At 39.8% G+C, this 57,671-nt stretch carries 56 protein-coding genes (1 of these 56 only partly in view); 13 read left to right on the forward strand and 43 right to left on the reverse strand.

Features of this window, described 5'->3' with window-relative positions; all coding sequences use genetic code 11:
* Nucleotides 1-402: the start of a pyruvate, phosphate dikinase gene (gene ppdK, locus K6V21_RS20890; protein WP_029328406.1), read on the reverse strand. Its footprint begins 2,325 nt before the window's first position; the window shows 402 of its 2,727 coding nt (coding positions 1-402); its start codon is at nt 400-402; its stop codon lies beyond the left edge, outside the window.
* A 200-nt stretch (nt 403-602) separates the two neighbouring features.
* Here ppdK and rlmD point away from each other — a divergent pair, with 200 nt between their 5' ends.
* Nucleotides 603-2,033: a 23S rRNA (uracil(1939)-C(5))-methyltransferase RlmD gene (gene rlmD, locus K6V21_RS20895; RefSeq protein WP_217716570.1), complete on the forward strand. Its 1,431-nt coding sequence runs from the start codon at nt 603-605 to the stop codon at nt 2,031-2,033.
* Between the two features lie 40 nt (nt 2,034-2,073).
* Nucleotides 2,074-2,985, forward strand: a complete 912-nt coding sequence (locus K6V21_RS20900; protein WP_224319747.1) for an RluA family pseudouridine synthase — start codon at nt 2,074-2,076, stop codon at nt 2,983-2,985.
* A 68-nt stretch (nt 2,986-3,053) separates the two neighbouring features.
* Here K6V21_RS20900 and K6V21_RS20905 read toward each other — a convergent pair whose 3' ends face one another.
* From K6V21_RS20905 to araJ, 3 genes are read right to left on the reverse strand one after another with little or no spacing between them, the layout of a single operon-like run.
* On the reverse strand, nt 3,054-3,464 hold the full coding sequence (locus K6V21_RS20905; RefSeq protein ID WP_224319748.1) for a hypothetical protein: 411 nt from the start codon (nt 3,462-3,464) through the stop codon (nt 3,054-3,056).
* A gap of 12 nt (nt 3,465-3,476) precedes the next feature.
* On the reverse strand, nt 3,477-3,914 hold the full coding sequence (locus tag K6V21_RS20910) for a hypothetical protein (protein ID WP_195538253.1): 438 nt from the start codon (nt 3,912-3,914) through the stop codon (nt 3,477-3,479).
* Between the two features lie 58 nt (nt 3,915-3,972).
* Nucleotides 3,973-5,115 carry an MFS transporter AraJ gene (gene araJ, locus K6V21_RS20915; protein ID WP_217716564.1) on the reverse strand — a complete coding sequence of 381 codons (1,143 nt, stop codon included), beginning with the start codon at nt 5,113-5,115 and terminating at the stop codon, nt 3,973-3,975.
* Nucleotides 5,116-5,235: 120 nt separating this feature from the next.
* On the opposite strand from araJ, the gene K6V21_RS20920 reads away from it, so the two are divergent.
* Nucleotides 5,236-5,775: a glutathione peroxidase gene (locus K6V21_RS20920; protein ID WP_007218048.1), complete on the forward strand. Its 540-nt coding sequence runs from the start codon at nt 5,236-5,238 to the stop codon at nt 5,773-5,775.
* Between the two features lie 69 nt (nt 5,776-5,844).
* On the opposite strand, the gene K6V21_RS20925 is transcribed toward K6V21_RS20920, so the two are convergent.
* The 22 genes from K6V21_RS20925 to K6V21_RS21025 all read right to left on the reverse strand — a co-directional run bounded on the left by K6V21_RS20925 (nt 5,845) and on the right by K6V21_RS21025 (nt 25,407).
* Nucleotides 5,845-5,943: a smalltalk protein gene (locus K6V21_RS20925; protein ID WP_167332543.1), complete on the reverse strand. Its 99-nt coding sequence runs from the start codon at nt 5,941-5,943 to the stop codon at nt 5,845-5,847.
* A 34-nt stretch (nt 5,944-5,977) separates the two neighbouring features.
* A complete protein-coding gene (locus tag K6V21_RS20930; RefSeq protein WP_217716561.1) occupies nt 5,978-6,487 on the reverse strand; it encodes an HU family DNA-binding protein in 510 nt (169 codons plus the stop codon).
* Nucleotides 6,488-6,677: 190 nt separating this feature from the next.
* Nucleotides 6,678-7,466, reverse strand: coding sequence for a hypothetical protein (locus K6V21_RS20935; RefSeq protein ID WP_224319749.1), 789 nt, complete (start codon nt 7,464-7,466; stop codon nt 6,678-6,680).
* Nucleotides 7,463-8,602 carry a DUF3696 domain-containing protein gene (locus K6V21_RS20940; protein WP_224319750.1) on the reverse strand — a complete coding sequence of 380 codons (1,140 nt, stop codon included), beginning with the start codon at nt 8,600-8,602 and terminating at the stop codon, nt 7,463-7,465. The genes K6V21_RS20935 and K6V21_RS20940 overlap by 4 nt, the downstream gene beginning before the upstream one ends.
* A gap of 6 nt (nt 8,603-8,608) precedes the next feature.
* Nucleotides 8,609-9,979: a DUF262 domain-containing protein gene (locus K6V21_RS20945; protein ID WP_224319751.1), complete on the reverse strand. Its 1,371-nt coding sequence runs from the start codon at nt 9,977-9,979 to the stop codon at nt 8,609-8,611.
* Between the two features lie 109 nt (nt 9,980-10,088).
* Nucleotides 10,089-10,220 carry a hypothetical protein gene (locus K6V21_RS26700; RefSeq protein WP_258771004.1) on the reverse strand — a complete coding sequence of 44 codons (132 nt, stop codon included), beginning with the start codon at nt 10,218-10,220 and terminating at the stop codon, nt 10,089-10,091.
* A 527-nt stretch (nt 10,221-10,747) separates the two neighbouring features.
* Entirely contained in the window at nt 10,748-10,993 is a 246-nt protein-coding gene (locus K6V21_RS20950) for a DUF6364 family protein (protein WP_224319752.1), read from the reverse strand.
* A gap of 67 nt (nt 10,994-11,060) precedes the next feature.
* Nucleotides 11,061-12,194: a DegT/DnrJ/EryC1/StrS family aminotransferase gene (locus K6V21_RS20955; protein ID WP_224319753.1), complete on the reverse strand. Its 1,134-nt coding sequence runs from the start codon at nt 12,192-12,194 to the stop codon at nt 11,061-11,063.
* Between the two features lie 106 nt (nt 12,195-12,300).
* A complete protein-coding gene (locus tag K6V21_RS20960; RefSeq protein ID WP_224319754.1) occupies nt 12,301-12,891 on the reverse strand; it encodes a sugar transferase in 591 nt (196 codons plus the stop codon).
* 13 nt (nt 12,892-12,904) lie between these two features.
* A complete protein-coding gene (locus K6V21_RS20965; protein WP_224319755.1) occupies nt 12,905-13,600 on the reverse strand; it encodes a hypothetical protein in 696 nt (231 codons plus the stop codon).
* Between the two features lie 102 nt (nt 13,601-13,702).
* On the reverse strand, nt 13,703-14,692 hold the full coding sequence (locus K6V21_RS20970) for a glycosyltransferase family 2 protein (protein ID WP_224319756.1): 990 nt from the start codon (nt 14,690-14,692) through the stop codon (nt 13,703-13,705).
* 5 nt (nt 14,693-14,697) lie between these two features.
* Nucleotides 14,698-15,978 (reverse strand): nucleotide sugar dehydrogenase, encoded by a 1,281-nt coding sequence (locus K6V21_RS20975; protein ID WP_224319757.1) that lies wholly within the window; start codon nt 15,976-15,978, stop codon nt 14,698-14,700.
* 18 nt (nt 15,979-15,996) lie between these two features.
* Complete coding sequence (locus K6V21_RS20980; protein ID WP_224319758.1) at nt 15,997-16,515, reverse strand: acyltransferase; 519 nt, start codon at nt 16,513-16,515, stop codon at nt 15,997-15,999.
* Nucleotides 16,512-17,762 carry a CDP-glycerol glycerophosphotransferase family protein gene (locus K6V21_RS20985; protein ID WP_224319759.1) on the reverse strand — a complete coding sequence of 417 codons (1,251 nt, stop codon included), beginning with the start codon at nt 17,760-17,762 and terminating at the stop codon, nt 16,512-16,514. The genes K6V21_RS20980 and K6V21_RS20985 overlap by 4 nt, the downstream gene beginning before the upstream one ends.
* A gap of 1 nt (nt 17,763) precedes the next feature.
* Nucleotides 17,764-19,143, reverse strand: a complete 1,380-nt coding sequence (locus K6V21_RS20990; protein WP_224319760.1) for a bifunctional cytidylyltransferase/SDR family oxidoreductase — start codon at nt 19,141-19,143, stop codon at nt 17,764-17,766.
* Nucleotides 19,144-19,148: 5 nt separating this feature from the next.
* Entirely contained in the window at nt 19,149-20,033 is an 885-nt protein-coding gene (locus K6V21_RS20995) for a glycosyltransferase family 2 protein (RefSeq protein ID WP_224319761.1), read from the reverse strand.
* Nucleotides 20,026-20,913 carry a hypothetical protein gene (locus K6V21_RS21000; protein WP_224319762.1) on the reverse strand — a complete coding sequence of 296 codons (888 nt, stop codon included), beginning with the start codon at nt 20,911-20,913 and terminating at the stop codon, nt 20,026-20,028. Before K6V21_RS21000 ends, K6V21_RS20995 begins: the two co-directional genes overlap by 8 nt.
* A complete protein-coding gene (locus tag K6V21_RS21005; RefSeq protein WP_224319763.1) occupies nt 20,906-22,132 on the reverse strand; it encodes an O-antigen polymerase in 1,227 nt (408 codons plus the stop codon). The genes K6V21_RS21000 and K6V21_RS21005 overlap by 8 nt, the downstream gene beginning before the upstream one ends.
* A 7-nt stretch (nt 22,133-22,139) precedes the next feature.
* Nucleotides 22,140-23,525, reverse strand: coding sequence for an oligosaccharide flippase family protein (locus K6V21_RS21010; protein WP_224319764.1), 1,386 nt, complete (start codon nt 23,523-23,525; stop codon nt 22,140-22,142).
* 233 nt (nt 23,526-23,758) lie between these two features.
* Nucleotides 23,759-24,301: a dTDP-4-dehydrorhamnose 3,5-epimerase gene (gene rfbC, locus K6V21_RS21015; RefSeq protein WP_224319765.1), complete on the reverse strand. Its 543-nt coding sequence runs from the start codon at nt 24,299-24,301 to the stop codon at nt 23,759-23,761.
* 18 nt (nt 24,302-24,319) lie between these two features.
* A complete protein-coding gene (locus tag K6V21_RS21020) occupies nt 24,320-24,808 on the reverse strand; it encodes a UpxZ family transcription anti-terminator antagonist (protein ID WP_224319766.1) in 489 nt (162 codons plus the stop codon).
* A 62-nt stretch (nt 24,809-24,870) separates the two neighbouring features.
* Nucleotides 24,871-25,407, reverse strand: coding sequence for a UpxY family transcription antiterminator (locus K6V21_RS21025; protein WP_224319767.1), 537 nt, complete (start codon nt 25,405-25,407; stop codon nt 24,871-24,873).
* 702 nt (nt 25,408-26,109) lie between these two features.
* On the opposite strand from K6V21_RS21025, the gene K6V21_RS21030 reads away from it, so the two are divergent.
* The 3 genes from K6V21_RS21030 (at nt 26,110) to K6V21_RS21040 (ending at nt 27,688) form a co-directional block, all read left to right on the forward strand.
* Nucleotides 26,110-26,412 carry a hypothetical protein gene (locus tag K6V21_RS21030; RefSeq protein ID WP_224319768.1) on the forward strand — a complete coding sequence of 101 codons (303 nt, stop codon included), beginning with the start codon at nt 26,110-26,112 and terminating at the stop codon, nt 26,410-26,412.
* Between the two features lie 180 nt (nt 26,413-26,592).
* The gene (locus K6V21_RS21035) at nt 26,593-26,955 is read left to right on the forward strand and encodes an SH3 beta-barrel fold-containing protein (protein WP_224319769.1); all 363 of its coding nucleotides are present in this window, start codon (nt 26,593-26,595) and stop codon (nt 26,953-26,955) included.
* Between the two features lie 31 nt (nt 26,956-26,986).
* Entirely contained in the window at nt 26,987-27,688 is a 702-nt protein-coding gene (locus K6V21_RS21040; RefSeq protein ID WP_224319770.1) for a Lin1244/Lin1753 domain-containing protein, read from the forward strand.
* A gap of 69 nt (nt 27,689-27,757) precedes the next feature.
* Here the strand turns inward: K6V21_RS21040 and K6V21_RS21045 are convergent, their stop codons facing one another.
* Nucleotides 27,758-30,895: an ATP-binding protein gene (locus K6V21_RS21045; RefSeq protein WP_408912623.1), complete on the reverse strand. Its 3,138-nt coding sequence runs from the start codon at nt 30,893-30,895 to the stop codon at nt 27,758-27,760.
* 195 nt (nt 30,896-31,090) lie between these two features.
* On the opposite strand from K6V21_RS21045, the gene K6V21_RS21050 reads away from it, so the two are divergent.
* From K6V21_RS21050 to xpt, 5 genes are read left to right on the forward strand one after another with little or no spacing between them, the layout of a single operon-like run.
* A complete protein-coding gene (locus K6V21_RS21050; RefSeq protein ID WP_224319772.1) occupies nt 31,091-32,308 on the forward strand; it encodes an exonuclease SbcCD subunit D in 1,218 nt (405 codons plus the stop codon).
* A 22-nt stretch (nt 32,309-32,330) separates the two neighbouring features.
* On the forward strand, nt 32,331-35,750 hold the full coding sequence (locus K6V21_RS21055) for an AAA family ATPase (protein WP_224319773.1): 3,420 nt from the start codon (nt 32,331-32,333) through the stop codon (nt 35,748-35,750).
* Between the two features lie 44 nt (nt 35,751-35,794).
* Nucleotides 35,795-36,649: a type I methionyl aminopeptidase gene (gene map, locus K6V21_RS21060; protein WP_224319774.1), complete on the forward strand. Its 855-nt coding sequence runs from the start codon at nt 35,795-35,797 to the stop codon at nt 36,647-36,649.
* A 2-nt stretch (nt 36,650-36,651) separates the two neighbouring features.
* Nucleotides 36,652-38,001 carry a DNA recombination protein RmuC gene (gene rmuC / locus K6V21_RS21065; RefSeq protein ID WP_224319775.1) on the forward strand — a complete coding sequence of 450 codons (1,350 nt, stop codon included), beginning with the start codon at nt 36,652-36,654 and terminating at the stop codon, nt 37,999-38,001.
* A 26-nt stretch (nt 38,002-38,027) separates the two neighbouring features.
* On the forward strand, nt 38,028-38,594 hold the full coding sequence (gene xpt, locus K6V21_RS21070) for a xanthine phosphoribosyltransferase (RefSeq protein WP_224319776.1): 567 nt from the start codon (nt 38,028-38,030) through the stop codon (nt 38,592-38,594).
* Between the two features lie 102 nt (nt 38,595-38,696).
* Here xpt and K6V21_RS21075 read toward each other — a convergent pair whose 3' ends face one another.
* The 5 genes from K6V21_RS21075 to lepA form a co-directional block, all read right to left on the reverse strand.
* On the reverse strand, nt 38,697-40,388 hold the full coding sequence (locus K6V21_RS21075) for a M56 family metallopeptidase (protein WP_224319777.1): 1,692 nt from the start codon (nt 40,386-40,388) through the stop codon (nt 38,697-38,699).
* 32 nt (nt 40,389-40,420) lie between these two features.
* A complete protein-coding gene (locus tag K6V21_RS21080; protein WP_007213754.1) occupies nt 40,421-40,789 on the reverse strand; it encodes a BlaI/MecI/CopY family transcriptional regulator in 369 nt (122 codons plus the stop codon).
* Between the two features lie 168 nt (nt 40,790-40,957).
* The gene (gene nhaA / locus K6V21_RS21085; RefSeq protein ID WP_217716456.1) at nt 40,958-42,277 is read right to left on the reverse strand and encodes a Na+/H+ antiporter NhaA; all 1,320 of its coding nucleotides are present in this window, start codon (nt 42,275-42,277) and stop codon (nt 40,958-40,960) included.
* Nucleotides 42,278-42,337: 60 nt separating this feature from the next.
* Nucleotides 42,338-43,507, reverse strand: coding sequence for a cation:proton antiporter (locus tag K6V21_RS21090; RefSeq protein ID WP_224319778.1), 1,170 nt, complete (start codon nt 43,505-43,507; stop codon nt 42,338-42,340).
* A 105-nt stretch (nt 43,508-43,612) separates the two neighbouring features.
* Nucleotides 43,613-45,394, reverse strand: a complete 1,782-nt coding sequence (lepA, locus tag K6V21_RS21095; protein WP_044267199.1) for a translation elongation factor 4 — start codon at nt 45,392-45,394, stop codon at nt 43,613-43,615.
* 251 nt (nt 45,395-45,645) lie between these two features.
* Between lepA and K6V21_RS21100 the strand changes: the two genes are divergently transcribed.
* Together K6V21_RS21100 and pdxH are read left to right on the forward strand one after the other, a co-directional pair.
* Entirely contained in the window at nt 45,646-46,581 is a 936-nt protein-coding gene (locus tag K6V21_RS21100) for a fimbrillin family protein (RefSeq protein WP_217716453.1), read from the forward strand.
* A 47-nt stretch (nt 46,582-46,628) separates the two neighbouring features.
* Nucleotides 46,629-47,273 carry a pyridoxamine 5'-phosphate oxidase gene (gene pdxH / locus K6V21_RS21105; protein WP_224319779.1) on the forward strand — a complete coding sequence of 215 codons (645 nt, stop codon included), beginning with the start codon at nt 46,629-46,631 and terminating at the stop codon, nt 47,271-47,273.
* A 96-nt stretch (nt 47,274-47,369) separates the two neighbouring features.
* Here pdxH and K6V21_RS21110 read toward each other — a convergent pair whose 3' ends face one another.
* The 11 genes from K6V21_RS21110 to K6V21_RS21160 form a co-directional block, all read right to left on the reverse strand.
* Complete coding sequence (locus tag K6V21_RS21110) at nt 47,370-47,570, reverse strand: winged helix-turn-helix domain-containing protein (RefSeq protein ID WP_044267193.1); 201 nt, start codon at nt 47,568-47,570, stop codon at nt 47,370-47,372.
* Between the two features lie 211 nt (nt 47,571-47,781).
* Entirely contained in the window at nt 47,782-48,243 is a 462-nt protein-coding gene (locus K6V21_RS21115) for a C-GCAxxG-C-C family protein (RefSeq protein WP_007217996.1), read from the reverse strand.
* A 15-nt stretch (nt 48,244-48,258) separates the two neighbouring features.
* Nucleotides 48,259-49,023: an exodeoxyribonuclease III gene (locus K6V21_RS21120; RefSeq protein ID WP_224319780.1), complete on the reverse strand. Its 765-nt coding sequence runs from the start codon at nt 49,021-49,023 to the stop codon at nt 48,259-48,261.
* 65 nt (nt 49,024-49,088) lie between these two features.
* Complete coding sequence (locus tag K6V21_RS21125) at nt 49,089-50,351, reverse strand: Nramp family divalent metal transporter (protein ID WP_217716446.1); 1,263 nt, start codon at nt 50,349-50,351, stop codon at nt 49,089-49,091.
* Nucleotides 50,352-50,482: 131 nt separating this feature from the next.
* Nucleotides 50,483-50,728 carry a TIGR03905 family TSCPD domain-containing protein gene (locus K6V21_RS21130; RefSeq protein ID WP_007213740.1) on the reverse strand — a complete coding sequence of 82 codons (246 nt, stop codon included), beginning with the start codon at nt 50,726-50,728 and terminating at the stop codon, nt 50,483-50,485.
* Nucleotides 50,728-51,465 (reverse strand): YebC/PmpR family DNA-binding transcriptional regulator, encoded by a 738-nt coding sequence (locus K6V21_RS21135; RefSeq protein ID WP_007213739.1) that lies wholly within the window; start codon nt 51,463-51,465, stop codon nt 50,728-50,730. The genes K6V21_RS21130 and K6V21_RS21135 overlap by 1 nt, the downstream gene beginning before the upstream one ends.
* Nucleotides 51,466-51,510: 45 nt before the next feature.
* Nucleotides 51,511-53,973 (reverse strand): phenylalanine--tRNA ligase subunit beta, encoded by a 2,463-nt coding sequence (gene pheT, locus K6V21_RS21140; protein ID WP_224319781.1) that lies wholly within the window; start codon nt 53,971-53,973, stop codon nt 51,511-51,513.
* Between the two features lie 164 nt (nt 53,974-54,137).
* Nucleotides 54,138-55,697, reverse strand: coding sequence for a replicative DNA helicase (gene dnaB, locus K6V21_RS21145; protein ID WP_224319782.1), 1,560 nt, complete (start codon nt 55,695-55,697; stop codon nt 54,138-54,140).
* 243 nt (nt 55,698-55,940) lie between these two features.
* Nucleotides 55,941-56,216, reverse strand: a complete 276-nt coding sequence (locus tag K6V21_RS21150) for a type II toxin-antitoxin system YafQ family toxin (RefSeq protein WP_007217991.1) — start codon at nt 56,214-56,216, stop codon at nt 55,941-55,943.
* Nucleotides 56,213-56,422: a hypothetical protein gene (locus K6V21_RS21155; protein ID WP_007217990.1), complete on the reverse strand. Its 210-nt coding sequence runs from the start codon at nt 56,420-56,422 to the stop codon at nt 56,213-56,215. Before K6V21_RS21155 ends, K6V21_RS21150 begins: the two co-directional genes overlap by 4 nt.
* Before the next feature lie 65 nt (nt 56,423-56,487).
* Nucleotides 56,488-57,651, reverse strand: coding sequence for a DegT/DnrJ/EryC1/StrS family aminotransferase (locus tag K6V21_RS21160; RefSeq protein ID WP_224319783.1), 1,164 nt, complete (start codon nt 57,649-57,651; stop codon nt 56,488-56,490).
* Nucleotides 57,652-57,671 lie beyond the last annotated feature (20 nt).

Raw genomic sequence — 57,671 nt, forward strand, 5'->3', positions numbered from 1 at the left:
AAAACGGGCATTGCCAGTTTTACGTGTCAATCCTTCTACCACTTCATCGTTCAGACCCAGATTAAGGATTGTGTCCATCATACCCGGCATGGAAGCGCGAGCACCGGAACGTACTGAAACCAGTAAGGGATTTTCTATATCACCGAACTTAGAAGACATCAATTCTTCCACTCTTGCTATGGCGCTTTCTACTTCGCCTTTCAACAGGGCAACCACTTTTTCCTGCCCCATCTCATTATATTCGGTACAAACCTCAGTCGTGATTGTAAAACCGGGAGGAACCGGAACCCCAATAAGGTTCATCTCGGCAAGGTTAGCGCCTTTACCCCCCAAAAGATTCTTCATGTCAGCCTTTCCTTCTGCCTGACCATTACCAAAGGTATAAACTCTTTTTTTGTCCATAATATAAATTTAAGTTTCTCAATTGTGATTTTTTTCTGTTCGCAAATCTAAGTATATTTCGCATACTAGAAAACTTTTTGAGAAAAAACTTTCTATCAAAATGCAATTTCGACATTGCAATCTTTAATATTTCACTTCATAGAGAGAATTCCCGAAAAAATGTCTATTTTTGCAGAATAATTTATTAGACTGGTGTAAAAGTGGCAAGAAATAGAAAAGAGCTTCCTCTACTGGAGAAAGTGACAATAACGGATGTGGCTGCCGAAGGAAAAGCCATCGCAAAGGTTAATGATTTGGTTATTTTCGTACCTTATGTCGTTCCCGGAGATGTAGTAGACCTGCAAATTAAGAGAAAAAAGCATCATTATGCTGAAGCTGTAGCAGTGAAGTTCCACGAATATTCTCGTGAAAGAGCTGTCCCATTTTGCCAACATTATGGCGTATGTGGCGGTTGCAAATGGCAAGTTCTTCCCTATTCCGAGCAAATCAAGTACAAGCAAAAACAAGTAACGGACAACCTTACCCGCATCGGAAAAATCGAACTTCCGGAAATTTCTCCAATCCTCGGTTCAGAGAAAACACAATTCTACAGAAATAAACTGGAGTACACTTTTTCTAACAAACGTTGGTTGACGGAAGAAGAAATAAAACAGAATGTGGTATACGAACAGATGAATGCCGTAGGTTTCCATATCCCCAACGCTTTCGATAAAGTACTGGCTATAGAGAAGTGCTGGTTGCAAGATGACATATCCAACCGTATCCGCAATGCCGTACGTGATTATGCTTACGAACACAATTATTCCTTCATCAACCTCCGCACACAGGAAGGCATGTTGCGCAACATGATCATCCGCACATCTACCACCGGAGAATTAATGGTTATCCTCATAGCTAAAATAGAAGAAGAGGGAGAAGAATTGAGATTATTCAAGCAACTCCTGCAATATGTATCAGATACATTCCCTGAAATTACCTCTCTCCTATACATTATTAATAATAAGCGTAATGATACCATTACCGACCTGGATGTGTACACTTTCAAGGGGAAAGATCACATCTTCGAAGAGATGGAAGGATTACGCTTCAAAATAGGTCCTAAATCATTCTATCAGACAAACTCCGAACAAGCATACAATCTTTATAAGATAGCACGCAACTTCGCCGGACTGACCGGTAAGGAGTTGGTTTACGACCTTTATACAGGTACAGGAACCATTGCCAACTTTGTTTCCAAACAAGCCCGCCAGGTTATTGGTATCGAATATGTACCCGAAGCTATCGAAGATGCAAAGGTAAATGCAGAAATCAACGGGATTAAGAATACATTATTCTTTGCCGGTGATATGAAAGACATGCTGACTCAGGATTTTATCAACCAATATGGTCGCCCGGATGTTATCATTACCGATCCTCCGCGTGCAGGAATGCATCAGGATGTGGTAGATGTTATCCTGTTTGCCGAACCGAAACGTATCGTATATGTAAGTTGCAATCCTGCCACACAGGCACGCGACCTGCAACTGCTCGACGTAAAATATAAAGTAAAAGCCATACAACCGGTAGATATGTTCCCCCACACCCACCACGTAGAAAACGTAGTGCTTCTGGAATTAAGAAATGAAGACTGAGAATTTTATCATTAATCACTAACCATTAATCACTATCAACGTGGCAAGAGGAAAAATAGTGGCGAGAGCCCGCACCCAATATACGGACTACACAGTAAACGAACCGATGGAACTTATGGAGTTTCTGGCAACCAAGATGCCGGATGCCAGCCGTACCAAACTAAAATCATTGCTCAACAAGCGAGTGGTATTCGTAGACAGTGTGATAACCACTCAATATAATTTCCCGTTAAAACCGGGTATGAAAGTACAAATCAGTCGTGATAAAGGCAAGAAAGAATTCCATAACAACCTGCTGAAGATTGTATATGAGGATGCATATATCATAGTGGTGGAAAAGATGCAAGGCCTGCTGTCAGTCAGCAGTGAACGCCAGAAGGAACGTACAGCATATCATATTCTAAATGAATATGTTCAACGCTCTAATGGACGTGGTAGCAGCGTGTACATCGTTCATCGCCTCGATCGTGACACTTCCGGACTGATGATGTTTGCAAAGGATGAAAAAACGCAGCGCACATTGCGCGACAACTGGCATGAGATTGTAACCGACCGTCGCTATGTAGCCGTAGTCACAGGAGAAATGGAAAAGAATGCAGGTTGTGTCATATCCTGGCTTACTGATCGTACGCTTTATGTTTATTCCAGTCCAACAGATGACGGAGGGCAGAAAGCAATCACACACTATCGCACAATTAAGCGTGCCAACGGTTATTCTCTTGTAGAGTTGGATCTTGAGACCGGTCGTAAGAACCAAATTCGTGTGCACATGCAGGACTTAGGGCATCCTATTATTGGTGATGGCCGCTACGGAATAGAAGACGTAAACCCCATTGGACGCTTGGCCCTTCATGCTTTCAAGCTTTGTTTCTACCATCCGGTTACAGGAGAGTTGATGAAGTTTGAAACGCCTTATCCGAATGAATTCAAGAAGTTATTTCTGAAGAAATAATATAAAAAAACGCAGATTGAAAAGTTTTACTCTCATCAATCTGCGTTTTTTATGTAATAAAATATAATTTATCGAACACGACGCATATAAAAGCTTTGCCCATTCATATCGTCCTTGTATTCCCTCCAACTATTATACCAAGTGCCGCTAAAAGTATTGGCATCAGCCTGAGCTCCCCAAATATAAGCCATACTACCGTCATCCAAAAATTCCAATTCCATCAAATTATACACTCCTTCAACCCAGTACCATCTAAAAATAAGATAGTTCGGGTCACCTTTTGAGCCAATAGTACCTTGATATCGCTCATTAAATGTCATGACTGTTCCTCTCCCCCAAGTGTACGCTCCAAAATCAATCTCTTCAGAAGTATACCACTCACCTGGTAAATTGTATTCAGTCTCTTCCTGATCATCACAAGCTGTAAGCCCAATGAAAAGGACTGAAAGAAAAAATAGCTTATAAATTAAGCGTTTCATAAGGCATTATTATTAAAAATTAGTACCTACCATCATCACAATCATTCCATTCAATTTGCCGGATAAATAGTTCTCACGTACCCATACATTATCAAAGTACTTTATTTCACCGGCACCATAGTTCAAAATCAAACCCTCCATTGTCTTATCTATCCATTTCCACGTAAAAGTACGTGAAGTTGTTTCATAAGGGCGACTTTCTCCACTACGATAATATTCCCAAATCTCTTGACCAGAATAATCAGCCTTAGCAAATTTTAATTGATGACTACATAACACTTCAACACCGTCTTTGTTCTCTGTTGTGTATTCTTCCACCCATTTTTTTGCGCATAGTTTTTCATCACTGTTTCTCAAATAATCGTCAGTGTAATACTCATCACCACATGATGACACCCCCATGACAATCATCAGTAAAAAAAGTATTTTTCCAACATTCAAAGTTTTCATAATTCGTTTCGTTTAGTTAATACTTGCGGACAAAAATACGAAAAGATATTGAAATGTTTTAATATTTCGCCTGATATTTCTTGTAGAAGGTCAGAAACAGGATAAAACCTACCATAGCGAAAGGCACTCCAGCCAGTGCCGGATAACGGTATCCACCACTAATGGCTAATCCTCCCACATAGGCTCCAATAGCATTTCCGAGATTGAATGCTACCTGTACACAGGCTGCTCCCAACATCTCTCCCCCTTTTGCCACACGGATTATCAGCACCTGTTCCGGACTGGAAACCGCAAACAGACCGGCCGTACAAAGACACATCAGCAATGCAGATAACCACGGGTAAGGAGACAAGAAGAATATCAACAGCAATACAATACAGATCATAGCCTGCACAGTAGTCCCCACTTTCCCGGGAGTATAACGGTCGGAAAGCCGTCCGCTAACCAGATTACCTACCACCATACCAAAGCCCGCCAATACCATCAGCGCGGTAATGCTTTCCGCAGTAAATCCGGATACCTCCGTCAACAACGGATTGATATAACTATACCAGCAGAAAACACCTCCGTTTCCTAAAGCCGTTGCACCCAAGATCAGCCAGGGAGCCGGTGTTTTCAGAAATTGGAATTGCCCCTTGAATCCTGTATCTTTCAATCCTTCCACATGAGGCACCCAACGCCAGATATAATAAAGTATAATCACACCCCAACAACCTACCAATAAGAAAGTGACACGCCAGGAAATGGAATTACTCAAAGAAGTACCCAGTGGAACTCCGAACAGATTGGCTATGGTCATCCCAGCTATCATTATTGATACAGCCTCGGAACCTTTTCCTTTATCAGCCAACTTTTCCGCCACAATAGAGGCTACTCCGAAATATGCACCATGAGGAAGTCCGGAGATAAAGCGTGCCAGCAATAATACCCAGTAGTTAGGTGCCAGTGCCGCACAGGTATTTCCTATCATCATCAAGGTAACCAATACCAGTAAAATATGTTTTAATGGATGCTTACGGGCTAAGATCAATACAGGTGCACCTACACAAACTCCCAAAGCGTATGCGGAAATAAAATGCCCCGCAACAGGGATACTGATACCTAAATCTTTAGCCACATCGGGCAAGATACCCATCATGACAAATTCGGCAATCCCTAATCCCAAGGTGCCGAATGCTAATGCGATAAGACTCTTCTTCATTCCTATTTTTACCTACAAAAAACTAATCTTTTACCGGGGCGCAAAGGTAGTGTTTTTTTTATTTCAATGATAAACTATTTGAGTCTCCGTTTTGTTTTTATAGATAAACAGAATATAAAGATGAAAACAATTATTATAAGTATTTTTATGGCAATGATGGCAATAGCTGCTCAGGCACAGCAAAAGAGTTTCTACGACTTTACAGTCAAGACCATTGACGGAGAAGATATATCACTTTCCACCTTTAAAGGTAAAAAAGTGCTGGTAGTTAATGTCGCTTCCAAATGTGGATTTACTCCGCAATACGCTAAGCTCGAAGAGTTATATGAGAAGTATGGAAAGGATAATTTTGTAATAATCGGCTTTCCTGCTAATAATTTCCTGAGTCAGGAGCCGGGCAGTAATGAGGAAATCAAAGAATTTTGTACATTGAATTATGGAGTAACCTTTCCTATGATGGCTAAAATCTCTGTAAAGGGAAAAGACATTGCTCCTTTGTATAAATGGTTAACCCAGAAGAGCGAGAATGGTGTGCAAGACGCAAAAGTCGGTTGGAATTTCCATAAATTCCTGATTGATGAAAACGGAAAATGGGTAGCTTCTTATGGTTCAAGTACCAATCCGTTATCGGAGGAAATAGTGAAATGGATTGAAAAGTAGCTTTCCAGTCTACTAAAAAATAGCCGGGAGTGCAAATCAAATGCACTTCCGGCTTATTTTAAACAGTTCTTATCCTTGCGTCATTGCCTGTACTCCGATTACACCTGCAATGGCAGTGGCTACGGCAATAATCACTTTTAATATCACATTCCAACTCGTTTTCTTCATAGAAATCTTCTTTAGCTTTAATTATTAGTTTTCGTTAACCGAGAGGATTTTCATCCAGTCCTCCGCCGCCCGGGTTGTCTCCCGAACCACTATCCGAACCACCTCCCGTAGGAACATTCGATAACCCTTTCAGATAATCGTCCAGACTGACCAGATCCAACTTTTCACCGGCGCGGGTAGCAGCCTTGGTTATCTTCAACTCCTTATTGGCTTGGAAGCAGATACGGACACTATCCACGCTCTTAGCTGTAATATCCTCCGCCTTATCCGATCCTTTCGACTTGGCAGCCAGCATAAATACGCCCAATCCGGCAATATTCACCGTCTTACCTTCCAACAACTGTTCTTTCAACTTCTCTACAAAGTTCTGTACTACACTTCTGATATCACCGATAGACAGCGATGAACGATCCTGCATCTTTTGGGCAATAAATGCCAGATTCACACTTTGTCCTAAAGTTACTAATTGCGGGAAATACTTTTTGGGAGAATTCTCAACCCGAGGGTCAGACGGTCTCTCCACCGTTCTAAAAATTACACTCATTCTACTTTTTTCATTTAGAGATTTAAATTCCGTTTTAATTCACTTCGCTGATCAACGATAATGCAAAGGTGAGGATTAAATCTCTAATAAAAGAAGGAAAAGGAGCAGTGAGAGCAGTTTTTCTGAGAAAAGTTATAAGTAACAATGAATCAGATCATAAATCAAACACCGAGAGCCAGAGAAACTACAGTTACCCCGTAATCGTATTCAGATGAGGTCCAATATATCCAATATACACTTTCTTCACACAGTCATCTGCATAAAAATGAAATCTCAAATCACCTGTTTTTATATGTAATTCAAAGTATTCAGTATTTCCATCTGGTAATTTACATATTCTCTCATTACCAAACTTGCTCATTGTTTTATCCGATTCTGGAGAAATTCTCAATGAATAATTAGCGTTAATGGTCTTATAACTAAACGAACCTTCTTTCCATAGAGAGACAGCTTTATTAAACACCACAAGCCTGTCTATGATTTGATTAAAATAAGAAGAATCTCCAATTAGTAATAATTGTTTTTCTACATCTTCACAAAATATTAAATTTGGAAATAATTTCTCTTTCTTACTCCACATATTTCGATAGGTGACATTCCACAAATCATTCTTTTTTATGAGTTGAAAAGTGTTATTATCTATTATTTGTTTTTCTCCTCTTATACAATCAATCAAAGAAAAATCAATTCCAAGAAAGGCATTTAGCTCATTCGGGAAAAAGTTATCCAAACTTTCTTCATCGCCCAAATAGACTCCATTTTTTGAAGTTATTTGCATTAAAAATTGAGAAATAACTTGTTCTTCTTGTCCATAAGTCGAAAATAAAATTTCAATAACTCTCAGATTCCATACATCATCATGCTTCCAAAAATTATCATCATTTTCTTTTTCTATAGCATTCAACTCTAGCATTCCCTCTTTAAAAGCAACAAAGTCAGCCAAATCAATTGCTTCATTCAATAAATAGAAATTATTCATCGCTTTCGTAGTCTAAAAAGTTCAGCAAAATCTATTTGAGTTTGATCAAAAAAGCCTCGAGGCCAGTAAGACAGTTCCCCTTTCTCATTAACAGATATAGTTTCAAGAATGGGTTGATCTGAGTTTTCATTATGAGTAAAGTAATTAACAGAAACACTTGATGGTTTTATTTCACATTTTGCACAAGCAATCTGAATCCCATTTAATACATGATCACTATGTGTTTCTACAATGACACTCACACCAGACTCTGCAACCATTGACAAAAAGCGACCAATCTTTGATTGTGCAGAAGGGTGAAGATGCGCTTCTGGATTTTCAACAATTATCATACTTCCCTTTTGTGCTATTAATCCTGTAACAATAATTGGCAACACATAACTTATTCCGAATCCAATATTAGGAGGTAAAACTGTTCCTCCTGAAGAGAAAAAATTATCCATTGTTATTTGCGCTGACATTGTTGACCTATCATATTTTGAAGAAACTGAGACCCCAGGCATTAATTCATTAAGCCAAGCATTTACTTGTTGTTCCAGTCTTGGACTTAGCACCTTAGGATGTCTTCGCAAATCTTCAACTTTAAACGAATAACTAAAATCAGTATCGCCCAGTAACTGTGCAACATACTCTCCTTGAAAACCAGTATTGGGAAAATCAAAATACCTGATTTCTTGCTTAATACGAGGTCCTAATCTTTCTGCATTTAAATAATGAAATTCATGTTGAAAAAGAATCAACGGACGCTTACGATTTGAAACAACAAATGGACGCAAATATAAAGAATCACCTGACGCATCATATTTTACTTCAAAAGATGATGTCATATCAGAAAACTCCAATTCAACTATAGAATTATTTGAACTATGGGATATTACATGTTCACAATTACCAAGATTTAAACAATATTTACCATTTAATTCTATAAAAGTAAGACCTTTTTCTTCAGTCTTCTCATATTCATGTTTCTGTATATTCAGTTTTGAACAACGTTCAATAGTACTACGTAACAACAACAGTGCTTGAATAGATGAACTTTTACCATTTCCATTAGCGCCCGCCAAAACAGTTAATCCATTTATGGGCAATCTAATATCTCGAAAACATTTAAAATTCTTTACTTCCAAATACTTCATAAACAATCATTTTAAAAAATCTTCAATTATCATGCTAGCTTTCATAAAAGCATACCTAACATTAGCTTTACCATTTGTGCCTGAAGACAAATAATATAAAAACTGTTGGTCTTCGGTTATTTCTTTAGCCAATGGCATTAATAGAGCTTGAACAGAATTACGCTCTTCAATTAATACAGGATCGTATTTTGACAATAATACCGACCAGCTAACAAATAATGCTTTATTAATTAATTGTTTATATGCTCCTGGTTCAATATCTTTCAGTTGAATTTTGCGAAATGCATAACGAGAGCCAAATAGATAATAGGCATTTTTCATTGATTTAGAAAATAAGTCCACATAATGACTAAGATCCTTCTCTTCTTTTTTCACTAATCGTTCTGTTATATCATCCATTAATTGTTCAATATAGCCAGTATAATTATCCAATGTCTCATCTTCATTAATAAGCTCATGAAACAATATAAACCGTAATGCAACTTCTTGATCGTCCATTCTTGTAGACTTAATACTGTGGTCTGTTGCTCTCTTAAATTCTGGTAAATTAACCATCTTTTTAAGTGTTTCTCGCAACCCCTTTCCTGCTAAGCAATTCCTTATTTCTTGATTATTAAGAGGTTTTCCACCTGTATTAATTCGTCTAAAAATATCATACTTTACTTTTGTGGGAGACGAAGGATCTATTACATTGCTAGATAATTGAGTTAAATTAAACCATCTAAAATATTTTGCATCTAACCCCTTTTTACCATCTTCTTCTTTATAATAGCGTCCTTCACAGTTTTTATTCAAATATTCCAATCCCCAAAGAGGAAATTTATTATCCATAAATTCATTGATGGTTGTAAGACGTTGCAACCCATCAATTACAACCAATCTCCCTTCATCATCCTCAGAGAAATAAAACATTGGCAACGGTATTCTCAGAAGTATAGATTCTATAAGCCTAGATTTTTGTCCGCTATTCCACACAAAATTACGCTGAAAATCAGGACTTAAATCAACATCACCACCATCAATCATATCTTTAATGAGCTTTATACTAAATTGTTTCGAAGACACTTTTATTTTGTCAGGATCATAAGGATCTATTAGTGGTTCAATGGTCGTTTCTGTATTTTCAGTCCCCGACTGCTCTGATTCTATAACTTTTAACAATAGCTGATCTAGTTTAGCATCCAAATTTTCGATAGATTCAGTTATTTCCTCAGATTTCTCTAATATTACAAAATTACTTCCACTATGCCGTAATTTCATCCACGGTTTATTTTCCTGATCAATCAACACATAAATTGAATTATTGTCAGAGTCTATTTCCTTTAAAGGAGTTAAATGAATAAAATTACTATCTCCTACTTGTAATTCTACAACCATATTGTTATCATTTTTACTTAATATTATTATTATAAAACAACAAGATCAACTATTTATCTATTTCCCTATTCTAGAGAAAATGATTTAATAAAAATCACATCGCCGTTTTTTACATTTCTAAATATCTGTATAATTCTGGAGCTTCTAAAATATTCCACCCAATACAAGTTACTCCTCGATTGACAAATTCTTGTGATACATCTACATTGTCAAAATTAGTACCAATTTCAAATATAGCCATAACCATTAATTAAAAATACAATATTTTGCCTAATCACTCTTTTTTCTTTCGAAATAATCAATGCAAATTACAAATATTACGTGAATAGCTATTTTTTACAATTGTATCAATTGAGAACAAAGTTATAGTTTTTTTCTATTCAATAGGTATATTCTTTAAATTATTAGAGTTCACAATGAAATATTTTTCTGAGCATTGCTTGCAAGTAACTGCATTGCTACCAATATTAACTATAATCTTCCAGCTTAAAAATAGAAAATAACCAAGCTATCCCGCCCCCTGCAAATAATAAGAAGGCAGTGGATCTGTCCACAAACAAAAAAGGCCACCATCCGAATGATTTCCGGATAGCGGCTCACTTGCTTTATTAGTCCAACAAACTTTAATATTACTTATGGCATTCTGTTGGTAACAGCACTGGAATATCTGAATACTGATAATCTTTAATATTCCGTGTTATTACACCTTCAACTGAAGCATCTTGTAACGCAGCATAATGCCGTATAGCATCTTCATAATCAGAAAATTCAGAATACAATGCTTTTCTTATATCTTTCTTCCATCTCCTTTTTATAGTCAAAATCCTTAGGCAACTTTACAACTCCACGTAGTTTAGTAGAAACCGGAGTTGTTTTTCTCTTTGATTGAATCTGCACCAATTTGCGCAACTGTCCCTCTAATATTTCAGATACAGTTCTTCCTCTGCTTTTAGCGTATTGGTTAAGGCTTTCCAATAAGTTATTGTCTAACTCTATTGTTAAATTCGTTGTCATATCTCGTTCTCCTTTCTACTACAAAGATGCCACTATTTATTCAATCCGCAAGATTCCACAACTACTTTTAGCAACAGCCTTTTATCTGTTCTACAATATAAGCCACATCTTCATCCGTCACCCAAGGACCGGCAGGAATACATAAACCCATATTAAACAAACGTTCAGAAACACCATTCACATAACAAGGATTAGCTGCATAGACAGGCTGCAAATGCATAGGTTTCCACAAGGGACGGGTCTCAATTCCCTGTTCATCCAGGTTACGGCGGACCTCATCATAGTTAGTACCGGTCTTCACAGGATCTATCAGAATAGTAGACAGCCAATAATTAGCGTTGAAACGACCATCAGGATTAGATTTCAAAGTAATACCGTCCACACCTTCAAAAGCCTTCTCGTAAAGAGCATGCACATGACGGTGATGCGCAATATGCTCATCCAATACAGTCATCTGACCACGACCGATGCCGGCACAAATATTACTCATACGATAATTGTAACCGATCTTTTCATGCTGGTAATGAGGGAAAGGTTCACGAGCCTGCGTAGCATAAAACATAGTCTGCTTCTTGGTGCTTTCATCAGGAACAATCAAAGCGCCGCCACCCGAAGTCGTGATCATCTTATTACCATTGAAAGACAACACACCAAAGGTACCGAACGTACCGCACTTCTGTCCCTTAAACTCAGAACCCAAAGCTTCCGCAGCATCCTCCAGCACTGAAATATCATATTTAGCGGCTATCGCGCAAATCTCATCAATCCTGGCAGGCATACCGTAAAGATGAACAGGAAGAATAGCTTTCGGCTTCTTACCTGTCTTTGCGATTCTGTCTTTGATGGCTTCCTCCAGCAAAGCAGGGTCCATATTCCAGGTATCCTCCTCACTGTCGATAAATACAGGAGTCGCCCCCTGATAAGCAACAGGGTTGGCTGACGCACAGAAAGTGAATGACTGGCAGATCACCTCATCGCCGACTCCAACTCCTAATTGAATTAATCCCAGATGGATAGCTGCCGTACCCGCAGATAAAGCAACAACTTCCTTATCCTGTCCTACAAAATGTTTCAGTTCTTCTTCGAAAGCATTCACGTTGGGGCCCAAAGGAACAACCCAGTTAGTATCGAAAGCTTCCTTTATAAAAGCCTGCTCCTTGCCGCTCATGTGAGCAAGGCAAAGATAAATTCTCTTGTCCATTAAATTATATGATTAAAAGAAAATGATAATATGAAAAGTAAGCGTATAAGAAAAAAAAGGCTATTTACGCCACAGATAATAAGGCACAAATAACCATTTTATGATATTACAAACCTTTTCCAAATATTGTATAAATAATGATTTTAATGTCATCTCCCAAAGACCAATGATCCAGATATTCTATATTTATTTTTACTTTATCCGGAAAAAGTATTTTGTCATTATACCATTGGGGATCTTCCTGCTCTGCCAACAGTTCTTCTTCATTCCTATATTTCAGACTTGCTGGTCCGGTAATTCCCGGTTTCAGCAGCAGCATTCTTCTATCGTCACCCTCCAGTTTGTCCGCATATCCCGGAACATCCGGACGGGGACCGACAAAACTCATGTCACCTATCAGCACATTCCATAATTCGGGCAATTCATCTAATTTATATTTCCGCAATTTCGCCCCCAAAGGAGTGATACGGCTCTCTCCTTTCACTGAAACAGAACTACCGGAATGACTAACGGTCATAGAACGGAATTTGTACATGGTAAACAACTTACCATGTTGTCCAACCCTTTTCTGCTTGAAGATAACAGGACCACCTGGCATCTTGATACAAATCAAGAGGGCTACAACCAATAAAACAGGAAACAAAAAGATAAGACCGAAGAAGGAACCTCCACGATCGAAAAGAGATTTTAATAACATAATAAAAAATTCATCAATACTTATTTCTTCGCATTGCTTCCATATTCAAAATAGCTTTTACAGATTGAACAGAAATCAGCTTACGAAAGGGGAATAATATGTTTATAGCAATTTTCATCCACCATTGGTAAACTATCTGCAATTGACAACAAGCTTTTCTAAAATGGAATTTATCTATCAAAAAAGACTGAATATTTGAGTGTTCTGTAATACTGCGAGCGCCATCACTTACATACTTAAATCCCAATTCTTGTAAATAATAACGATTCATTTCATAGATAAGCCCATAATAAGGATAAGTGGAATTTCTCAAATAAGCTGGATCGGCCTTCATTGTATTATACTCACAACAATCCTTATGAAGCGTATTAATGGCTAACGCTACCGCTTTATGAGTTTCCTTTGTATATACACACCAAAAATCAACATTGCCCACTTTTTCACTTTGCTGTATTCTAGTTTCAAAAGCTTCCACAGTTATCCGAGCAGCTTTCACCTTATAGTTTTCTACCGCTACTTGAAAAATAGGGAAACCTACCCGAAGCATCTCACTTGCCGATACACGACACACATCGTATGTCTTCAACGATTTCTTCACTTGATTTCTCATTTTTGAAGACAGCTCTTCCATTCCTCCAAAAGAATCTTTTATGACAAACCAAAATGAAGTTTCATGCTCGCAATCCCAGCCATAAACATTTCTTAACAAATACCCCCCCCACTTAACAATTTATCACATTCGTCTGTTTTCAAATAACGACTACTATGTGGAGGACATTTACTCAACCAACACCCCTTATATAAAGTAAAACTATTTTCCATACTTCAATACACTAATTATACCATTTAAAGATCCCCACCCATACGATAAATGCAAAACAACAAAAGCCATCATCAAATAACTGAAACACAGTTTTTTTTTCAAAGACAATGATAAACTGATTACAGAAATCGAAATGAGGTACAATAATAAGGAGATTAACGAAATAATTACAGCCGAAAAATAGAAAAGCATCATAACCAATGGAATAATCAAAGACAACAAAAACAATAACGGTACAAAATGTCTTATTGAAAGGGATTTCATTTGTTTTGTATAGTACACTGTCAATATATTCCATTTTCCATTTCCAAAATTGTTCTTCGCCAGCCCCTTGAATGTCTCACGAGCTAAATAAACACAATACGTATCAGGCACAATATAAATATGTCCTCCTCCACGTACTATACGTTTGTTCAGTTCTATATCCTGATTTCTTATCAAACGTTCATCATAAAAACCATATTTATCAAAAATCTCCCTTTTCCAACAGCCAAAAGGAACTGTGTCTACTTCCATCACCTTGTCAACCCCTAAACGGAATGTGGAATTTCCTACGCCAAATCTATTACTTAACACCTCTTTTATGGCTAAAGTTTTAGCCGTCTTATTAAGCACATCCGTCCGACAAGCAGCCCCTACATTATCGGCATCCAAAGATTTCAACGCTTTCACTAATGCCGAAAAATAGTTTGTTGGATATTGTGCATGAGCATCTAAACGCATGATAACATCTCCCTTTGATGCTTTTATCCCAATATTCATAGCTATCGGCACTATACGTTTTTCATTATCAAGCAAACGGATAAAAGGATATTGCTTAGAATAGCTACCCACTATATCACGAGTACCATCCTGGCTCATGCCATCCACAAATAGCACTTCCAAGTGTTCTTTAGGATAATCTTGAAGCAAAATAGATTGAATGCACACATCAATATATTTTGTTTCATTATAAATAGGGCAAATAATAGAAAGCATAACTCTTACAGTCTTCCGTCTATAATTTCTCTATCCAAAATGCCCTTTACATCATACACTACCCCATCCTTATTTTTCAAGAAAGAGCGAATGTCTTCATTTTTAAAAGCACCATGGGCTACACCCAACACAACAACGTCAAATCCCCCACGCAACTCTTCCAAAGATTTTTCTGTAAGAGAAATACCATATTCATGGTTAACTTTAGCAGAATCCGCCCACGGGTCGTATACAACAATGTTTTGAGTATATTCAGACAGAGTGCTATAAATATCCACAATCTTTGTATTACGGATGTCCGGACAATTTTCTTTAAATGTTATACCTAACAATAAAATTTTTGCCCCTTTTACCAAAACACCTTTTTTATTCATCAGCTTAATCACTTGATTGGCTACATAATCCCCCATGCCGTCATTCAATCGGCGGGCAGCAGACATCACTCGTGGCAGTACACCGTAAACTTGTGCTTTCTGTATCAAATAATATGGATCTACACTAATACAATGTCCTCCGACTAGTCCGGGTTTCAGCTTTATAAAATTCCATTTAGAGGCAGCAGCTTCTATCACATCATTTGTATCAATTTCCATTGCATTGAATATTTTTGCCAATTCATTCATAAAGGCAATATTCACATCTCGCTGAGAATTTTCAATAATTTTAGAGGCTTCTGCTACTTTAATACTTGGAGCCTTGTGAGTACCGTTCACCAAAACTGAATTATATATACTATCCACAATGTCTGTAATTTCAGGAGTTGATCCAGAAGTTACTTTTTTAATCTTTTCTACAGTATGTTCTTTATCTCCCGGATTAATGCGTTCCGGAGAATAACCAGCAAAAAAATCGACGTTAAATTTCAAACCTGAGACTTTTTCTACAACCGGCAAACACTCTTCCTCAGTGACCCCCGGATAAACCGTAGATTCATAAACTACAATATCCCCCTTTGAAATTACTTTTCCAACAGTTTCACTGGCTTCCCATAACGGCTTCAAATCCGGACGGTTATTTACATCTACAGGAGTGGGAACTGCAACAACATAAAAATTGCAATCTTTAATATCTTCCAACTCTGTTGTACAGATAAAACCATGATTTTGAATAGCATCTTGAAGCAACTCATCTGAGACCTCCAATGTAGCATCGTATCCTGCCATTAAAGCATCTACACGCAACCGATTCATATCAAAACCCACTGTTTTATACTTCGTCGAAAAAAGGCGGGCCAAAGGAAGCCCTACGTAACCGAGGCCGATTACGGCAATTCTAATCTGATCCATGAAATATTCTGCTAAAAATTAAATTCTTTTTTTTACAAACTTGGCAGGAATGCCTATATAAATAGCATCTTCACACGCTTCCTGCAAATGCTTTGTTAATACAGCACCTGCAGCCAATATAGAGCGTGCTGGTAATACGGAACCTGGTAATATTACACAATGAGCTGCAATCCAACAGCCATCTTTAATTCTGACTTCTTTCTCTACAGATGCACCGTAACGATATGAGCCATTCCCAAAAGTATGATTTCCAGTAGTCAGTAAACAGTCAGGACCAAACATTACATTGTTTCCAATAATAGCTTTCCCATGAGCATATATGATATTTCCCATTGCCAGATAGACATTATTTCCAACAGTAAGTCCTTCAATAGAATTCAATATTACGTTATGAGCTACTTGAAAATTACTTCCACATGAAGGCATTCCTAAACTATATAAGAATCCCCGAAATCTCATAATTAACGGAATGTCAGGAAAAAAAAACAACACAGTTTTAACCAGCCAAGAATATAATAACAGTAAACGATGCTTCATACAGTCTTTATCTTATCATATAGGAGATCTAATCTGTTTTTATCTGATTTACCCCAAAAAGCATGCAATATCCTTTTTTTATCTTTATCATCAATTTCTAGAATATCATCTGATGCAATAACAGATAAAAAATCTGTCATAGAATAAACTCTTTTTCCTGGTGTATATTCGTCGTAATCAAAAGCCAAATCATTACTATTTTCTATGAAACGTTGTTTATCAAATGGATACAATAAAATACCTTTGTCTAATAACAAGAAATCATAATATATAGATGAGTAATCTGTTATAAGAATATCAACAAAAGGAAGAAGAGGATAAATATCTAATCTCTTATCTAAAAAACAAATATTAGAATACTCCTTTTCATTTACATTCTGCAATATTCTTACCGCAGGATGAAGTTTCAATATAAATAATCTATTCTGCTTTACTAAAATGTCATTCAGCTTTTCAAAATCAAAATTAGCTTCATGTATAAAATCATCATTCAAGTTACCTCGCCAAGTCGGCATGTAAAGATATACTTTATCATAATTAGACAGTTTAGCAATCATTTCCCTCATTGATTTGGGTTCATATTTATCAATAAATGAAAGAATTTCCTTCTTAGATTTACACATATAATAGCAACGGGGATAGATTGCATCAAAAATAACCTTATCATCCAAAGAAAACATTTGCTTAAAATGCTTATCCATCATATCGGAGGTAGACAAAAACAGAGTATTCTTTTCATACATATGCGGAAGAAGTATTTTTGTTAAATAACTACTATTCTTCTTCGAAGCAAAATTGTTATCTTTTTTACCTCCATTTCCCCCTTTAATTCCAACACCATGCCATAAGTTAATCTTGCACACATTACCAGAAGTAAAAAAATTTATATCTTTAGAATGATATGTAAAAACATAAACATGAGCTGTTAATGAGTGATACAATCCTTTTATCGAATACTTAAGATATGCCTCAAATCCCATTTTATGAATTCTTTCTACATCATCTTTAGATGATGTTATCCAAATGGGACGAATTTTGTCTTTCTGTTCATTGGTATATATAAATAAATATTTAGCGTTATCTACAAATCCGACATTGGTTCCAAATAGCCATTTATTTCTGTCACGAACACACAAAAAGGAGAAAACATATAAAGGGTATCCTAATACAACTTCTAGCAATCGATTTAAGAGATATCGTTTGCTACGCATCTTCAGAAATGTCTCCAACAATTTTAATGTCTTCATTTTATATTGATTTTAGCTTTACGTCTATTACTTGCCCGGTTAAATCAGAGACTAAGAGTTTAGCTGTTACTACTGCTACATCCATTGATTTCAACAAAGTATCTTCAGGTTCTATTCCAAAGTTTTTGGTACGCATAGGAGTCTTTGTCCGCTCCGGATTCACGCAATTCACACGAATTCCCAAACTTCCCCACTCTTCAGCTAAAGCCTGCACAAAATTTACAGTGGCGCATTTCGTAGACGAATAGATACTATAATTCATGCGACCACGTGTATAAGAACTGGAAGTATAGAATACTAATTGCCCACGACTCTTTTCAAGATAGGTATACGCCTCTTTAGCCACATGTACCATTCCCTTATAATTGATGTCTATAGCCTCCTCTATCCGCTCATAACTAATGTGAGCCAACGGTTCTTTATAAAGAACGGATGCTGTATCAACAACATAATCTATCCTATTCATCTCTTTGGCAACTAAAGAGAAAGCAGAACGCACACTATCCAAATCTTTAACATCTACATGGTTCAGACTTCTGCTGAAACCATACACAACAGCTCCACAATCCCGACACAGATTCATTAAGTCAAAACCTATACCAGATGATGCACCGAAAAGAACAATTACTTTTCCCTGCAATTTTTCTTTTTCAGAATTAGTCAGTACATGCTCCTGAAAATTGGTCATTCGTAATTGGAACAACTTCTCTATCAAATAGAAATCCTCTTTATAAGTCAACTTCATATTGCTATCTTCCCCCTCTACCACACATATTTTTGTTTCAGGAAGATACTTCAACACCACACCACAATCGTCTGTAGTGATGAAGTCGGGATCTTTTAAAGCTTTCTCATAAGCGGTTTTTATGGTGTTCAAACGGAATCCTTGAGGAGTCTGCCCTCGTCTTAACATCCGACGGAGGGGAATTCCCATAATTGTATTGTCACTATCAACCTGTATAATCGTATCGGTTGAGGGAATTGCAACATCTATCGCTTCATAATCTTGTAAAGCAATTATCACCCGGTCTATTATTTGAGAGCTTATTAAAGGACGAACTGCATCATGAAATATCAAATTACATTCTTCATCATTTTCATAAGCTTTAATGGCAGATAAAGAAGAGTAATGTCTTTCCGCACCACTCATCAAAATCTTCTTCACTTTAGAGAATTTGTTTTTCACAATATATTCCCCTATTTTATGATGATACGCCTCATTAGCAACAATGGCTATCTCATCAATAAGGCTATGACGTTGAAATGTTGATATCGTATGTTCAATTACAGTGAGCCCTGCAACTTTCAAAAACTGTTTTGGAATTCCTGCATTCAAACGGCTACCAATACCACCAGCTAAAATTATGGCTATATTCTTCATGTCTCTTATTTTACCAAATATTGTTTATACTTAAATATGCTACTAATATATTCCCATTCTTTTCTAATATTTTTAATATTCAGCAACAGAGGAATCTTTAATAAGAAATAGGCTATCTGAAAAAGGAAAAATTTTAAATGGCTATTTTCCTTTTCTATACAATACATTAGAGAAGCGGTATTGTATACTCGTGAAAATTGGGATGTAGAACTAGATTTAACAAAATGAATAATTTCAGGTCCTGGAATAAGATAGGAACGATAACCAGCATCGTGAAGACGTTTACATAACTCTACATCTTCAAAATACATAAAAATGTGTTTATTAAACATACCTATTTCTTCAAACAGCTCTTTTCTGATAAATAAATCTGCTCCTATCACGTATTCTACTTTGCAGGAATCATTCGATAACGGGATTTCTTCATTGGAAGGAACAAAAAAAAATCTTTTCACTCCCATCATGAGATATTTGCTCATCGAATAAAAATTGCCACCACTTTTAGTGTAAACCCTATTACCATCTTTCAAATAAGCACCCAATGCACCTATATTTTCCCTTCTATGAAGAAACTCAAAAAAATATGAGAAAGGGTCATTCCTTAATACCGTATCTGAATTCAATAAAAACAGATATTGTCCAAAGGCATGCTTTACTCCCAAATTATTGGCCCGTCCAAAACCTAAATTAGAATCACTCGCTACTAATTTAACAGATGATGCGTATCTTCTTTTTATTTCAATTATAGAATTATCCGAAGAAGCATTATCTACCAAAATAACCTCAAACTTACAAGAATGAACATTTTGGAAAATTGAATCTATACACGCACACGTCAAAGGACATGTATTATAATTTACTATAATTATGGATACTAATATATCATTCATCTTTCAAGAAAAATTGGTATAACCCTTTAGGAGCACAAGAAATCATTAGAGATTTACCCCAAAATGCAGCTCCTTCCGGCTCATTATTCAAAATACCCTGTACATCTATTATTCTTTTTATTTCTTTCTTTTTCAAATCTATTATAACAATAGCCTTTTCTTTGCCATATTGGACTTGACTATCAGCAGAAGCACCTGATGGTAAATAAAGAGTATGATTATATATTACCCCTCCTTGCAAAATATGAGGAAAAAAGACTTCAAAAGAATCCTCTATATCAACATCGCTCAATATTACTTCTTGTGTATTAATAGATGGTAAACCAAATTTTACAATTTGAGTAGCGAACCCATTCCGTTCTTTATTAAATGGATATAACTGAGTAATAGCATAAATATGACCAGTTTCTCTGTCTACAATCCAATCATGTACTGCTTGAGGTTTATTACCTATCCGAAATTGTATTATCTGAATTAAACGAGATTCATATTCCGTAACATTCTCTACATAACATCTATATGGAGCTTCACATTCAGAAATATATAATGCAGGAAACTTATTATTATCCTTCGAATATTCAACACCAAAACAAGCATTGTTTGCATGGTTTTTCTCATGAGCAGATGCTAATATTAAGGATCCTGCAAACACCCCCTTTCTCATATCATAAATTCTACATAACCCTGTATTAGTCAGCAGAAAAACATATTGTCCATGTATTGCCATTCCTTGTCCCCATTTCTTTTGAAGATTGGTTTCTACAGGAAAGTATTTAACATTTCGTAAAGAAGTGCAAGAGTACCAGAAAGAAGCGAAAATGAAAAACAGTATCATAACTCCTATCTTTCTAATTTTTCTGAGACAAACGAAATTACTCATTAATCGCTTTTTTAATTATCGTTTTACGGAAAGATATATGCAGATACATGAATAGTGTAAAAAATATAGTAGACAATACGGCCCCCATAAAAGTAAAGAAATTATCACTAAAAAACTGAAATACTAAAACATAAAAGAAATTAGCATACAAAACCCTAAACATTTGATAATTACGTTTCGCATATTTATATAAAACACCAAAAAATGTACCCAAAAAAGTAGAGAAACAAAATATACCAACAAAACCATAATCCACATAGAAATTGAACATAATGGTATATACATTTACAGGCAAAGGAGTATAAGTCCAGTTATGCAAATTGAATGAATCTGCATTTACCTCTACATCAAATCCTAATAACTGTAAGCAAGGAATAAAAAAGCGGAAAGTATATTCTCCATTAAATGAGGAAATATAATTATAATGATTATTCAATATATTATCAAATCCAGGAAGAGGAGACAATAAATAAACCGAAATAAATTTCACTATATCAAATTCAGAGCTATCCTTACTTCTTAATAGATGAGCTGCAAACATCAATAGTACGAATCCTGCTAGATATATAAGTATATTCTTAAAAGAAATTTTTCTACCTAAACAATGAACTACCAATAAGGAAAATATCAACTGAGCTATTACTGATTTATTACTTCGGAAAACAAAGAAAAGCACTAATAATAGTGCAAAAAGAATATAGTATTTTTTTTTCTTTTTGTCATCGTATAATGCTAAAAAAACAATTAACGAATAACTTGCAATTGTTGATGGAATACGAATGTAAAACGGTAATTCAAATGTTTCTTCTTCTCCATTTAGTAAAGCAACTCCCGCAGCCCGTATTCCATTAAAAAAATTATCTCCATTATAATATAGCCCTTTTGTATATAATCCATATATTGCAACAATAAGCGAAACAACCATAATTGGATACAATAAGTTTACGCAATAATTATGCTTTTTTGACAAACAATGTGCAAATGCAAAATCAAACTTACAAATAAGAATCGACGATAAACTAAATGGAATTATCCATAATAACAATGCCCAATAAAATCGATTGGATAAATCATATAGTTCATGGTCTGTAACATTATATATCAATACAAGTATACACCATAATAACAAAGTAACAACTGCAGGGTGAAAAAAATCTTTCACATAATTATATATCAGCAGCAATAAAACGAATAAAAAGAAAAAAGTAAGTATGCCCATACAATATCTACATAGTTTTCCTTAAATAAAGCAGAAAGCACAAGCCATATAAGATTCCATAAGACAATATTGCAAGACACATTTCCTGTAAAGACAGAATAGATCCTAATACAATTACCAATAGTATATAAATAAATGTACAGATTGCAATAATTTTAAGAAGATAGTGTAATAACCATTTTAATGAATAAATTGAACGCAAATAATATAGTAACAACATATGTACCACCATCTCGGTTGCCAACAAACTGATAGCAGCTCCCGTAGCTCCATATTGGGGCATCAGCAAAACATTTAGAACTAAGCTAACCAACGCCCCTATAGCAACACAATTTAAGAAGATCTTCATTCTATTTAGACTCACATAAATTACATACAGACTGAGGCCAGATGTAATCAAAGTGGGTGCAACAATTTTCATAACCATGTCAGCACCTTCAAATGCTTCAGAAAAAAATATGTCACATAATGGCAATGCTACTAACTCTAATAAAAAAAAGGCAGGGACACTTATTAATAATGAATATCTAAATAAATCCTTCGTTTTATTCTGATATTCTTGTTTCGACTGATTATGATGTAAATAGGCTAATCGGGGCATCATTACAGTACCCAAAATTCCTATAAAAGTAATGCCGATACGTACTAGCCTATTGGGATAATCGTAAATTGCAACTTCATCTACACTTGACAAATATCCTAGCATAACTTTATTTAAAGAGAGATACAAGGAGGTAAAAATACTTGGAATAAAAACGAATATCGCAGGCTTAAATATACTTTTCAAGGAGAGAGTTAACGATGAAAATCGAGGAACAATCTCCAATTTATCCAACTCAAACCAAAAAACAACATTACTAATTAATAAAACCCCTTGCTGAATGATAATAAACAAGGATAAATCTTCCTGTTGTTTTACAAAAAGAAAAATGAGTAAAGTACCTACAATTTTAATTATTAAGTTCCGAACAGCAATTAAATCAAATCTTTCCATACCGGTATACGCCCATGAAAGATCTGTCATAGAGGTAAGAATGATGATATTAAACAAGAAATATATATAATCTCCTTGAAAAATCACCCAACTATTATATAAAAGAATAGCTATTAGATTGAAAAAGAATTGATAAGTTACACATTCAGCAAATTTCTGTTGTTTACTATTCTTATCATCTCTACGTTCGGCAATTGCTTTAGCACCATAAATGGTGATTCCCAAGTTCCCCAACAATACGAAATAACCGACAATAGCTTGTCCAAACGAATTGATACCAAGTGCATCTTTGCCCAGTATTCGGGTAATATATGGCATTAATAGCAGGTTCAACAATATACTTGAAGTCTGAACTGCACCATTATAAAAAACATTATTTAGAATACTAGCCTTTGACAATGCACTAACAATTTTCTATATCAATTATTGGATATAAGTAAGCACTCAATTAAGGGCATACATTCTTTTACAGTGCCCAAAACTAAGTTTCGTTAATAATTTGTTTTGAATTTAATATTGACTTGTTGCCAAATTGATTTTAGTGGTAGAAGATTAATGAAGTCCCTACACACTTAAATACTTTTATGATGGTGACATAGTTAAGCTCTATAATATCATCATAATTTGATGACTTACAAATCAACATCTTTCAAAACTGGATGCAGTCTATCTTTTCCACTCAAGAGAACTCTATTGGCAGGTATTCTCCAGTCTATTCCCAAATCAGGATCATCCCATGCTATTCCTCCCTCATATTGAAAGGCATAGAAATTATCACATTTATATTGAAAGATAACTTCATCACTCAAAACAGAGAAGCCATGAGCAAAGCCTCGTGGAATAAAAAGCTGACGATGATTATCTTCTGTCAGTTCTACTGATACATATTGCCCAAAAGTCGGAGAACTTTTCCGTATATCTACAGCTACGTCAAGGACAGCACCTTTCACAACACGAACCAATTTACTTTGGTCAAAAGGCGGCTTTTGAAAATGTAATCCGCGAATAACACCGTAAGACGATTTGGATTCATTATCTTGTACGAATGTCGTTTTACAAACTTTTTCTTCAAACTCTTTCTGATTGAAAGACTCAAAAAAACAGCCACGACCATCTTTAAAAAGACGAGGTTCAATGATTACAACACCTTCAATTAATGTTTTTAGAACTTCCATATTATTAAAAGGCAACTTTTATTCATCAATATATTCCCATGGATAAGGATTATCCACCACATTCTGAAATTCCTCAATAGCTTCTTGCTGTTCAGCAGTGAGTGATGCAGAATCCCAGGAAGCAATGATAGTACGGCCTTCATCCGCCAAAGGCTCATCAAACACCTCTCCATAACAGGCAGTGAGCAAACGAAGTTTCAGCAACGAAACAGGAAGAGCATCAAGAATATCCCAACAATGATCCAAGACCTCCTGGATATGCTTTTGCTTTTCACCGTGATCTACAAATGAGGCACTATAGCCCATCAGAAGAGCGAGACAAACATTAGCCTGTTCTTCAACTGTGGAACCTTTGGCACCGGAATTATACAAAGCCGTAGTCAGGCGATAAACTTCACCGTTACGACGGGAAAGGTCGTCGCTATAGATCGGATTACCGTCCATACCTAAATACATCAGATCGTGCGCTGCACGCTGAAGAGCAAGTGTTTCTTCAGAAAGAGACATAATGATTTATGATTTATAATTTATGATTTATCAGCTGTTCAATGGCAACGGCCGATCGTCAATTATTTGATTACTTCTATGAGATCCGGATGAATGGTAGCAAGCGCAACGGCAATAACACCTTGTATCTCGATAACCACACGACGATCACGTGCGCCTTTTACTTTCAGGAAAATGCCTTCCTGGCCCTCAAAGTCACCGCCCGTGATACGAACTTTTGTACCTTTGGACAAATTCAGTTCATCAGGTTGGAAATACATGAGATGATCATTGTAAGTACCGGCTACAGCAATAAAACGCTGCATCTCACCATCGGAGATAATGATCTTCTGACCGCTACGGGTATCCGTAATGTATTGCAAATAGCTTACCTGTGATTTGATACGCTTCACCTCAGAAGGACGGGCATGGACAAAAAGCAGGTTATGTACAACGGGAACTAGAGCACGGACTTTCTTACCTTTCTTTATGCTGATCTTATATTGCATGGGAACGAAACAGCCCAACCTTTCTTTTTCAAGCAGACGCATCGCATCAGGCTCTCTACGGTAGGTGGCACGCATGGCGTACCATATTTCGCTATCTTTATCCGCTTCCATTCGATGATTTCATTCAGAAAAGGGTGTTCCTTCGGGGCTTTGACACCCTCGCATACACTTGAGTTTCAATCACTTGCGAACACTTTATGTAAGATACGGCAAGTTTTGTGTTCCTCTTGCCAATTGTTTTTTCGTAGCTGTTCATCACCTCAATTATCTTGCAGGTAAAGAGCTATAAACGAACTAATTACAGACAAAAAGCGTCTTTTTATCGTTCGTTTAATGTGCGTCAAGATTTAGAAAATTCGAAAGAAAGAAATGAGAATAAAATGAATAGATATTAACTAATATTTTCAGAACTTTTTTATCGCTTATAATCAAATAGTTAGGATAATTTATACCTGATTAGAAAAAGATTTTTTATCAAACATTTTGTCATTCAAAAAAACACCTATATCTTTGCGCACATTAAACGAACGTTTTTTGGACACCTATAAAAAGCACAAATAACATACTGTTTTTCAACTAATTATCTTCATTTTAAAACTTATTTTATCATATTTTCTCCCCATAATCATCTGTTATTCAAGTTAATTTTATACTTTCGCAATTTTTAACCATGTTAATATCAATTAACGGGTATATAATCATTAAAACCATGACAGAAATTAAAAAAGCAAAAAGCTGAACAAGAATCAGCAGAGAAGTAAATCATACAAATCTGGAAATCAGAGAAAAGGCAAAAGTAAAAAACAAAACAAAGTGAGTATTATAGATGAAAGTTTATTACCTCTTCGGGTATATTACGGCGATAATACCCATCTTTATATAGGTTATCTGAGACACTTTAAATTAGGTGGATTTGAACACATGGGAATCAAAACAATCACCGATTTAACTAAATGGATATACGATTTGGGAATAGTGGAATGCGAGAAAGGAGAGCGTAAACCTCTTAAGTACAGCAGTCTAGTTACGGAGATTGATAAGGTGTGGGCAGTGATACAAAAGGAAGATGCCGAACACATAGACGCATACGGATATGATGTAAGAATAAATCATTGATAGTTTACTCCAAAGAAAGGGCATAACTTTGCCCCCGTCAATCTGAATGTGGTAGGGCTATACCCTTTCACCCGGATGGTGTAGCCCTAACCACAAAAGGGTGTAGCCATCCGGAGCAAAGGGTGTAGCCATCGCAGAAGATTGATTATTAATCATTTATAAACTACTAAATTCATTAAAATGAAGAAACAAACGTTGGGGCACCAATCGAATCATGTAACGAAAAGCGAAAGAGTAGAAAATCTATGGAAGAAACTGATCAGGCAGGAAACTGATTTATCAGATGGAACCATCGCATGGATGACAAAACGAATACTATTGCTGACAGAATACATGCCATACGGATGTGCATTGATAGCCTATCGAAAACAAAATGGAGATTTTTACATGGGAAGAGGAACACTGATACATTACGAAGCCGATTTCCACCGCAAATACGACATCGGGCGTATTCAGAACCATGTAGTGTACTGGGATATAGAGCAACAGGGATGGAGAACGTTCCAGATTGAGAACTTCCTGGAATGGAGACCGATGATTTAAATGAAGAACGAAAAATTAAGAATGAAGAATTATGGACTCATATCTATTACATGATGCCAATGCAGGCAATAATTTTAAAATAATGATGATGATACAGAAAGAAGGAATGAAAGGATATGGCATCTACTGGATGCTGTTGGAATTTCTAAGATTACAGGACGGATATAAGGCAGACTTAAGAGTATTGCCCATACTGGCACAGAAAATGAGAGTTATGGTAACCACCCTGAAGCGGATCATATACGACTATGCACTCTTCGAGATAAACGGCACAAGCTTTTCATCGCCCGGACTCACACTGCGCATGAAACCATGGGATGCCCAACAGGACGCAAAAAGAGAGTCAGGCCGTCGTGGAGGGTTGGCTAACCAACAGAAAATCAGAGATGCCAAGGCAAGCAACGCTTTAGCTATAAACAAAGAAAATAAAGAGAATGAAACAATCCCCTCTATATCTCCCCAGGGAGACACGAGGAAAAATGAGGAGATTCTTCTTGTTCCACCGGAGTATGCGCTCAACAAGCAGACACACAACTACGGAGGATTGATAGAAGAACTGGAACGGCAAAAAGTGACATCCTTAAAAGAGAAAAATGCCATTCTCAGACTGACCGACTTTGGAAGACTGGGAGGCAAAATATGGAAAATCATCTATGACATCAACAATTCGCCACAGATGAAAGCAAGGATTGTGATGCCTGGAAAATATATTCTGAAGCTGTTGCAAAATTAAGTAGATGATCATAATTAGCTTATACTTTGCAAGTATAAGCTAATTATAACATACCTCCCCCTGATCATCCTACATAAATATCAGCTGCTTCTTAAGCAAGTCCACAATATCGCTTTGCAGCTTCTGCGCATTGATAGGTTTAGAAGTGTACGCATCAAAACCACTGTTCAGAATGCGTTCTTCATCTTCGGCATAGACATAAGCTGTCACTGCCATAATCGGAACCGTCGGCGACATTTCGCGTATAAGCTGTGTAGCTTCGTAACCGGTCTTTTTAGGCATATTAATATCCATCAATATCAGATGGGGGTTGTATTGCTTGAATAGCTCCACCGCCTCTTCCCCATCCCAGGCATGGAGAATGTTGTACTGACGCTTCAGGATAGATTCGAACAGCAGGAAATTACTCTCATTATCCTCAGCTATCAGAACTGTGAGTTTACTCTCCACTTTATTCAACCGATGTTCCTTCTGCTCCCTTACTGATTTGAGCTCAACGGGACGATAAGGAAGAGTAAACCAGAAAGTAGAGCCCTTGCCGGGTTCCGATTCCACACCAATCTCACCACCCAGATTCTCTACAATACTTTGGCAAATAGAGAGTCCCAGTCCTGTGCCCTGCGAGAACGAATCAAGCTTTACAAAACGACCGAACACAGTATCTTTCTTGTCTTTTTCAATTCCATATCCCGTATCCGTGATATAGAAATAGAGAAAATCGGTATTTTTCAGATGATAACCAAAAGTGATGCTTCCACTGGGGGTAAACTTCATAGCGTTATTCATCATATTGGTTACCACTTGTGTCAACCTGTTCTTCTCAATGTTTACAAAACAATCCGGCATTTCCGGCAGATATCGAATGACAACCGCATCATTTTTCTGGCGGAGCCGGGCGGATTCTTCCAACTCCTGAAACAAGGCATTCAAATCTATATCAGAATAGACAAACTCAAGTGTTCCGGACTCAATCTTGGAAAGATCCAAAATATCTCCTACGAGTTGCAACAACAGGGTATTATTGTTCTCGATAATATTGATGTATTCTTCTTTTTCTTCCGGCTCTTCCGCATCCGCCAGAATACTGGAAAAACCGACAATAGCATTGAGCGGAGTACGTATTTCATGGCTCATATTCGCCAGGAAAGCAGATTTAAGACGATTGGATTCTTCCGCTTTTTCTTTTGCCGTAATCAGATCTTCTTCCATTTTCTTTCGCCCGGTGATCACGAGAGAAGAACCGATCAAAGTAATCGGATTGCCCTTTTCATCCCGCTTATCAACCGTGGCCTGAGCCTCAACCCATTCATAGCGCGCCACTCCATTCTTGCGGACTATCACACGATATTCTTCCTTAATTTTAGAAACATTACCTTCCGTCAGTTCCTTATAGGCTTTCTTTACCCGTTCCCTATCTTCCTTACAGATTTTGGCAAAATATTGGTAATCGGGCACAGAAAGCTGATCTTCGTTCATCATGCTATCGTCATGGCTAAGCTCCACCGGACGGTTCACATCACAGAGCATGGTACCCTTCTCCAGATCCCATTTCCAGGGAACGATATTCGCCACATCCAACGACATTGACAATTTGTGATTAGCGGAACGCAACATCTGTTGTGTCTCGGCCAGTTCGGTATTGTCTACGCAGAAAACATCAATGAATCCCTTATGCTTGGAGGGCGTCAGAATAACATTGAAATAATTACCTATATTTTCGTAATAGTATTGATAAGAAAGTTCCTTTTGAGTGGAAGTAACCATGCTATAGAGGTGGCACATCCTTTCAAAACCTTTCGGATCCGCCTCACTTCCTTTTTTGCCGATGACCTCACCCATGGATTTGAAGTATTTCTCAAAACGTGGATTGGCTTCCACAGTGATATAGTCCACAATCTTTCCCGCAGAGTCGTAAATCAGTTTCTGTTTCAAATAAACGATAGGCATATTCTCAAACAAACTGTGATAACTGGTCATCAGTCTGATCTGTTCTTCCTGCTTTTTTCTTGCTCTGGACAGCCACCCCATCCGCAGCCACATAAACAAGAGCATGATGACTACAATGGCAATTATAACGCTATATTTATGTTGTTCCCAGAAAGAGGGCGGCATCATATAAAAGACTGAATTAGGAGGACACAAACCAGGCGATAATCCAGCTTCCATAAGGTCGTAATAGTTGAACATGGGAGTAGGCATACCACAGTCTACGATACGGGCTCCTTTCTCGTTGACACCGGATAAAACACCGTTGGTGATCTCAATCACTTTTCTTCCAACAGTTTTTTCATCAAAGAAATAGCCGCCTACCAGACCGTTCCGCTGCAATCCGGTATTATCTAATGAGAAGATAGGTGAAGAGGAATAATAGCTCAGAATTCTGGAAATATTATTGGTTAATACGACATTCCCTTTTTGAGTATCCTGATACCATGAGCAAAAGAGAACTCCGCTGTTTGCCTCTGCATGGCTCAATGAATCCGCCAATGCATCGGTAGTCATTACACCGGCAACATAATCCTTTATTTCAAGTTCGGGAAAGTCCTTGCTCACAATCTCTTTTAAATCCGAACGGAATTGGGCACTTATATACCGGGCATCCGACAGAAATATCAACTCATCCATTTCAGGCATCAAATCCTGCATCAGCGAAATTGTTTCTTTGAGATACGCAGGTACATAGAATACAGTCAGCGACAAATCTCCTTTATAATCTTTCAAGGGAGTTCTCTCTTCTACCGGAATGGCGCGCCTCTCCAGATAAGCCTCTTGCGGACCGACGTAATCCATCTCCGTACAAAGAATCACAGGGACATCTTTCCATTGTTTTTCTATATCATCTCTCAGCAAGCCCCAGGAAGCACTACCTAAAAGAATCAGGAGTTTTGGAGGATTGTCTGCATATTTTCCAAAGAGACTTTCTTCATATTCCAATAATTCTTCTGCATTTTGTAAATGCATAAATTGACTGCCCATGTGCTCCACATCCACTACATAAGGAGAGTTTTTATGCTGATAAGAATTATAAATAGGGATAATGAAGTCGTTACTCCACCGAGAAGATCCACTGTATGCGTTGAGAATCAATATTCTATCTTCACTTCCCGGTTTAAATGCTGAAGAGATTTCGCCAAATACATTAACAGCATTTAAAAGAAAAACAACTAATATAATAAACACTCTGATTATTATTTGCAAATATTTCATCTAAATTACAGTTTAGTCTACAAGTGTACCCATTCTTTACCACACAAGGAACAAAAGGTCTACATCATAGAGAAATTAGACTGCAAAACTAATTAAAAATCAGAGAATTCCCAGTTTTTGGAAAAGAGATTTTTAAAGAGGATTGCGTATCTTCCATATTCTGCGTACTTTTGAAAGCATAAAACAATAAAATCAATGAAAATACTTCATACCAGCGACTGGCACCTGGGACATACATTATATAACTATGACCGTAGCCACGAGCAACAAGCATTTTTGCAACAACTAACCCGCATCGTAGCAGAAGAAATGCCGGATGCAATGGTAGTGAGCGGAGACATCTATCACTACTCCACCCCATCGGCAGCCACACAAAAGATGTACACGGATGGTATGCTCGAAATTCACAGGGCATGTCCCGGAATGACGATTGTGGTAACTGCCGGAAACCACGACAGCAGTTCTAAACTGGAAATAGACAGCAGTCTATGGAACCATTTTGGTGTGAAAGTCGTGGGAAACATCGAACGCACCCGGGAAGAGGTGAATCTGGAAAAACATATCGTAGAAGTAAGAGACAAAGAAACAATACTGAAAGGATATATCATTGCCGTCCCCCACGTCTATCCACAGAATTTCCCGATGCTGGACACTGAAACGCCACGCGAAGAACGGCAAGCACGCTTCTTCCAGGCATTGCTGGACGAAGTAGGAAAAATGAACACGGGAGGATTGCCCGTTGTATTAATGGCACACCTCTCCATAGAAGGCAGCGACCGGACGGGGCATGACGAAACCGTGGGTGGAATAGAATACGTCCCCATCAGTTCCATGGGCGAAGGATACGATTATCTGGCACTCGGACACATTCATTGTCCGCAGAACATCAAAGGAAACGGATGGCATGCACGCTATTGCGGTACCCCCCTACCCGTCAGTTTCGACGAAGTTTATCCGCACTCCGTATCTATCGTCGAAATGAAAGGACGGGAAGAGCCACAGATAAGGACAATAGAAATAGAAAATCCAATACCACTCGTCACCCTCCCCAAGGAACCGGTAGTCTTTGAGGAAGCCATAAAATTACTGGAAGAATATCCGGACGATAAACCGGCTTATATCCGCCTGAATATTCTGATAAAAGATTATCTGGCACCCGACTGCAATGAACGGGCATCGAATGCCGTAAGAGGAAAAAGCTGTAAATACTGCTATATCAAGCCCAACCGTGAAAAACAAACTTCAGACTACATAGCCCGGCACATCTCCATTCAGGAAATGCAGGAAATGTCTCCGCTGGAAATAGCCAGACTTTATTATCAGGAGACAGAAGGAGAAGAGATGGACGAGGAACTCTGTGAACTGATGAGCAGTGTCGTACAAAAAGTGAGAGAAAAGAATAATCTGCGCTAATCCGTGTAATCTGTGGTGAACTATGAAACTTCAAAAACTGACTATAAAGAATTTGGCCTCGATAGAAGATGCCGTCATTGATTTTGAGAACGGCCCCTTAAGTGAAGAATCCCTGTTCCTGATCTGTGGTGAAACAGGCGCCGGCAAAACAACATTACTCGATGCCATTTGCCTGGCACTCTATAATGAAACGCCCCGCATGGAACGCACAGCAAATGAAAAGTACCGGGATGTAGGGCAAACGTTTTCTTCTAAAAAGGAAGATGTGGCTATAAACGACAGCCGCCAACTGATGCGACGAAATACCAGTGAAGCTTGGACTGAACTGGAATTTATCGGATCAAACGAAATACCTTACATCGCCAAATGGTACGTAGCCCGCGCACATCGGAAAGCATCCGGTGCCATTCAGGACACTAAATGGACGTTGGAGAATTGCAAAACCAACCTCCAGCTCACCAAGAGAAACGAAATCAAAGCGGAAATACAAGAAGCCGTAGGGTTGAACTTCGAGCAATTCTGCCGCACCACCCTATTGGCTCAAGGAGATTTCACTAAGTTTCTTCAGAGCAAAGAAAGTGAGAAATCGGACATTCTGGAGAAACTGACAGGTACCGGAATTTATTCTGAAATAGGTGCAGGAATTTATGCCATAACGAAAGAAAAACGTGTAGACTATGAGAATCAGAACCGGAAACTGGAAGGAATCCATGTGCTGACTGAAGAAGAAATGGCCGGAATTAACGAAACAATGGCTGCGTTAAGTACCGAGATCAACGGAAATACCGGGCAAAAGAACATAGCAGCACTGAAACGTGACTGGCTGAAAAGAAATACTGAACTCACCCTTACTCAAGAAAGTCAACAGAGAATCTGGGAAGTGAAGAAAGAACAGTTACAATCGGATGACTTCCGGCAGAAAGAACTACTGATAAAGGATTGGAATCACACTGCGGATGCCCGCAATTGGCTCTCCTCTTTCAAACAACAGCAGTGGCAACAAGAAATCAATGCCAAACAAACCGAAAGCTTGAAGCAGAATTTCATCCGCCTCAGCAGTGGCTGCGTTTGGCTGAAGGAGAATATGAAAGAGCAACAGGCAAAACTAATTCTTGCCGAAGAATATCTGCAAACCCATGCACCGTTCCTGCCCATGTTCGAGCAGAGCCAGTCTATCGTCACCGATTTGAATGCCGTGCTCTCCTCACATTCCCGTATCTCCATTTACGAAAAACAGATAGTGGAATTGGTCCGGCAGCAACCTGCCCAAGAGCAAGAACGCACAAATAAGGAGAATGACTTCAATCTGAAAAGCAAAGAGAATCAGATCAAGCAACAGGAAATAAACCAACTGAACGCACAGCTTGATTCCATGAACCGGAGTGCCTTGCAAGAAAAGAAAAGCACATTGGAGACTATCAAAGAGAATTTGCAGAAAGCTCAAAATGCCCTGATAGTACTGGAAGATAAAAAGGCGGCTTTGGCCACAGCAGAGGAAAACGAGAAATCACTGGAAACCAATCTGCAAGCCGGCAAAAACCGGAACGAGAAACTTAAAAACGAATTCGACACTCAGAAGAAAGCGTACGATGAGCTCAAAGAGCTTTATGACAAACAAAAAGAAGCTGTGGAGGAATGGGCCAAAGAAGCCCGTGCCCGTCTGTCCATAGGAGATATGTGTCCGGTATGCGGCCAGAAGATAGAGGTGCTCAGCAAGGACGAAGATTTTCAGTCGATGCTTGCCCCTATCCGGCAGTCGCTGGAAGCAAAAGAGAAAGAATACAAGGAAGCGGAACAAGCATTAAACAGCAACCGGGCAGAGGTCAAAACTTACGAGAATATGATAGCGAACAGCCGCCTGGCAACAGAAAAGACCCGAAAAGGTCATGATCTTGCCCGAACAGAAGCAGAAGAGAAATGCGGTCGGTGTTCTATTCCAAGCATCTCCGACAATACCAAAGAAATACTGGAAAAGTTATTTCAGGAGAATAAACTGAATCTGGAGAATGTCAATGCCAAACTAAATGAAGTACAAACCCTCTCCAACCATATTTCCCGGCTGCAACATCTGAAGGATAATCACCAGAAAGCAGTGGAAGCCGCCCGGAATGCATTGGACACCGCCGACAAGAATCTGACGAAGCTGAAAAACGATATCACCAATAAACATTCACTGGCGGAAAGTGAAAAAGATATTGTTCGTACTACGCTGGAACGCGTCAGCCCACTGATTCTTTGGGAAGGTTGGCAAACGGAGTGGCAGACCTCCCCTACCGCTTTTATCGAACGCCTACAGAAATCCGCAGAGCATTATAAACTTGCACAGAACAGACAGGCGGAATTAAAAGCTGCCATCGCCCTCATCGATAAAGAACTGAGCAGCATATCCGCCACACAAGAACTGATCTGCACAGCTTTCCCCGAATGGAGGGATCTTCCGGCAAAGGAAAAAATGGAAATCAAGAATCTGGGAATGGCGTGGAATACGCTGAATTCTGAAGTCGGCGGATTGAAACAGAACATCCTGTCTGTCCGGAAGAATCTCGATGAGCTACAAACCAGCCTGACAGCATTCTATACCACACACCCGGATATGGACGAAGCACGCCTCATCGCTCTTTCCTCCTACTCCAACGAGCAAATAGAATCTCTACGTAGCGGACAGCAGAGGCTTAGAGAAGAAGAAGTGGCAGCACAGACAGCCTTCAGACTTACAACCGTACAACTGGAAGAACACCAAAGTAAGAAGCCGGAAATGGAGGAAGAAGAAACCCTCGAAAGCCTGGATAGTCTTATCACTGCTTTGGATGAAAAGATCACAGCAGGCAGTCAGACCCTCTTACGACTGAAAATCCAATTGGAAGAGAATGCGAAAAACATTGCCCGGATAAAAGATGAGAAGAAACGTGCAGACGAATTACGGGAGGTTTATCTGAAATGGGATCGCCTTTGCCATCACTTTGGTGACGAGAAAGGAACGAGTTTCCGAAACATTGCTCAGAGCTTCGTACTGAAAGAATTGCTCAATGGAGCAAACTTCTACCTGCAACGCCTGACCGAACGTTACGAGTTGGAATGTCAGGCAGGTTCACTCACCATTCTGTTGCGCGATTTATATCAAGGAGGTGCGGCGCGTCCGGCCTGTACACTGTCCGGTGGAGAAAGTTTCCTGGTTTCTTTGTCATTGGCACTCGGTTTGTCTTCACTCAGCCGGCATAGCCTGTCTGTAGATACATTGTTCATTGATGAAGGATTCGGAACCCTGAGCAGTGATTATCTGAACACAGTAATGGACACACTGGAGAAACTGCACCAGATGGGCGGCAAGAAAGTGGGTATCATCAGCCATGTAGAAGGACTGCGCGAGCGGATCAAGACCCAGATACAGGTGAAGCGAATTGATAATTCGAGAAGTGAAATCACAACAGTGAGGACACTATGAATATTATTGTGTACTTTTGTAGCAACTATTAATAGAAAAAGACAATGAAGAAGTTCATAAAAGGAGTCCGGTTTGCTCCTAAAAACTATTCCGACGAAGTAGAAGCGAAGATTCAACACTATAAAAAGGAAGGTTATAAACTACCGTCGCGCCACTTATTGCGCACCGAAGAACAACTGGCGGGTATCCGCGAAAGTGCCAAAATCAACACCGCACTGCTGGATTACATTTCTGCAAACATCCACGAAGGAATGTCCACTGCGGAAATTGACCACATGGTCTATGAATTTACAACGGATCATGATGCAATACCTGCCCCTTTCATGTACGAAGGTTTCCCCAAAAGTGTATGTACAAGTATCAATGACGTGGTATGTCATGGCATCCCAAGCACGAAAGAGTTCCTGCGCAGCGGAGATATTGTGAATGTGGACGTTTCCACTATTTATAAAGGATATTTCTCGGATGCGTCACGAATGTATATGATTGGAGAAGTGAAGCCGGAAATGCAACGTCTGGTACAGGTGGCAAAGGAATGCCGTGACATAGGCGTACAGACAGCACAACCGTGGGCACGGCTTGGAGACATCGGTGCAGCCATTCAGGAATATGCGGAGAAGAACGGATACAGTGTAGTACGCGACCTGTGCGGACACGGCGTAGGAATCAAGTTCCATGAAGAACCGGACGTTGAGCACTTCGGCAAGCGCGGTACAGGTATGCTTATCGTTCCGGGAATGACATTCACCATCGAACCGATGATCAATATGGGAACTTACGAAGTCTTCATTGATGAAGCCGACGGATGGACCGTCTGCACAGACGACGGACTGCCCTCGGCACAATGGGAAAGTATGCTTCTGATTACCGAAAACGGCAACGAGATATTGACTGAATAAGCATGGATATTGTTTTTCTAATTATCGGTCTTATAGTAGGTGTCGGCGTAGGGTATCTGATAGCCGGACGAAAAAGTGCCGCGTTATCCGCACAACTGCAAGCCACCCGCGAACGGGAAGAGCTGCTGAATCGTACGGTAGAAGAACGGATTGCACGTGAGAAAACCATCACAGCCGAGCGCCTGGCGGAGCAGGAGAAATCTTTCAATCTGAGACTGGCGGAGCTGCAGAAGCAATGGGAAGAACGTCTGAAATTGCAAACTGAAGAAGCGGAAGCCTTGCACAAACGCATGAGCACGGAGTTTGAGAATCTCTCCAACCGCATTTTCAAAAGCAAGACAGAAGACTTCACCAAGCTGAATTCGGAGCATCTCAGCAATTTACTCCGCCCACTGGGGGAAAACCTGAAAGATTTCCGGGAAAAGGTAGAACAAGTATATGACAAAGAGTCGAAACAACGTTTCTCACTGGAAGAACGCATCAAAGATTTGGTAGAACTGAACAACCGGATCAGCGAAGATGCCAACAACCTGACCCGTGCGCTAAAAGGTGATTCCAAGATACAGGGCAACTGGGGGGAAATGATACTGGAGCGACTGCTGCAAGCTTCCGGCCTGATAGAAGGCGAACATTACTTCCGCCAGGAATTCCTGAAAAACGAACAGGGTGAAATGCTGACCAACGAAGAAAGCGGCCAGAGAATGCAGCCGGATATTATTGTCAGGTACCCGGATGAGCGGGAAATGATTATCGACTCCAAGGTATCCCTGACTGCCTATGCCGCCTACAATTCCGCCGAAAACAAAGAGGAAGAGGCTCGCTGGCTGAAAGCACATCTGCAATCGGTACGAGCGCATGTGGATGAACTCAGCCAGAAGGATTATTCGCATTATGATGCAAAAGCACCGGACTTTGTAATGATGTTTATCCCTACCGAAGCTGCCTACCTGACAGCTATCAAAGCGGATACCAGTCTATGGGAATACGCCTATAATAAAAAGGTGGTATTGATGAGTCCTACCAATCTGATCAGTGCGCTCCGCCTTTCCCTCGATCTTTGGAAACGGGAAAATCAAGTGAAGAATGTGCAGGATATTATCAAACGAGGTACATTGCTTTACGAAAAGATTGCCGGATTTACAGATACATTCCTGCGCATCGGTGACAATCTGAGTGGATTGCAAAGAGATTATGACAAGGCTTACAACCAACTTTCGGATGGCAACGGCAGTGTGGTAAGACAGGCCGAACTGCTGCGTAATATGAGTCTGACTCCTAAAAAGCGAATATCAGCAAGACTGCTGCCCAAAGAAGAGGAAACGGAGGAGGAAGAAAACGAACAGAACAAATAGACAATCCAAATTAAGATATATAAAACATGAAAATCCTAAAAGACCGTATCCTGAAAGATGGAAGATGCTACCCCGGAGGTATACTGAAAGTAGATAACTTCATCAACCACCAGATGGACCCTATCCTGATGAAATCCATCGGTGTGGAGTTCGTCAGACGTTTTGCCTCTATCCCAATCAACAAAATTATCACGGTAGAAGCCAGCGGTATCGCTCCCGCCATTATGGTAGGTTATTTATTGGAATTACCCGTAGTCTTCGCAAAAAAGAAAAAGCCGAGCACTATGGAGAACATGCTGGTTACTTCTGTCTATTCTTTCACCAAGCAACGCTCTTATGATGTATGTGTGAGTAAAGACTTTCTCCGTCCGGGTGACCGGATACTTTTCATCGATGATTTCCTGGCTAACGGAAATGCAGCCAAAGGCATCATGGAACTTGTGAAACAGGCCGGAGCCGAACTGGAGGGCATGGGCTTCATCATAGAAAAAGCCTTTCAGCATGGAGGTGACGAACTTCGTGAGCAAGGTATTCATGTGGAGTCTCTGGCGATTATTGAGAGCCTTGACAATTGCGAAATTAAAATCAGATAAAAGTATTTATCGTACATCTATAAACTTACAGCCGGCTTGTTGATTCATTAACAAGCCGGCTGTAAGTTATAATCCGAGTATATGTTTTTATTCAGTAAAGCATTATTTATGGGATAAAGTTGTCCGAATAATTTCTTTCACATCTTCCACGATTCCCATAGTAACATCTTTATCAAACTTCAGTCCCACTGATAATCCATCGCTGTTGGCAATCGTTTGGTAATCCTTTAGCTTCAATTCCAATTCCTGAAGGGAAGGATTCTTTATCACTGAGCTTGTACCTCCTTTCGGATACAAAGATACTTCTATAGGTAAAAGTACATCCGAAGCTGTCTTATATTTAGAACTGTAAATCTTAGGCTCTCCAAAAGAAACGAATATAGGAAGCAAACTATCTAAACGAGCTTCGGAAACTCCACCCAATTCTCCGGAAATTTCTCCACGAACTTGTAGATAAGCCTCTTTTATGGTGCGCAGATAAGAAGTGATAGCGGTGGATGACGAACCACGGTCGTACCTTACAAATAAACCGGAAATCAGTCTTTTATCCGTATTCGTAACCTTCTGATACTCTTTCCTCAAGATATCCTTAAGGCGGACTGATAAGGTTTCCACATCATATTCTTTAATCAATTCCTGATTCAGCATCATCTTATTATTCATGTTCACGAAGAAACTATAAAAAGTTCCTGTCGGTTTCTCAATCCGATACTCCTTCTTTCCACCCACAGCATCTTTTGCCTTGCGCTCGAAGAATGCCTCCAATTGTTGCAATTCGCTCTCCTGAACTGAATTTTGTTTCACACTCACAGGCGTGTTTATCGCCTGCTCCATTGTTTTCTTCACTTCCGGTTGCGCAAAAGCATAAAGCGCTCCGGTAGCTACGGGCACAAAAAGCAACAGCTTCAAGTGTGCCCAATTGTTTGTTCTTCTTTTTAACATCATTGTGATACGATTTTTAAGTTTGCTGTGATTGAACCCGCAAGCCATAGAGTAGAGCCTTGTGCCCACGGACTTTTTTACCAGCAAGAGTTGATATTCTGTTGCATCGATGCCACTATTAATAACGCCATTATCGGCTTCATATTCATGCACTTCACGAAGTTCACGCATCAGGAGCCATGCGGCAGGATTGAACCAATGGAATATAACGATACATTCCATCCAAAGTAAATCCAATGTATGCCTATGTTGCAGGTGCATTTGCTCATGCAACAGGATTTCTCCGGGATTCCGTTCGTAATCCTCCTGTGACAGGACAATTGTATGCCCCCAACTGAAAGAGACCATCTTCTCCGGACAGATGACCAGCTTATATTTCCCGTAATTACAGGCAGGATAGCTCCGGATAAGCCGGCGCATACGGATGGTAGAAAGCAAGAGGAAAGCAAGCACTATCAAAGCCCCGATAAAATAACAACCGCCCAACAGCCAGACCACAGGAATAGTATGAATCACATTCGCACGATCTCCCTCTATCCCCTCCCCTTTCTCTGCCATCAAAAGACTTGCTTCTTCAGACAAATATTTTTCACCCGTTCCTCTTTCTCTTTGAACATTTACTTCCTTCTCAGTCAATAAATGTCTTACAGTAGTTATTGGCAACTGCAAAGTTGTATATTGAGGAACATCTATTTGCAGCAATGGAAGTAACGTACATGCCATCGTTCCCGCCAGCAACAAAAAGCGGTTCGTACGGAACAGCGTATCTTTCCTGAAAAACAATCTGAACAGAAAGTACAGGATTGTCAGGCATAAGGTAGACTCAAATATATAAAACAATATAGTTCCCATGATCTATTTATTTGCCGGGTATAACTCTATTTCTATCTGTTCGACTTTTTACTTTCGATCTCTGCTATCAACGCTTTTAACTCGTCTACCGACATACCTTCTTCTTCAATAAATGTAGATACAACATTGGTATAAGAGTTATTATAGTATTGGGCTACTACGTCATTCAGTGCAGAACGCTTATATTCTTTATCGGAAACAGCCGCATAGTACTGATACGTGTTACCATAGGCCTTGTATTTCACAAAGCCTTTTTCCTCTAATCCTCTAACTAAGGTAGATACGGTATTATAATGAGGTTTCGGCTCTTCATAAAAAGCCAGCAATTCACGAACAAACATCGGACCATGTTCCCAGAACATTTGCATGATTTCCTCTTCTTTGGCAGTCAATCGTTTCATAATATTTTCAAGTTTATTTGGGTGAACAACGCAAAGATAGGAATTAGTTTTAAACAAACAACTAATAATATTAGTTATTCAACTAATAAAAGAAGTAGTTTAACTAATATTATTAGTAGATAGTCAATACACCTTATTATATATAGAAAAAGAGAAGAAATATCTTATTTATGCTTTCTTTTTCTTTGGCAATACCTGGTTCAGTACCACATATCCCAGTATTCCGGCAATAATAGTACCACACAACACACCGAATTTAGCTTGGTTCAGCAGTTCCGGATAAGCACCGGAGAAAGAAAGGTTGGCTATGAACAATGACACCGTAAATCCAACGCCACCCAGCAATGACACGCCTGCAATATTTTTCCAGTTCATACCTTCGGGCATACGGGCAAGCCCGCTTTTAATAGTCAGCCAGGTGAAGAGATAAATTCCCAAAAACTTACCCAAAAGAAGACCTAAGCCAACAGCAAGACCTACATTTCCTATAACTTCTCCGCCACCGCTAAAAACGACTCCTGCATTGGCAAAAGCAAATAAAGGAAGAATGACAAAATTCACGGCTCCATGCAAGTTATCCTCCAAAGATTGTAAAGGACTTATCACACGATCCGAAGCCCGCTCCACTTGCTTCAATGTGGCAATCTGTTCGTTTGTCAATACAATGTTATCAGATTGTACCACCGGGAAAGAGCTGACAATAGCCCGGATACGCCGGATATATTTACCCGCATCCAGCCGTGGACGGGCGGGGATCACAAATGCAAGTATCACACCGGATATTGTACTGTGGATGCCGGATTGCAGGAATAAATACCAGATAATAATGCCAAAGAAAAGAAAGAAGATCTTCTGTGTCATACCAAACTTTCCCATATAATATAAGAATGCATAAAGTATGGCAGCTACAATCAAATAACCGTAAGCAACCTCGGAGCTATAAAAAATGGCAATCACCAGAATACCACCAATATCATCTACCACAGCAAAAGCAGTCAGGAAAATCTTCAGACTCAACGGTACGCGCTTGCCCAGCAGACTAAGCACTCCCAATGAGAAGGCAATGTCCGTAGCCATAGGAATAGCCATGCCTTGCGTTTCAGGAGTACCGGGAGTTACCAGAAAAGAATAAACCAGAACCGGAAATATCATTCCTCCACATGCTGCAATGAACGGCAGAATAGCTTTCCTGAAAGAGGATAACTCTCCTACCAGTAACTCGCGTTTTATCTCTAGTCCCACGGCTAAAAAGAAAATTGTCATCAGACAGTCATTGATAAATTCAATCATCGTCAGATTATGACCGCCATGCGAAAGCAAGTTAAAATCACCTATACGCAAATGCAACTCCTGCGACAGGAAACTCTGATACACAGGAGCTAATGAAGAATTGGCAACAATAGCTGCCAGAATAGCAGTCAGGAATAATAAAATACTCGCTGCCACATTCAGTGCCGAAAAGTTTTTCACAGTACGTAGAATAATCATATGTTCGATTTAAGTATTAGATTTCCAAAGGGATATCCCGACACCGTTAACGAGCTATTCCTAATAGCTCATTAACGCTAATTTTTTAACCCAAAGCACAAATATACCTGTTAATATTAAATTTAGCACAATAGTAAGTACAGAAATTACTAATGCCGGACCACCCAAGTTGTAACCCAACGCAATGAAAATAACTCCTGCCCCTACCTCACCACGAGTAAACATACCAATGGAAAGTGCCAGACGTTCGCTCAATTTACGGTCGCGGTAGAAGAATACCGGAAACAACTTACCTACATTGGAAAGTAACGATACAATAACCACATGTACAATAATCAATGCCCAAGGCATCATTTCCTGAGAACCGGTTATAGAGGCCACCCCCGTATTGCCAGGGAGACTGATTCCCTGAAGCGGAGGCATACTCATACCAACCAGGAACATGAAGATAAATGAAATTCCGGTTGAAGCTTTACGCTCCCAGACTGTATCAATATCCTTATGTTTCATAACCATACCCAGAACGAATGCCGGAAGCAACACCTCAATATGAATGCTGGCATCTTCTCCATATAAGTTCTTTGTAATAAGATAAAGCGATTGAGTGGCGGCAAACACCAGAACGGAATAAAACAGAATGGCTTTCCAATCCTGCCGCATATTGTATTTACTCAATTTCTTCCAACCGAAGGAAAGCAACAAAAAGACGATAAGGATAATTACCAGCAACTGCCAGCGAGGTCCGATCATCATTATTTGCAAAGGAATCATTAAGAGGATGGTATCCAAATCATCAAAGATGGCCAGCACCTGAATCTTCTTGTAGATCCAGCTGGACTTTAGTCCGATAGCAGCCAACATTGTGAATAATATACCTGCGGAAGTAGGAGCCGCAAAACGACTCAGTAACAAGTTTTCTTTCCATGCCTCCCAACTATTCCAGTATTCCGGCGGAAGTAAAACAAAAATATAGTAAATAGCAATCAGAAACCAAGGCATGGCGGCCGTAGCCATAGCAACGAAATAATCTTTCGCGTACGTTTGCCATCGGGACTTGTCCACCTCAAACTCACGTCCCACATTAATCATAATGAATCCCAGACAAATATACAGTAACACATTAGATACAGTTTTCACCGTACCATAATCACTTCCTGACCATGCAGGCAGATATTGCGCTATAAAGAGACCTACCACCAGGAAGGCCGAAAACGATAGAACTTTTCTCATTTATTATTAGTTAGAATTTTCAAAACAAAGGGGATTGTCAAGACAGTCCTACAGAAAGAGAACAATCCCCGGACTAATATGAATCAGCTTTTATGCTTTTTTATATTAATCTAATTTCAACACCGCAAGGAACGCTTTCTGCGGCACTTCAACATTACCAATCTGCTTCATACGTTTCTTTCCTTTTTTCTGCTTCTCCAGCAACTTTCTCTTACGACTGACGTCACCACCGTAACACTTTGCCGTAACGTCTTTGCGTACCGCCTTAATCGTCTCACGAGAAATGATTTTAGCTCCGATAGCCGCTTGGATAGCAATATCAAACTGCTGTCTTGGAATCAGGTCTTTCAGCTTCTCGCACATGCGGTGTCCCAAATCATACGCATTGTCGAAATGTGTCAGTGTTGAAAGAGCGTCCACCGGTTCGCCGTTCAGCAAAATATCCAGTTTTATTAACTTGGATGGACGGAAACCACTGGCGTGATAATCAAAAGAGGCATATCCTTTCGAGATACTTTTCAGTTTATCATAAAAGTCGATAACAATTTCTCCCAAAGGCATATCATAATAGATTTCCACACGATTACCCGAAATATATTCCTGCTTTACCAGTTCACCGCGTTTGCCCAAACACAAAGTCATGATGGGACCGATATAATCGGTAGTTGTAATAACGGAAGCACGAATATAAGGCTCTTCAATGCGGTCTATCAAAGTAGGATCGGGCATACTTCCGGGGTTATGCACCTCTGTCATATGACCTTGTTTGTCGTATATATTATAAGAAACGTTCGGCACAGTAGTTATCACGTTCATGTCAAATTCACGATCAAGGCGTTCTTGCACAATCTCCATGTGCAACAGTCCCAGGAATCCGCAACGGAATCCAAAGCCCAGCGCCAATGAAGATTCAGGCTGGAAAGTCAATGATGCATCGTTCAATTGCAGCTTTTCCAAAGAGGAACGCAAGTCTTCAAAGTCTTCCGCTTCAATGGGATATACACCGGCAAAAACCATCGGCTTCACTTCCTCGAAACCTGCGATAGCTTCTTTACACGGACGGGCAATGTGAGTAATCGTATCTCCCACTTTTACCTCTTTAGAAGTTTTGATGCCGGAAATAATGTATCCCACATCACCTGTACGCAGTTCCTGACGCGCCACCATCTCCATCTTAAGTACACCGACTTCATCGGCATCATATTCTTTACCGGTATTGAAGAATTTCACCTTATCTCCCTTACGGATCACCCCGTTCACAATTTTGAAGTAAGCGATGATACCACGGAAAGAGTTGAATACGGAGTCGAAGATCAAAGCCTGCAACGGTGCTTCCTCGTCCCCTTTAGGATGGGGAATACGCTCAATAACCGCACTCAGAATCTCTTCTACGCCCATACCAGTCTTACCGGAAGCACGGATGATTTCACTACGTTTGCAGCCAAGCAACTCTACGATTTCATCCTCCACCTCTTCGGGCATGGCACTCGCCATATCACACTTATTGATGACCGGAATAATTTCCAGATCATGCTCAATTGCCATATAAAGATTGGAGATCGTTTGCGCCTGTACACCTTGCGAAGCATCTACAATCAGTAATGCACCTTCACAAGCAGCAATAGAACGGGAAACCTCATACGAAAAGTCTACGTGTCCCGGAGTATCAATCAGATTCAGAACATACTTTTCGCCTTTGTACGTATACTCCATCTGAATAGCATGGCTCTTAATGGTGATACCTCTCTCTTTTTCCAGATCCATATCATCCAACATCTGTCCTCCGGTCACCTGTATGGTGTTGGTAAATTCAAGCAGACGGTCAGCTAAAGTAGACTTACCATGATCAATGTGGGCAATAATGCAAAAGTTACGTATATTCTTCATTTTCTACAATTATCTATCTATAAATAAGTATATTACAAAATGAGGCTGAATAACTCGTAGTACAGTCGCAAAACAAAATGGTAATATCTCGCAACGGGCTCGCCTCCTTTTGCGGGCGCAAAGATAATGAAAAATATGAGGTTTTGAAAGTGATTTATTCAATATCCGAGGTCGTAAATGTCTATATATCCTAAAACTATTCTATCATTCCACTGTTATGTATGCATAATAACCTAAACTGCATAACTGAAATGAAAAAATTTATTATTTTTGCGTGTTCCCTCCTATTATTGGCCGGATGCTCCAAGAATGAGATAATCATTTATGGCTCATCGCCCGAAAACAATGAATCCGACAACAGTCAGCCTTCGGAGAAAGAAGATGCGCTCATCACCTTTTCCGCTTCACTCGAAAGTCGTAAAGTAACCAGATCCATGTCGCCCATGCCTAAAGGTCTGGTAAGTCAGATTTATGCCTTTGAAACTACAGACAGGAATTTCGATGACCCTTTTGCCGAAGGTTTATATTCAACCGCTTCCGCAGGTGTATTGACCGGATTGAAAGGCTACAAAATGTATTTGAGTAACGGATCATATAATATGTATGCGTTTTCTGAAAACTCATCCGTTTATCCTCCAGACCTGATAGATGGAATATCCGCTCCGTTAAAGAATGGCATTGACTATCTATGGTGGGAAAATCTGGATCAAGACGTCACAACTTCACAAATCCACATGCCCATTGTATTCCAGCATGTAGCCACTCAGGTTGTAGTAGACTTATCAGCCGGCGACGGTGTAAAACTGGACAGTCTGATTTCAGCAAGTATACTTCCACCCACACCAGGTGCCACTCTCGATATACAGACTGGAATTATTGAATCCACCTACACCTATGATACTACTCCGCTCACTATGGGGAAAAACGGTTTTCTCACGCAGGCCATCGTTCTACCGACAAAAGCCACCAATCCTATGTCTTTGACACTACAGATATTGGCAGACGGAGAAACGACTCCACGTACCTATACCGTAGGCATTCCCATTCCGGGCAAACTGGCAGGAGGATTTTCGTACGTCTTCAGTGCCATTATAGACGGAAATTCCGTATCGTTCCCTAATGTCAGTATCAAAGACTGGACCGAAGTAGATGAATCCGGTAACCCGCTTTATCCGACACAGAAATAATAAAGATCACTCTTGCATCCCCCAAATACAACAGCAAAGTAGAAAATATGGAAACTAAAATATCTGAGATCAGAAAAGAGTATACCAGAGGCAAATTGACACAATGCACCATCAATGACAATCCTTTTGAGCAATTCGAAGGATGGTTGAATGATGCTATTGCCCACAATGCGGACGAGCCCACCGCCATGATAGTAGCAACTGTTTCGGCCTATGGACATCCCTCTACACGCACCGTCTTGCTGAAAGGAGTGGAAAACAACAAATTTATATTCTTTACTAATTATGAAAGCCGAAAAGGAAAACAATTGGCTGATAATCCATATATTTCCCTCTCTTTTGTATGGCACAAATTGGAAAGACAGGTACACATTGAAGGTAAAGCCGAAAAATGCCTCGACCAAGTGTCGGATACTTACTTTTCCAGCAGACCCTATAAAAGTAAGATAGGTGCAAGAATTTCTCCGCAAAGCCGGGTGATTAGTAGTCGTATGGAGATTATGCGGGCTTTCGTAAAAGAGGTCTTCAAGCTGGCGGGACATGAAATCCGACGTCCCGACAACTGGGGTGGTTTTGCCGTAACTCCTACCCGCTTTGAATTCTGGCAGGGGCGGGAAAGCCGCCTGCACGACCGCATTCAATATATACTCCAGGAAGATGGTAGCTGGAAACAGGAAAGACTGGCTCCTTAAACATCCCTTGTCAATGGACTGGAACATAAAAAGAAGCGTTGATAACATATAAATGTATCAACGCTTCTTTTTATAAGATAAATGTCAATCTCTCTCTTAAACCAACGTAACAAACAGTTCGCCTTCTACTTCCTGAGTAGAGATCTTGTCTTCTCTCAACAACCAGCCAAGGCCCAAGAACAAATCTTTGTCTACCAACTTAGTTGCTTTCTTGATTTGTTTAGCAGTTAAACCTTCAGTCTCATTCAGAGCACTCCAAATTTTTCCTGCAGTTTCACCAGCTTTTTCTTTTAACATTTTCCTTTTGTTTTTAGTTATACATGCTTTAATCTAAATTCTCTCATTGGTGAGGTTCAGATTTTATTTCAGCGGCAAAGATAGTTATATTTATGTTATATAACACATTATTCTCTGTTTTTTTATGTTATATGTCATAAAAAGAGCATTTTTTCAGCAGGTCAGACCAAAAAGAATGATTCATTCAAGCGAAACTGATGGTTTGTTTACATTAAATAGACGGTCTGTTTTCAAGATATTCCGCCCAAATGCGGGCAGCTTCTTCCACCATCCTGACACACGGACGTTTAGCATAATATTGGTCTGTGCGTTCTTCGGGAGTAGACACTCCTTCCGGCTTCTTCAACCCCAATAATTCAGCACAAATTGTAGAGCCGTTCCGTTTCTTAAACTCGGCAGCCAATTCCTGTACTACTGCATAATTGGCCCCTTTTCCTTCACGGTCTTTGGGATCAGTCGCTCCGGTTTCCAGTCCGGCAAGCAGAAACATACCGCATGCAGCGCCACAAGTCTGACGCATACGACCGATACCTCCACCGAAGGAAGCTGCCATACGCGCTGCCTGTTCTTGCGTAAATCCATACATGTCGGCAAAAGCAAGCACCACAGACTGGGAGCAATTATAACCACTCTTAAAAAACTCTACCGCTTTCTCTATTCTTTCTTCAAACATTACCCTATCCCTTTTTTAGCCTTCTATATCCAACAACATGGGACAATGATCAGAATGTACAGCATCATTCAGAATACGCGCCTCTTTCAGTAACGGGCGAACAGGTTCGGTCACCATACAATAATCAATACGCCATCCTTTATTCTTTGCGCGGGAGTTGAAACGATAACTCCACCACGTATATTCCTGCTGTTCGGGATGCAACAAACGGAAAGTATCGATAAAACCGGTATTCAGAAAACGCGTCATCCATTCCCGTTCTTCGGGCAAGAAACCACTATTAGTAGCGTTACGAATAGGATCATGAATGTCTATCGGTTCATGGCAGATATTATAATCTCCGCAAAGTATAAGTTTCGGACGTGATTTTCGCAGCTCCGTCACGTACTCCTGGAACTTCTCCAACCACACCATCTTAAATGCCTGGCGTTCGTCACCACTCGTTCCTGAAGGATGATAAACACTTACGACAGATATATCGCCAAAATCGGCACGGATAAAACGGCCTTCATTATCATATTCTTCTATCCCCATGCCATATTCCACATGGTCCGGCTCTTTTTTAGTCAAGATGGCTACTCCGCTATACCCCTTCTTCTGCGCAGAATAGAGATAATGCTTATACCCCAATGCACTCAATGCTTCTTCCGGATATTGATCCGGCTGCAATTTAGTTTCCTGAATGCACACAACATCGGCTTGTTCCTGTTCCAGCCATTCCGGCAAACCTTTACTAACAGCTGCACGCAGCCCGTTTACATTATATGTAATAATTTTCATATGATCGTTTATTTAGTTTATATCTTATTATATATCAGAGGCCCGGTTGTTCAAATGTATCCGCTTTATGACAATTCGGATATTAACAACATAATATTCAATACGGTCACGATACCCGCAATAGCGTAAAGTACGAAACTGCTCCATTTACTATTGACATACTGCCCCATTACCTTACGCGAAGATGTTAACCCGACTTGCAAGAAAACGGTAAAAGGCAACTGTATACTCAGCACCATTTGCGAAATCAACAGTCCTTTAAAAGGATCGCCGATGAAGAATATCAGCAACAAGGCGATACCCAATGAAAGGAGCACACCCACCTGCGAGTGACTATCCTTGATGTGATAGGATTCTCCGAAGATACCGGCAAAGATAGAACCCGCCGCCATACCACTTGTAATGGTAGATGAAATACCCGCCATCAGCAAAGCCAGAGCAAAGACAACCGCGGCACTGTTTCCAAGCAAAGGCTCCAGCAAAGACTTCGCCTGTTGCAGTTCTTCAACCTGAATACCACTCTTAAAGAAAGTAGCAGCAGCCAGCAATATCATAGCACTATTGATAGCCCATCCCACAATCATAGAGAAGAGCGTATCAAACAACTCATACTTCAAAACCTTACGAATAGAACTGTCATCTTGCTTATTATATTCATGGCTCTGAATCACCTCCGAATGCAGGAATAAGTTATGCGGCATCACCACTGCTCCCAACACGCTCATAATAATCAGCATGCTCCCTTTCGGAAAAGCAGGTGTCACCCATCCTTCCACAGCCATCGGCCAGTCAATCTTCACCAGGAACAGCTCATAAATAAAGGATAATCCGATAACGGAAACAAAGGCAATGATGGAACGCTCTATCTTCTTATACGAATTCGTAAAAAGCATGATGACGACAAAGACGGTTGTCAATATAGCTCCCCATATAATAGGGATATCAAAAAGCATTTCCAAGGCAATTGCACCTCCCAATATTTCGGCAAGGGAAGTCGATATGGATGCCAACACCGCAGTGCCCAAAATAGGACGTGAGACCCACTTTGGCGTATATTTTGTGGCTGCTTCTGATAAACACAAACCTGTAACAATACCCAAGTGAGCCACATTATGCTGTAATACAATCAACATGATCGTTGACAAAGTTACCACCCAAAGCAGGGAATACCCAAATTCGGAACCCGCTGCAAAGTTGGAAGCCCAGTTTCCCGGATCAATAAAACCAACTGTAACAAGCAACCCGGGACCAATATATTTAAAAACGTCCAGACCACCCAAATAACGCTTGTGGTCCCTACGTTTCAAGTCTTTCAGAATATTTTTCATCGTTCGTTCTTTTAATGGCGTAAAATTACGAAATAATAACAAGCGAGCCACACTTTCAGTTCAAAAAAGAAGCCCCCGGCATTGTACAACACCGAGGGCCAACCTATATTTTTAAAAGTACAGGGATTTAGTTAGAATCCCATTTCATGAAGTGCCCGACACAACTGATCCGGACAAGAAGTCGAACGCCTTCCGCAACGTACCCCTTCCAGACGGGAAATCACATCATTTACTGACATTCCTTTCACCAGACGGGAAAGACCTTGCAAATTTCCGTTACAACCTCCCCAAAACGCAATATCCGTTATTATATTATTTTCTATTTCCAATTCAATGTGAGAACTACATGTACCTTGAGTTTTATAAGTATACTTCATTACTCTTCACTACCCTCCGGCTTCATGTTGGTATAAACTGTTTGCACATCATCAAACTCTTCGAGACGTTCTATCATCTTGTCCAAAGTTTCACGTTGCTCGGGAGTCACCTCTTTCGTATCGTTCGGAATATAAGTAAATTCACCACCGACATCCTCAAAACCACATTCTTCCAGATGTTTCTGGATAGCTGCATAGCTCTTCGGATCGCCATAGATAGTGATTGTTCCTTCTTCTTCATCCTCTTCGAACTCATCATCTACATCGTAGTCAATCAGGTCAAGAATGAGTTCTTCCATATCTATGCCGTCTTTCTTCTTGAAAGTAAACATACACTTATGGTCGAACAGGAAAGCTAATGATCCCATAGTACCCAAGTTTCCGCCAAACTTATTGAATACGGAACGTACATCGGCAACTGTACGGGTAGTATTGTCGGTCAACGTATCTACGAATACAGCAATACCGTGAGGACCGTATCCTTCATAAGTCATTCCTTTGTAATCGCTCTGGTCCTTACCCATTGCATTCTTGATAGCACGGTCAATGTTATCCTTCGGCATATTCTCACGCTTACAAGTAGCGATAACCGAACGCAAAGTCGGATTATTTTCCGGTTCCGGACCACCAGCCTTTACTGCAATAGCAATTTGTTTACCCAGTCTTGTAAAGGTCTTTGCCATATGACCCCATCTTTTCAATTTGGCAGCTTTTCTATATTCAAATGCTCTTCCCATTGGAATTATATTTTAATGTTTAATTATTAGTTATTTAATTATCAATTAGCGAAGCTTTGCATCCAACTTATCTTCCAGATTCTTCACGAGTTTCGACATGATCTTATCGATCATCTTATCGTTCAGTGTCTGTGTTTCATCCTGCAACAGGAAGCTGACTGCATACGATTTTTTGCCGGCTTCCAGATTCTTACCTTCATAAACATCGAAGAGAGATACATCTTTCAGCAATTTCTTCTCTGTCTCATAAGCGATCTTCTCTATTTCGGCAAACTGCACCTTCTTATCAATCAACAAGGCAAGGTCACGCTTCACAGCCGGGAATTTAGAAATTTCCGCATAGCTGATCTTTACAGAACGGATGGCTTTCATCAGCTCTTTCCAGTTCAGGTCAGCGTAATATACTTCATTGTCAATGTCGAAAGCTTTCAGAATCTTCTTCGTTACGATGCCGAATGTAGCAAGACGCTTTCCGCCCTTAGTCTGTACAGACAAGGCAGCAGCATAAATATCATCCGTCAGGTTACCTACAACCAGATTTCTCATATTCAGCCCTAAACGCAGGAAAATATTCTCCACGTAAGCCTTCAACTCATATACAGAGCTTTCTTCATCAGCATGCGCCCATGAATTGGATACTTTTTTGCCCGTTACCCACAATCCGAGATGATAATTCTCTGTATAAGCAGCCAGTGACTTTTCGGGGTTCTTCTTTTCTTCATCGAAATAATAGCAATTTCCGAATTCGAAGAATTTCAGGTCGGCATTCTTACGGTTAGCATTGTGAGAGATACTTTCCAATCCACCGAACAACAAAGTCTGACGCATGGCATTCAGGTCTGTACTCAACGGATTCAGTAGCATCACCAGGTTTTTAGAAGGATAAGTTTCCATACCGTCATAATAGCCGGCACGTGTCAGAGAGTTATTCAAAATCTCATTGAAACCACAACCTACCAACTGTTCAGCTACCAGGTTCTGCAATTTGTTAGACTTATCATGTTCGCCCTTCGTAGTCAAGCTAGACTTCAGCGTAGACGGTATTTCTACATTATTATATCCATAAATACGGAGGATATCTTCAATAACATCACAATCGCGTTGCACGTCTACACGATAAGGGGGAACCGCCAAAGTCAAGCCTTCTGCCGTCTCATTGGTTATTTTCATCTCCAGACTGGTAACAATGCTCTTGATTGTCTCCACCGGAATCACTTTACCTACCAACGAGTGCACCTTCTCATAAGATAACTCTACGATGAAATCCTGAGCAGGAGCAGCACAAACATCCTTTACTTCAGAAGAAATAGTACCGCCGGCCAGTTCTTTCACCATCATGGCGGCCAATTTCAAACAGTAAATAGTGATATTGGGGTCAATGCCTCTTTCAAAGCGGAAAGAAGCATCTGTATTCAGTCCATGACGACGAGCTGTCTTACGAACCCATGTCGGATGGAAATAAGCGCTTTCAATGAAAACATCTTTGGTCGTTTCCGTAGAACCGGAATCCAGACCACCGAATACACCGGCAATACACATCGGTTTTTCCGTGTCACAAATCATCAGGTCACGATCAGATAATTTACGTTCCACGCCATCCAATGTGACGAACGGAGTACCTTCAGGCATTGTCTTCACCACTACTTCGCCACCTTTAATTTGATCTGCATCAAAGCAGTGCAATGGCTGGCCGAATGCATGAACAATGTAATTTGTGATATCCACTACATTGTTGATAGGACGCAGTCCGATGATACGGAGTTTATTCTGCAACCATTCCGGACTTTCTTTTACTGTTACGCCTTTCACCGTTACACCGGCATAGCGGGGACAAGCTTCACTGTTTTCAACTGTAACATTGATATCCAGATCATGATTTTCAATGGCAAAAGCATCTACAGACGGTTTCTTCAGGGAAGTCGGTTTGTTATTTTGCACCAGATAAGCATACAAATCACGGGCTACCCCATAGTGAGAACAAGCATCGGCACGATTCGGAGTGATATCCACTTCCAGCACATAGTCGCTCTTGATATTATAATAATCTTTGGCAAGAGTTCCCGGAACAGCATCAGCCGGCAAAACGATGATCCCTGCATGATCCGTACCAATACCGATTTCATCTTCAGCGCAAATCATACCATTGGACTCAACACCACGGAGTTTTGACTTTTTGATCGTAAAACATTCATCTCCGTCATAGAGTTTTGCACCCAAAGTGGCAATTACCACTTTCTGACCGGCAGCCACATTCGGTGCACCGCATACAATCTGCACAGGTTCTCCCTGTCCCAGATTCACAGTAGTCACGTGCATGTGGTCTGAATTCGGATGAGGAATGCATGTCAACACTTCACCGATTACGAGACCTTCCAGTCCTCCTTTAATCGTTTGCACTTCTTCTACACTTCCTGTTTCCAAGCCAATAGAAGTTAATGCAGCGGCAACTTCTTCCGGTGTCAAATCGAAATCGACATACTCCTTCAACCAATTATAAGAGATATTCATATCATTAATTTTTTATTGTTTCCAAAAGTGACCCGCAAAATTACAAAGTTTTTTTGGATGACAGGGAATTATCCATCAAGAAAATAATGAAAACAGCCGAAACTACATGATAAAAAGTAATTCCGGCTGCAATATTAAAATGCTTATGTAATTTTACCATTAATTTAGAATGGCAACGGTCCATCCGATCCCACCCCACCAAACGGATTGTCTGTTTGAGGGGCAAACTCAGCCGGAGGCGGCACACCGCCATCACTTACTGCATTCATTTTAGAACCAAAGGTTGCTCCACCACCTTCTGCCGGATGCGGAATCACCATATCATCTTCCGGATTCTGGAAACGGGTGTACTGACCGATAAAACGCAAACGCACATCACCTACCGCACCATTACGATGCTTGGCAATAATAATTTCTGCCATACCACGTAAATCGGTTCCATCTTGTGAGGTATAAATCTTATAATATTCAGGACGGTGAATAAAACATACCATATCGGCATCCTGCTCAATGGCTCCCGACTCACGCAAGTCACTTAACTGCGGGCGTTTACCCTCTTCACCTTCACGACTTTCCACACCACGATTCAACTGCGACAAAGCAACAATAGGAATATTCAACTCTTTCGCCAACCCCTTCAACGAACGTGAAATCGTACTTACCTCTTCCTGACGGCTACCGAATGACATCCCACTCGCATTCATCAACTGAAGGTAGTCGATAATAATAATCCTTACTCCATGTTCGCGTACCAGGCGACGAGCTTTTGTACGAAGTTCAAACACTGACAATGAAGGTGTATCATCTACATACAGCGGAGCATCCAAAAGGTCACGCAACTTATAATCCAGCTGTTGCCATTCATAATCCGCCAGCTGTCCGCTCTTAATTTTCTCACTCGGAATTTCGCACGCATTGGAGATCAAACGATTCACCAACTGTACGTTACTCATTTCAAGAGAGAACACAGCTACCGGATTACGATAATTCACTGCAATATTCTTTGCCATAGAAAGTACGAATGCCGTCTTTCCCATTGCCGGACGAGCAGCGATAATAATAAGGTCGGACCTTTGCCAACCGGAAGTCATCTTATCAAGTTTGGTAAAACCGCTCTCCAAACCACTTAAACCATCCGTACGGGCAGCCGCTGTCTGAATTAACTGATACGCTTCGGCAATGACAGGATTAATCTGCGTATAATCCTTCTTCATGTTCTGCTGAGAGATCTCAAACAATCTTCCTTCAGCTTCCTGCATCAAATCATCTACGTCCAGGGTTTCATCGAAAGCTTTACTCTGAACATTACTGGTAAATGTAATCAATTCACGAGCCAATGCCTTCTGTGCAATGATGCGGGCGTGATATTCAATATGCGCTGAAGAGGCAACCTTACTACTTAACTGAGTAATATAAAACGGACCACCCACTTCCTCCAAATCACCGCGTTTAGCAAGTTGCTCCTTTACCGTAAGGATATCCACCGGCTTCTGATTCACAGCCAGGTCGGTGATAGCGGAATAAATCAACTGGTGCCGGTGCTCATAAAAAGACTCCGGACGAAGAATTTCACTTACTAACGAATAAGCGTCTTTCTCTATCATCAATGCTCCCAATACAGCCTCTTCCAATTCCGGCGCTTGTGGCTGGATACGTCCGTAGTCATTTACGGGCTGTATTTTTGCCTTACTATTGCTTCGGGGAGCTTTTCTCTGTTCTGCCATTTTTTAATACTATGAATTATTAAAGGGATGGCAAAGATAATGCTTATTAATCAAAATCATCCCTATTCTACCAAACAAAAAAAAGAGCTATTCCCGTTTTTTCGGAAATAACTCCTTACATCATATCAAACTTATTTACCCTCCAACAACTATTCTTTCAGCTTTTCCACGAAGTTCAGAAAAGAGTAGTGAGAGTAGTTCTACCTAAAAATATAAATTACTACAGATCATCAACATAGACAATCAAAACAAATCTGAATGCGAACCGGTACGCACTAAAGTCACCATTTTCAGTGAAGAATCCAAACTGTAAATTAACAACCAGTCCGGAGTCACATGGCATTCACGAAAGCCATTGTAGTTACCACTTAGCACATGATCTCGATTTTTTGCAGGCAATTCTTCACCGGTTATTAATTTTAAGATAACCTCATTAAGCTTATTTTCATCAAGCCCTCTTTTTCTAGCCAGCTTTAAATCCTTTAGATATTGACGAGTAAATTCTAATTCATATTTCATTTCACTTTCTCCAAATACTCCTCAAAACTTTTACACTTAACAGTACGCCCTTCTTTCACATCCCGCATTGCGCGTAAAGTAGTCTCATTGAGAGAAGCCTCCGCTTTCTTAACAGAGATATTCCCCACTCCCCGCAACATTTTTATTGCCTTCTTCAAATCTGGTAATAAGCTTGCATCTTCTACTGTCACAATTAACTGCGCCATATATTAATTCTCCTTTCTGATACAAAGATACCACAAATTACGGAATCATCAAGCAAATAAATATTTTATTTGAGAACTGTAATGAAACAAGATTTCGTACAACATGCCTTTATTTGCTCTACAATATAAGCCACATCTTCATCCGTCACCCAAGGACCGGCAGGAATACATAAGCCCATATTAAACAAACGTTCAGAAACACCATTCACATAACAAGGATTATGGGCATAGACAGGCTGTAAATGCATAGGTTTCCACAAGGGACGGGTCTCAATTCCTTGTTCATCCAGTTTACGGCGGACCTCATCATAGTTAGTACCGGTCTTCACTGGATCTATCAGAATAGTGGACAGCCAGTAATTAGCGTTAAAACGACCATCAGGATTAGATTTTAACGTTATACCGTCTACACCTTTAAAAGCCTTCTCGTAAAGAGCATGTACATGGCGGTGATGCGCAATATGCTCATCCAATACAGTCATCTGACCACGACCGATACCAGCACAGATATTACTCATACGATAATTGTAACCGATCTTTTCATGCTGGTAATGAGGGAAAGGTTCACGAGCCTGCGTAGCATAAAACATTGTCTGCTTCTTGGCGCTTTCATCAGGAACAATCAAAGCCCCGCCACCTGAAGTAGTGATCATCTTATTACCGTTAAAAGACAACACACCAAAGGTACCGAACGTACCGCACTTCTGTCCATTAAACTCAGAACCTAAAGCTTCCGCAGCATCCTCCAGCACTGGAATATCATATTTAGCGGCTATCGCGCAAATCTCATCAATCCTGGCAGGCATACCGTAAAGATGAACCGGAAGAATTGCTTTCGGCTTCTTACCTGTCTTTGCGATTCTGTCTTTGATGGCTTCTTCCAGCAAAACAGGGTCCATATTCCAGGTATCCTCCTCACTGTCAATAAATACAGGAGTCGCCCCCTGATAAGCAACAGGATTGGCTGACGCACAGAATGTAAACGACTGACAGATCACCTCGTCACCGGCTCCTACACCAAGTTGGATTAATCCCAGATGGATAGCTGCCGTACCCGCAGATAAAGCAACAACTTCCTTATCCTGTTCTACAAAATGTTTCAGTTCATCTTCGAAAGCATTCACGTTGGGGCCCAAAGGAACAACCCAGTTAGTATCGAAAGCTTCCTTTATAAAAGCCTGCTCCTTGCCGCTCATGTGAGCAAGGCAAAGATAAATTCTCTTGTCCATAAAATTATGTGATTATAAAA

This window comes from Bacteroides cellulosilyticus, assembly GCF_020091405.1.
Lineage (GTDB): Bacteria > Bacteroidota > Bacteroidia > Bacteroidales > Bacteroidaceae > Bacteroides.

Coding starts and splice junctions, on each gene's coding strand:
- K6V21_RS21115 (WP_007217996.1), bottom strand. CDS start 48,243: ATGTTTGAAGAAAGAATAGAGAAAGCGGTAGAGTTTTTTAAGAGTGGT.
- K6V21_RS20960 (WP_224319754.1), bottom strand. CDS start 12,891: ATGTTATTAAAATCTCTTTTCGATCGTGGAGGTTCCTTCTTCGGTCTT.
- dnaB (WP_224319782.1), bottom strand. CDS start 55,697: ATGGCAGAACAGAGAAAAGCTCCCCGAAGCAATAGTAAGGCAAAAATA.
- K6V21_RS21040 (WP_224319770.1), top strand. CDS start 26,987: ATGGACTCATATCTATTACATGATGCCAATGCAGGCAATAATTTTAAA.
- K6V21_RS21075 (WP_224319777.1), bottom strand. CDS start 40,388: ATGGGAACTATATTGTTTTATATATTTGAGTCTACCTTATGCCTGACA.
- K6V21_RS20940 (WP_224319750.1), bottom strand. CDS start 8,602: ATGAAGTATTTGGAAGTAAAGAATTTTAAATGTTTTCGAGATATTAGA.
- K6V21_RS21035 (WP_224319769.1), top strand. CDS start 26,593: ATGAAGAAACAAACGTTGGGGCACCAATCGAATCATGTAACGAAAAGC.
- lepA (WP_044267199.1), bottom strand. CDS start 45,394: ATGAAGAATATACGTAACTTTTGCATTATTGCCCACATTGATCATGGT.
- K6V21_RS20920 (WP_007218048.1), top strand. CDS start 5,236: ATGAAAACAATTATTATAAGTATTTTTATGGCAATGATGGCAATAGCT.
- K6V21_RS20995 (WP_224319761.1), bottom strand. CDS start 20,033: ATGAATGATATATTAGTATCCATAATTATAGTAAATTATAATACATGT.
- K6V21_RS21045 (WP_408912623.1), bottom strand. CDS start 30,895: ATGAAATATTTGCAAATAATAATCAGAGTGTTTATTATATTAGTTGTT.
- K6V21_RS21120 (WP_224319780.1), bottom strand. CDS start 49,023: ATGAAAATTATTACATATAATGTAAACGGGCTGCGTGCAGCTGTTAGT.
- K6V21_RS20985 (WP_224319759.1), bottom strand. CDS start 17,762: ATGAAGACATTAAAATTGTTGGAGACATTTCTGAAGATGCGTAGCAAA.
- K6V21_RS20950 (WP_224319752.1), bottom strand. CDS start 10,993: ATGACAACGAATTTAACAATAGAGTTAGACAATAACTTATTGGAAAGC.
- K6V21_RS21000 (WP_224319762.1), bottom strand. CDS start 20,913: ATGAGTAATTTCGTTTGTCTCAGAAAAATTAGAAAGATAGGAGTTATG.
- K6V21_RS20905 (WP_224319748.1), bottom strand. CDS start 3,464: ATGAAACGCTTAATTTATAAGCTATTTTTTCTTTCAGTCCTTTTCATT.
- K6V21_RS21055 (WP_224319773.1), top strand. CDS start 32,331: ATGAAACTTCAAAAACTGACTATAAAGAATTTGGCCTCGATAGAAGAT.
- K6V21_RS21110 (WP_044267193.1), bottom strand. CDS start 47,570: ATGTTAAAAGAAAAAGCTGGTGAAACTGCAGGAAAAATTTGGAGTGCT.
- K6V21_RS26700 (WP_258771004.1), bottom strand. CDS start 10,220: ATGGCTATATTTGAAATTGGTACTAATTTTGACAATGTAGATGTATCA.
- araJ (WP_217716564.1), bottom strand. CDS start 5,115: ATGAAGAAGAGTCTTATCGCATTAGCATTCGGCACCTTGGGATTAGGG.
- K6V21_RS20975 (WP_224319757.1), bottom strand. CDS start 15,978: ATGGATCAGATTAGAATTGCCGTAATCGGCCTCGGTTACGTAGGGCTT.
- K6V21_RS21150 (WP_007217991.1), bottom strand. CDS start 56,216: ATGAAATATGAATTAGAATTTACTCGTCAATATCTAAAGGATTTAAAG.
- nhaA (WP_217716456.1), bottom strand. CDS start 42,277: ATGATTATTCTACGTACTGTGAAAAACTTTTCGGCACTGAATGTGGCA.
- K6V21_RS20970 (WP_224319756.1), bottom strand. CDS start 14,692: ATGCTTTCTATTATTTGCCCTATTTATAATGAAACAAAATATATTGAT.
- K6V21_RS21160 (WP_224319783.1), bottom strand. CDS start 57,651: ATGGACAAGAGAATTTATCTTTGCCTTGCTCACATGAGCGGCAAGGAG.
- pdxH (WP_224319779.1), top strand. CDS start 46,629: ATGGAAACTAAAATATCTGAGATCAGAAAAGAGTATACCAGAGGCAAA.
- K6V21_RS20935 (WP_224319749.1), bottom strand. CDS start 7,466: ATGAATAATTTCTATTTATTGAATGAAGCAATTGATTTGGCTGACTTT.
- K6V21_RS21005 (WP_224319763.1), bottom strand. CDS start 22,132: ATGGGCATACTTACTTTTTTCTTTTTATTCGTTTTATTGCTGCTGATA.
- pheT (WP_224319781.1), bottom strand. CDS start 53,973: ATGAATATCTCTTATAATTGGTTGAAGGAGTATGTCGATTTCGATTTG.
- K6V21_RS21130 (WP_007213740.1), bottom strand. CDS start 50,728: ATGAAGTATACTTATAAAACTCAAGGTACATGTAGTTCTCACATTGAA.
- K6V21_RS20980 (WP_224319758.1), bottom strand. CDS start 16,515: ATGAAGCATCGTTTACTGTTATTATATTCTTGGCTGGTTAAAACTGTG.
- K6V21_RS21135 (WP_007213739.1), bottom strand. CDS start 51,465: ATGGGAAGAGCATTTGAATATAGAAAAGCTGCCAAATTGAAAAGATGG.
- K6V21_RS21050 (WP_224319772.1), top strand. CDS start 31,091: ATGAAAATACTTCATACCAGCGACTGGCACCTGGGACATACATTATAT.
- map (WP_224319774.1), top strand. CDS start 35,795: ATGAAGAAGTTCATAAAAGGAGTCCGGTTTGCTCCTAAAAACTATTCC.
- K6V21_RS20945 (WP_224319751.1), bottom strand. CDS start 9,979: ATGGTTGTAGAATTACAAGTAGGAGATAGTAATTTTATTCATTTAACT.
- K6V21_RS21090 (WP_224319778.1), bottom strand. CDS start 43,507: ATGAGAAAAGTTCTATCGTTTTCGGCCTTCCTGGTGGTAGGTCTCTTT.
- K6V21_RS20925 (WP_167332543.1), bottom strand. CDS start 5,943: ATGAAGAAAACGAGTTGGAATGTGATATTAAAAGTGATTATTGCCGTA.
- K6V21_RS21080 (WP_007213754.1), bottom strand. CDS start 40,789: ATGAAACGATTGACTGCCAAAGAAGAGGAAATCATGCAAATGTTCTGG.
- K6V21_RS21155 (WP_007217990.1), bottom strand. CDS start 56,422: ATGGCGCAGTTAATTGTGACAGTAGAAGATGCAAGCTTATTACCAGAT.
- K6V21_RS21125 (WP_217716446.1), bottom strand. CDS start 50,351: ATGAAAAATATTCTGAAAGACTTGAAACGTAGGGACCACAAGCGTTAT.
- K6V21_RS21100 (WP_217716453.1), top strand. CDS start 45,646: ATGAAAAAATTTATTATTTTTGCGTGTTCCCTCCTATTATTGGCCGGA.
- K6V21_RS21025 (WP_224319767.1), bottom strand. CDS start 25,407: ATGGAAGCGGATAAAGATAGCGAAATATGGTACGCCATGCGTGCCACC.
- K6V21_RS20955 (WP_224319753.1), bottom strand. CDS start 12,194: ATGGACAAGAGAATTTATCTTTGCCTTGCTCACATGAGCGGCAAGGAG.
- K6V21_RS20910 (WP_195538253.1), bottom strand. CDS start 3,914: ATGAAAACTTTGAATGTTGGAAAAATACTTTTTTTACTGATGATTGTC.
- K6V21_RS20930 (WP_217716561.1), bottom strand. CDS start 6,487: ATGAGTGTAATTTTTAGAACGGTGGAGAGACCGTCTGACCCTCGGGTT.
- xpt (WP_224319776.1), top strand. CDS start 38,028: ATGAAAATCCTAAAAGACCGTATCCTGAAAGATGGAAGATGCTACCCC.
- rfbC (WP_224319765.1), bottom strand. CDS start 24,301: ATGGAAGTTCTAAAAACATTAATTGAAGGTGTTGTAATCATTGAACCT.
- K6V21_RS20990 (WP_224319760.1), bottom strand. CDS start 19,143: ATGAAGAATATAGCCATAATTTTAGCTGGTGGTATTGGTAGCCGTTTG.
- K6V21_RS21020 (WP_224319766.1), bottom strand. CDS start 24,808: ATGTCTCTTTCTGAAGAAACACTTGCTCTTCAGCGTGCAGCGCACGAT.
- rmuC (WP_224319775.1), top strand. CDS start 36,652: ATGGATATTGTTTTTCTAATTATCGGTCTTATAGTAGGTGTCGGCGTA.